Source organism: Methylobacterium pseudosasicola, from assembly GCF_900114535.1.
Taxonomy (GTDB): Bacteria; Pseudomonadota; Alphaproteobacteria; order Rhizobiales; family Beijerinckiaceae; genus Methylobacterium; species Methylobacterium pseudosasicola.
This window is the reverse complement of the sequence record NZ_FOTK01000012.1, coordinates 1-56,013: the sequence shown is the minus strand read 5'-3', so window position 1 is coordinate 56,013 and position 56,013 is coordinate 1. Positions and strand designations below refer to the sequence as shown.

At 68.3% G+C, this 56,013-nt stretch carries 52 protein-coding genes, 1 tRNA gene, 2 pseudogenes and 1 riboswitch; of the genes and pseudogenes, 21 read left to right on the top strand and 34 right to left on the bottom strand.

Features of this window, described 5'->3' with window-relative positions; all coding sequences use genetic code 11:
• The first annotated feature begins 56 nt into the window (after window positions 1-56).
• Complete coding sequence (locus BM228_RS13625) at window positions 57-1,538, top strand: peptidoglycan L,D-endopeptidase MepK (RefSeq protein WP_208612036.1); 1,482 nt, start codon at window positions 57-59, stop codon at window positions 1,536-1,538.
• A gap of 8 nt (window positions 1,539-1,546) precedes the next feature.
• Here BM228_RS13625 and BM228_RS13620 read toward each other — a convergent pair whose 3' ends face one another.
• The 15 genes from BM228_RS13620 to BM228_RS13550 all read right to left on the bottom strand — a co-directional run bounded on the left by BM228_RS13620 (window position 1,547) and on the right by BM228_RS13550 (window position 16,121).
• Window positions 1,547-1,798: a hypothetical protein gene (locus BM228_RS13620; RefSeq protein WP_208612035.1), complete on the bottom strand. Its 252-nt coding sequence runs from the start codon at window positions 1,796-1,798 to the stop codon at window positions 1,547-1,549.
• 201 nt (window positions 1,799-1,999) lie between these two features.
• On the bottom strand, window positions 2,000-4,690 hold the full coding sequence (gene ppdK / locus BM228_RS13615) for a pyruvate, phosphate dikinase (RefSeq protein ID WP_092041448.1): 2,691 nt from the start codon (window positions 4,688-4,690) through the stop codon (window positions 2,000-2,002).
• 157 nt (window positions 4,691-4,847) lie between these two features.
• Complete coding sequence (locus tag BM228_RS13610) at window positions 4,848-5,000, bottom strand: DUF3096 domain-containing protein (protein ID WP_092041181.1); 153 nt, start codon at window positions 4,998-5,000, stop codon at window positions 4,848-4,850.
• Between the two features lie 117 nt (window positions 5,001-5,117).
• A complete protein-coding gene (gene pufC / locus BM228_RS13605; protein ID WP_092041178.1) occupies window positions 5,118-6,230 on the bottom strand; it encodes a photosynthetic reaction center cytochrome PufC in 1,113 nt (370 codons plus the stop codon).
• A 10-nt stretch (window positions 6,231-6,240) separates the two neighbouring features.
• Entirely contained in the window at window positions 6,241-7,221 is a 981-nt protein-coding gene (pufM, locus tag BM228_RS13600) for a photosynthetic reaction center subunit M (RefSeq protein WP_092041175.1), read from the bottom strand.
• Between the two features lie 97 nt (window positions 7,222-7,318).
• Complete coding sequence (gene pufL, locus BM228_RS13595; protein WP_092041172.1) at window positions 7,319-8,143, bottom strand: photosynthetic reaction center subunit L; 825 nt, start codon at window positions 8,141-8,143, stop codon at window positions 7,319-7,321.
• Window positions 8,144-8,226: 83 nt separating this feature from the next.
• Entirely contained in the window at window positions 8,227-8,418 is a 192-nt protein-coding gene (pufA, locus tag BM228_RS13590) for a light-harvesting antenna LH1, alpha subunit (RefSeq protein ID WP_092041169.1), read from the bottom strand.
• 10 nt (window positions 8,419-8,428) lie between these two features.
• The gene (gene pufB, locus BM228_RS13585) at window positions 8,429-8,665 is read right to left on the bottom strand and encodes a light-harvesting antenna LH1, beta subunit (RefSeq protein WP_092041166.1); all 237 of its coding nucleotides are present in this window, start codon (window positions 8,663-8,665) and stop codon (window positions 8,429-8,431) included.
• Window positions 8,666-8,789: 124 nt separating this feature from the next.
• Window positions 8,790-9,011 (bottom strand): hypothetical protein, encoded by a 222-nt coding sequence (locus BM228_RS13580; protein WP_208612034.1) that lies wholly within the window; start codon window positions 9,009-9,011, stop codon window positions 8,790-8,792.
• Window positions 9,012-9,046: 35 nt separating this feature from the next.
• Entirely contained in the window at window positions 9,047-10,513 is a 1,467-nt protein-coding gene (bchZ, locus tag BM228_RS13575) for a chlorophyllide a reductase subunit Z (RefSeq protein WP_092041161.1), read from the bottom strand.
• A complete protein-coding gene (gene bchY / locus BM228_RS13570; RefSeq protein ID WP_092041159.1) occupies window positions 10,513-12,057 on the bottom strand; it encodes a chlorophyllide a reductase subunit Y in 1,545 nt (514 codons plus the stop codon). Before bchY ends, bchZ begins: the two co-directional genes overlap by 1 nt.
• A 3-nt stretch (window positions 12,058-12,060) precedes the next feature.
• Complete coding sequence (locus BM228_RS13565) at window positions 12,061-13,065, bottom strand: chlorophyllide a reductase iron protein subunit X (protein WP_092041156.1); 1,005 nt, start codon at window positions 13,063-13,065, stop codon at window positions 12,061-12,063.
• Window positions 13,062-14,000, bottom strand: coding sequence for a chlorophyll synthesis pathway protein BchC (gene bchC / locus BM228_RS13560; protein WP_092041153.1), 939 nt, complete (start codon window positions 13,998-14,000; stop codon window positions 13,062-13,064). Before bchC ends, BM228_RS13565 begins: the two co-directional genes overlap by 4 nt.
• A 100-nt stretch (window positions 14,001-14,100) precedes the next feature.
• Window positions 14,101-15,240 carry a methyltransferase gene (locus tag BM228_RS13555; protein WP_167367727.1) on the bottom strand — a complete coding sequence of 380 codons (1,140 nt, stop codon included), beginning with the start codon at window positions 15,238-15,240 and terminating at the stop codon, window positions 14,101-14,103.
• Window positions 15,241-15,251: 11 nt separating this feature from the next.
• Entirely contained in the window at window positions 15,252-16,121 is an 870-nt protein-coding gene (locus tag BM228_RS13550; RefSeq protein WP_092041147.1) for a polyprenyl synthetase family protein, read from the bottom strand.
• Window positions 16,122-16,231: 110 nt separating this feature from the next.
• Between BM228_RS13550 and crtD the strand changes: the two genes are divergently transcribed.
• Together crtD and BM228_RS13540 are read left to right on the top strand one after the other, a co-directional pair.
• Window positions 16,232-17,767, top strand: coding sequence for a 1-hydroxycarotenoid 3,4-desaturase CrtD (gene crtD, locus BM228_RS13545; protein WP_092041443.1), 1,536 nt, complete (start codon window positions 16,232-16,234; stop codon window positions 17,765-17,767).
• Between the two features lie 47 nt (window positions 17,768-17,814).
• Entirely contained in the window at window positions 17,815-18,624 is an 810-nt protein-coding gene (locus tag BM228_RS13540) for a carotenoid 1,2-hydratase (RefSeq protein WP_244537141.1), read from the top strand.
• 329 nt (window positions 18,625-18,953) lie between these two features.
• Here BM228_RS13540 and BM228_RS13535 read toward each other — a convergent pair whose 3' ends face one another.
• The 3 genes from BM228_RS13535 to BM228_RS13525 are packed head-to-tail and all read right to left on the bottom strand — an operon-like array spanning window position 18,954 to window position 20,713.
• Window positions 18,954-19,466 (bottom strand): GNAT family N-acetyltransferase, encoded by a 513-nt coding sequence (locus BM228_RS13535; protein ID WP_092041144.1) that lies wholly within the window; start codon window positions 19,464-19,466, stop codon window positions 18,954-18,956.
• Entirely contained in the window at window positions 19,463-20,140 is a 678-nt protein-coding gene (locus BM228_RS13530) for a DUF2268 domain-containing putative Zn-dependent protease (protein WP_092041141.1), read from the bottom strand. The genes BM228_RS13535 and BM228_RS13530 overlap by 4 nt, the downstream gene beginning before the upstream one ends.
• A gap of 42 nt (window positions 20,141-20,182) precedes the next feature.
• Window positions 20,183-20,713 carry a hypothetical protein gene (locus BM228_RS13525; RefSeq protein ID WP_139234090.1) on the bottom strand — a complete coding sequence of 177 codons (531 nt, stop codon included), beginning with the start codon at window positions 20,711-20,713 and terminating at the stop codon, window positions 20,183-20,185.
• 588 nt (window positions 20,714-21,301) lie between these two features.
• Here BM228_RS13525 and BM228_RS13520 point away from each other — a divergent pair.
• Window positions 21,302-21,679: pseudogene (locus tag BM228_RS13520) on the top strand (IS701 family transposase); the annotation flags it as partial.
• Here BM228_RS13520 and BM228_RS34670 read toward each other — a convergent pair.
• The gene (locus tag BM228_RS34670) at window positions 21,673-22,128 is read right to left on the bottom strand and encodes a hypothetical protein (RefSeq protein ID WP_167367723.1); all 456 of its coding nucleotides are present in this window, start codon (window positions 22,126-22,128) and stop codon (window positions 21,673-21,675) included. The pseudogene BM228_RS13520 and the gene BM228_RS34670 overlap by 7 nt on opposite strands.
• Between BM228_RS34670 and BM228_RS36105 the strand changes: the two genes are divergently transcribed.
• Window positions 22,009-22,488, top strand: coding sequence for a transposase (locus tag BM228_RS36105; protein WP_167367726.1), 480 nt, complete (start codon window positions 22,009-22,011; stop codon window positions 22,486-22,488). The two genes, BM228_RS34670 and BM228_RS36105, sit on opposite strands and share 120 nt — an antisense overlap.
• An 8-nt stretch (window positions 22,489-22,496) precedes the next feature.
• Here BM228_RS36105 and BM228_RS34665 read toward each other — a convergent pair whose 3' ends face one another.
• The 4 genes from BM228_RS34665 to BM228_RS13495 all read right to left on the bottom strand — a co-directional run bounded on the left by BM228_RS34665 (window position 22,497) and on the right by BM228_RS13495 (window position 24,565).
• Window positions 22,497-22,655 (bottom strand): hypothetical protein, encoded by a 159-nt coding sequence (locus BM228_RS34665; RefSeq protein ID WP_167367725.1) that lies wholly within the window; start codon window positions 22,653-22,655, stop codon window positions 22,497-22,499.
• A 323-nt stretch (window positions 22,656-22,978) separates the two neighbouring features.
• Window positions 22,979-23,065: transfer RNA gene (locus BM228_RS13505), tRNA-Leu, on the bottom strand.
• Window positions 23,066-23,099: 34 nt separating this feature from the next.
• Window positions 23,100-24,296, bottom strand: a complete 1,197-nt coding sequence (locus tag BM228_RS13500; protein ID WP_092041130.1) for an FAD-dependent monooxygenase — start codon at window positions 24,294-24,296, stop codon at window positions 23,100-23,102.
• Between the two features lie 11 nt (window positions 24,297-24,307).
• The gene (locus BM228_RS13495; protein ID WP_092041127.1) at window positions 24,308-24,565 is read right to left on the bottom strand and encodes a zinc-finger domain-containing protein; all 258 of its coding nucleotides are present in this window, start codon (window positions 24,563-24,565) and stop codon (window positions 24,308-24,310) included.
• A 215-nt stretch (window positions 24,566-24,780) separates the two neighbouring features.
• On the opposite strand from BM228_RS13495, the gene map reads away from it, so the two are divergent.
• The 6 genes from map (at window position 24,781) to BM228_RS13465 (ending at window position 30,557) form a co-directional block, all read left to right on the top strand.
• Window positions 24,781-25,608: a type I methionyl aminopeptidase gene (gene map, locus BM228_RS13490; RefSeq protein ID WP_092041125.1), complete on the top strand. Its 828-nt coding sequence runs from the start codon at window positions 24,781-24,783 to the stop codon at window positions 25,606-25,608.
• A 6-nt stretch (window positions 25,609-25,614) separates the two neighbouring features.
• Entirely contained in the window at window positions 25,615-26,346 is a 732-nt protein-coding gene (gene radC / locus BM228_RS13485; RefSeq protein WP_092041122.1) for a RadC family protein, read from the top strand.
• 96 nt (window positions 26,347-26,442) lie between these two features.
• Entirely contained in the window at window positions 26,443-27,882 is a 1,440-nt protein-coding gene (locus BM228_RS13480) for a circularly permuted type 2 ATP-grasp protein (protein ID WP_092041119.1), read from the top strand.
• Window positions 27,883-27,945: 63 nt separating this feature from the next.
• Window positions 27,946-28,893 (top strand): alpha-E domain-containing protein, encoded by a 948-nt coding sequence (locus BM228_RS13475; protein WP_092041116.1) that lies wholly within the window; start codon window positions 27,946-27,948, stop codon window positions 28,891-28,893.
• Between the two features lie 22 nt (window positions 28,894-28,915).
• Window positions 28,916-29,743 carry a transglutaminase family protein gene (locus BM228_RS13470; RefSeq protein ID WP_092041113.1) on the top strand — a complete coding sequence of 276 codons (828 nt, stop codon included), beginning with the start codon at window positions 28,916-28,918 and terminating at the stop codon, window positions 29,741-29,743.
• A 58-nt stretch (window positions 29,744-29,801) separates the two neighbouring features.
• A complete protein-coding gene (locus tag BM228_RS13465; RefSeq protein ID WP_092041110.1) occupies window positions 29,802-30,557 on the top strand; it encodes a proteasome-type protease in 756 nt (251 codons plus the stop codon).
• Window positions 30,558-30,655: 98 nt separating this feature from the next.
• Here BM228_RS13465 and BM228_RS13460 read toward each other — a convergent pair whose 3' ends face one another.
• Window positions 30,656-32,419 carry a peptidase domain-containing ABC transporter gene (locus tag BM228_RS13460; RefSeq protein WP_167367724.1) on the bottom strand — a complete coding sequence of 588 codons (1,764 nt, stop codon included), beginning with the start codon at window positions 32,417-32,419 and terminating at the stop codon, window positions 30,656-30,658.
• A gap of 399 nt (window positions 32,420-32,818) precedes the next feature.
• On the opposite strand from BM228_RS13460, the gene BM228_RS13455 reads away from it, so the two are divergent.
• The gene (locus BM228_RS13455) at window positions 32,819-34,174 is read left to right on the top strand and encodes an esterase-like activity of phytase family protein (RefSeq protein ID WP_092041104.1); all 1,356 of its coding nucleotides are present in this window, start codon (window positions 32,819-32,821) and stop codon (window positions 34,172-34,174) included.
• Window positions 34,175-34,181: 7 nt separating this feature from the next.
• Here the strand turns inward: BM228_RS13455 and BM228_RS13450 are convergent, their stop codons facing one another.
• The 4 genes from BM228_RS13450 to thiO are packed head-to-tail and all read right to left on the bottom strand — an operon-like array spanning window position 34,182 to window position 37,043.
• Window positions 34,182-34,808 carry a thiamine phosphate synthase gene (locus tag BM228_RS13450; RefSeq protein ID WP_092041101.1) on the bottom strand — a complete coding sequence of 209 codons (627 nt, stop codon included), beginning with the start codon at window positions 34,806-34,808 and terminating at the stop codon, window positions 34,182-34,184.
• Window positions 34,805-35,608 (bottom strand): thiazole synthase, encoded by an 804-nt coding sequence (thiG, locus tag BM228_RS13445; RefSeq protein WP_092041098.1) that lies wholly within the window; start codon window positions 35,606-35,608, stop codon window positions 34,805-34,807. Before thiG ends, BM228_RS13450 begins: the two co-directional genes overlap by 4 nt.
• A 2-nt stretch (window positions 35,609-35,610) precedes the next feature.
• The gene (gene thiS / locus BM228_RS13440; RefSeq protein ID WP_092041096.1) at window positions 35,611-35,823 is read right to left on the bottom strand and encodes a sulfur carrier protein ThiS; all 213 of its coding nucleotides are present in this window, start codon (window positions 35,821-35,823) and stop codon (window positions 35,611-35,613) included.
• The gene (gene thiO, locus BM228_RS13435) at window positions 35,820-37,043 is read right to left on the bottom strand and encodes a glycine oxidase ThiO (RefSeq protein ID WP_092041092.1); all 1,224 of its coding nucleotides are present in this window, start codon (window positions 37,041-37,043) and stop codon (window positions 35,820-35,822) included. The genes thiS and thiO overlap by 4 nt, the downstream gene beginning before the upstream one ends.
• Before the next feature lie 64 nt (window positions 37,044-37,107).
• Window positions 37,108-37,236: riboswitch (TPP riboswitch) on the bottom strand.
• Window positions 37,237-37,709: 473 nt separating this feature from the next.
• Between thiO and BM228_RS13430 the strand changes: the two genes are divergently transcribed.
• Entirely contained in the window at window positions 37,710-38,894 is a 1,185-nt protein-coding gene (locus BM228_RS13430; protein WP_244537139.1) for a glycosyltransferase, read from the top strand.
• A gap of 160 nt (window positions 38,895-39,054) precedes the next feature.
• On the opposite strand, the gene BM228_RS13425 is transcribed toward BM228_RS13430, so the two are convergent.
• The 4 genes from BM228_RS13425 to BM228_RS13410 form a co-directional block, all read right to left on the bottom strand.
• Window positions 39,055-40,314 carry an adenylate/guanylate cyclase domain-containing protein gene (locus BM228_RS13425; RefSeq protein WP_092041090.1) on the bottom strand — a complete coding sequence of 420 codons (1,260 nt, stop codon included), beginning with the start codon at window positions 40,312-40,314 and terminating at the stop codon, window positions 39,055-39,057.
• Window positions 40,315-40,391: 77 nt separating this feature from the next.
• Window positions 40,392-42,392: an RNA polymerase sigma factor RpoD gene (gene rpoD, locus BM228_RS13420; protein ID WP_092041087.1), complete on the bottom strand. Its 2,001-nt coding sequence runs from the start codon at window positions 42,390-42,392 to the stop codon at window positions 40,392-40,394.
• A 200-nt stretch (window positions 42,393-42,592) separates the two neighbouring features.
• A complete protein-coding gene (dnaG, locus tag BM228_RS13415) occupies window positions 42,593-44,491 on the bottom strand; it encodes a DNA primase (protein WP_092041084.1) in 1,899 nt (632 codons plus the stop codon).
• Between the two features lie 121 nt (window positions 44,492-44,612).
• Entirely contained in the window at window positions 44,613-45,074 is a 462-nt protein-coding gene (locus tag BM228_RS13410; RefSeq protein ID WP_092041080.1) for a GatB/YqeY domain-containing protein, read from the bottom strand.
• A 192-nt stretch (window positions 45,075-45,266) separates the two neighbouring features.
• On the opposite strand from BM228_RS13410, the gene carA reads away from it, so the two are divergent.
• Together carA and BM228_RS13400 are read left to right on the top strand one after the other, a co-directional pair.
• A complete protein-coding gene (gene carA, locus BM228_RS13405; RefSeq protein WP_092041077.1) occupies window positions 45,267-46,499 on the top strand; it encodes a glutamine-hydrolyzing carbamoyl-phosphate synthase small subunit in 1,233 nt (410 codons plus the stop codon).
• A 123-nt stretch (window positions 46,500-46,622) separates the two neighbouring features.
• Window positions 46,623-47,000 carry a hypothetical protein gene (locus BM228_RS13400; RefSeq protein ID WP_092041074.1) on the top strand — a complete coding sequence of 126 codons (378 nt, stop codon included), beginning with the start codon at window positions 46,623-46,625 and terminating at the stop codon, window positions 46,998-47,000.
• A gap of 32 nt (window positions 47,001-47,032) precedes the next feature.
• On the opposite strand, the gene BM228_RS13395 is transcribed toward BM228_RS13400, so the two are convergent.
• Window positions 47,033-47,467 carry a pseudoazurin gene (locus BM228_RS13395; RefSeq protein WP_092041071.1) on the bottom strand — a complete coding sequence of 145 codons (435 nt, stop codon included), beginning with the start codon at window positions 47,465-47,467 and terminating at the stop codon, window positions 47,033-47,035.
• Window positions 47,468-47,772: 305 nt separating this feature from the next.
• Here BM228_RS13395 and carB point away from each other — a divergent pair, with 305 nt between their 5' ends.
• The 6 genes from carB (at window position 47,773) to BM228_RS13365 (ending at window position 55,550) form a co-directional block, all read left to right on the top strand.
• A complete protein-coding gene (gene carB / locus BM228_RS13390; RefSeq protein WP_092041068.1) occupies window positions 47,773-51,246 on the top strand; it encodes a carbamoyl-phosphate synthase large subunit in 3,474 nt (1,157 codons plus the stop codon).
• Window positions 51,247-51,336: 90 nt separating this feature from the next.
• Window positions 51,337-51,813: a transcription elongation factor GreA gene (greA, locus tag BM228_RS13385; RefSeq protein WP_187277678.1), complete on the top strand. Its 477-nt coding sequence runs from the start codon at window positions 51,337-51,339 to the stop codon at window positions 51,811-51,813.
• 4 nt (window positions 51,814-51,817) lie between these two features.
• Window positions 51,818-52,318 (top strand): hypothetical protein, encoded by a 501-nt coding sequence (locus BM228_RS13380; protein ID WP_092041066.1) that lies wholly within the window; start codon window positions 51,818-51,820, stop codon window positions 52,316-52,318.
• A gap of 33 nt (window positions 52,319-52,351) precedes the next feature.
• Window positions 52,352-53,401, top strand: a complete 1,050-nt coding sequence (locus tag BM228_RS13375; RefSeq protein WP_092041434.1) for a mitochondrial fission ELM1 family protein — start codon at window positions 52,352-52,354, stop codon at window positions 53,399-53,401.
• Between the two features lie 14 nt (window positions 53,402-53,415).
• On the top strand, window positions 53,416-54,396 hold the full coding sequence (gene trxB, locus BM228_RS13370) for a thioredoxin-disulfide reductase (RefSeq protein WP_092041063.1): 981 nt from the start codon (window positions 53,416-53,418) through the stop codon (window positions 54,394-54,396).
• Between the two features lie 263 nt (window positions 54,397-54,659).
• Entirely contained in the window at window positions 54,660-55,550 is an 891-nt protein-coding gene (locus BM228_RS13365) for a LysR family transcriptional regulator (RefSeq protein ID WP_092041431.1), read from the top strand.
• 133 nt (window positions 55,551-55,683) lie between these two features.
• On the opposite strand, the pseudogene BM228_RS34660 reads toward BM228_RS13365, so the two are convergent.
• Window positions 55,684-56,013, bottom strand: a pseudogene (locus tag BM228_RS34660) (hypothetical protein); the annotation flags it as partial.

The following is a 56,013-nucleotide window of genomic DNA, read 5'->3' as shown; positions in this document are numbered from 1 at the left end:
GACCGGACATCCGCCGAGTGCCCGTGTGCGGGTTCCGGGAGAGGATCAGGACCATCGTGCCGAGCCTTCCACGATCCGCCCGACACCTTGTCCTGACCCTGTGCGGCATGGCGCTCGGCCTGATCGCCGGCACCGCCGAGACCGAGAACGCGGTCGCCAACGGCGATACCCGCTCGCTCACGATCTACCACACGCACACCAAGGAGAGCGCGACCATCACGTTCAAGCGCGATGGCCGCTACGACCGCGCCGCCCTCGAGCAGATGAACTGGCTCCTGCGCGACTGGCGCGTCAACGAGCCGATCAAGATGGATCCGCGCCTGTTCGATACGGTCTGGGAGGCCTACCGGCAGGTCGGCGCGACTCAGCCGATCCACGTGGTCTCGGCCTATCGCTCGCCCGGCACCAACGCGATGCTGCGCCGCCGCTCCCGGATGGTCGCCGAATTCAGCCAGCACATGCTCGGCAAGGCGATGGACTTCTACCTGCCCGAAGTCTCGATCGACCGGATTCGCGAGGTCGGGCTCCAGATGCAGCGCGGCGGCGTGGGCTGGTACCCGCATGCCGGCACGCCCTTCGTCCATCTCGATGTCGGCTCCGTGCGGATGTGGCCGCGCATGACCCACGACCAGCTCGCCCGGCTGTTCCCGGACGGTAAGACCGTCCACCTGGCGAGCGATAACCGCCCCTTCCCCCGCTACGAGGAAGCGAAGGCCGAGATCCTGGCCCGCGGCGGCACCGTGGCGGGCCTGACAACCCAGATGGCCAGCGGCGAGGAGGAGGACGGGCCCGGCCTGTTCGGCTTCCTGGCGAGCCTGTTCGGCGGCGGTTCCTCCGCGCCCGAGCCGGCCCCGGCGCCGGAGCCCGTGGCCAAGAAGGCCCGTCGCGCGCCCGTGGTCGCTGTCGCCAGCGCAGACCCGCAGGATCCGGTCGGCGCCCGCGTCGCCCTGGCCTACGCTGCGCCATCGACCGACGAGACGCTTCGCAACACCCTCGCCCGCCCCGATCCGGCGAAGGACGCCAGGCCGGTCGACGCCAGGGCGTTGCTCACCGTCGACAAGCCGGCCGCCGAGGAGACCGTTGCCGCCGTGGTCGCGCCGCTGCCCCCGCGCCGGCCGTCCGATTTCACCGCCGTCGCGGCCGCCGCGATCAGCATGCCCCTGCCGCCGCCGCGCCCGGTGCAGTTCGCCTCCCTCGACGGCGGCATGGCCAACCTGGCGGCGCCGTCCGCGACCCGCGCGCTCGCCAAGGAAGCCTCCGTCGAGCCGGCGCCGCGCCGCCCGCTGGTCGCCGCCGATGCCGACGCGAAGGCACAGCTGCGCGCGCTGTTCGAGGCGGCCTCCGCCGGCCCGGTCGCAGCCCCGGCGAGCCGCAGCGCACCGGTGCGAGTCGCCGCCACCCGGGTACGCGACGCGGCGCCCGATGCCGTCGTGGCGGCGATGCCGGGACCGGTCTCGACCCGGTTCAGCGCGAAGAGCCCGGGGGACGACCTCGCTGCCTCGCGCTTCACCGGCTCGGCAACGCGCGGAACGCGCTGAAGGCACGATCAGCGCAGGGGCTTGGACAGGTTGATCGCCAGGGCAGAGACCAGGGTGGCGCCGTAGCCGTCCTCCTGGGTGTCGGCGATGCGCTCGGCCTCGTCGCCGCTATTGGCCGCCACCGACATCATCAGCATCACGGCGGTCATGATCGCCCCGAAACCGGCGACCAGAGCGAGATAGGCCCGCACGGCGGCGCGCGGAACGGGCGTCGCGGCAGTCCCATCGAGGCACAGCGGAGAAGGGCTGCGGTGAATCATGGCGTGTGATTCTGGCGCCTGACGCTGGACCCGAGACGGATCGATTACCAGCACGCGCAACCCGCCGGATCAATCACTCAACGTGCCGTCTTTGTCCGAGTTCATCGGACCAGATCAATTTTCAACCGGCATTTTTATAGGTTGGTTGATGACCCGTATCGGGGGCGGCCGATGCGCCCCCGATACGGTTTTCAAGGATGCTCAGCCTTCCTTGCCTTGCACCTTTCCGAGCGCCGCTTGAGCAGCGGCGAGGCGGGCGATCGGCACCCGGTAGGGCGAGCAGGAGACGTAATCGAGACCGACCTCCTGGCAGAAGCCGATCGAGGCCGGATCGCCGCCGTGCTCGCCGCAGATGCCAAGCTTGATGTTCGGCCGCGTGGCACGGCCGCGCTCGACGCCGATCCTGACCAGCTCGCCCACGCCCTCCTGGTCGATGGTGATGAACGGGTCGGCCGGCAGGATGCCCTTCTGGGTGTAGGGACCCAGGAAGGTCGCGGCGTCGTCACGAGAGATGCCGAGCGCCGTCTGCGTCAGGTCGTTGGTGCCGAACGAGAAGAACTCGGCGGTCTGCGCGATCTCGCCGGCCTTCAGCGCCGCCCGCGGCAGCTCGATCATGGTGCCGACCTGATAATCCAGGGTGGCGCCCTTCTCCTCGGACACCGCCTTGGCCATGGCGTCGATCCGGGCCTTCACGATGTCGAACTCGGTGCGGGTGAACACCAGCGGCACCATCACCTCGGGGGTGACCGGGCTGCCGGTATCGGCGGCGGCTTGGACGGCGGCCTCGAAGATCGCCCGGGCCTGCATCTCGGCGATCTCCGGGAAGGCGATCGCCAGACGGCAGCCGCGGAAGCCGAGCATCGGGTTGTGCTCGGACAATTCCCGCATCCGGTGGCGGATCTTGTCCTCCGACACGCCGGTGGCTTTCACGACCTCGGCAACCTCCGCATCCGTGTGCGGCAGGAACTCGTGCAGCGGCGGATCGAGCAGGCGGATCGTCACCGGCAGGCCGGACATGATCGTGAACAGCTCCACGAAGTCCTGGCGCTGATACGGCAGGATCTTCGCGAGCGCGGCGCGGCGGCCCTCGGCGTCGTCGGCCAGGATCATCTCGCGGACCGCGATGATGCGGTCACCCTCGAAGAACATGTGCTCGGTCCGGCACAGGCCGATACCCTCGGCGCCGAAATTCCGCGCCGTGCGGGCGTCGGTCGGGGTGTCGGCGTTGGCCCGCACCTTCATGCCGCGAAACTGGTCGGCCCATTCCATGAGGGTGGCGAAGTCGCCCGACAGCTCGGGCTCCAGCATCTTGACCTCGCCCTGGATCACCTGGCCGGTCGAGCCGTCGATGGTGATCCGGTCGCCGGCCTTCAGGGTGGCGTCGCCAACCTTCATGGTCTGCGCCTTGTAGTCGATCCGGATCGTGCCGACGCCGGAGACGCAGGGCTTGCCCATGCCGCGGGCGACCACGGCCGCGTGGCTGGTCATGCCGCCGCGGGTGGTCAGGATGCCCTCGGCGGCGTGCATGCCGTGGATGTCCTCGGGCGAGGTCTCGATCCGCACCAGGATGCACTTGCGTTCTGCCTTGCGCAGGGCCTCGGCGTCCTCGGAGTTGAACACGATCTCGCCGGTAGCCGCCCCGGGGGACGCCGGCAGGCCGGAAGCGATGACCTTGCGGTCCGCCTTCGGGTCGATGGTCGGGTGCAGAAGCTGGTCGAGGGCCGAGGGCTCGACCCGGCCGATGGCTTCCTCGCGGGAGATCAGCCCCTCGCCCGCCAGATCCACGGCGATGCGCAGGGCCGCCTTGGCGGTGCGCTTGCCGTTGCGGGTCTGGAGCATCCAGAGCTTACCCTTCTCGATGGTAAACTCCATGTCCTGCATGTCGCGGTAATGCGCTTCCAGGATCCCGTAGATCCGGGTCAGCTCCGCGTAGCTCTCCGGCAGGGCCTTCTCCATGGAAGGCTTGTCGCTCTCGGCCTCGATCCGGGCCTTTTCCGTGATGTTCTGCGGCGTGCGGATACCCGCCACCACGTCCTCGCCCTGGGCGTTGATCAGGAACTCGCCGTAGAGCGCCTTCTCGCCGGTGGAGGGGTTGCGGGTGAAGGCGACGCCGGTGGCCGAGGTGTCGCCCATGTTGCCGAACACCATGGCCTGGACGTTGACCGCAGTGCCCCAGCTCTCCGGGATGCTGTTCAACTCGCGGTACTTCTTCGCCCGCGGGATCATCCAAGAATTGAACACCGCGCTGATCGCGCCCCAGAGCTGGTCCTCGGCGCCCTGCGGGAAGTCCGAGCCGTGCTCGTCGCGGACGATCTTCTTGTAGGTCTGGATTAGGGTCTTCCAGTCCTCGGCGCCGAGCTCGGTGTCGAGGTCGTAGCCCTTGCCCTCCTTGTAGTGCTCCAGGGCCTCCTCGAAGGCGTGGTGCTCAACATTCAGCACCACGTTCGAGTACATGGTGATGAAGCGGCGGTAGGAATCGTAGGCGAAGCGCTCGTCGTCGGCTTCCTTCGCCAGCGCCAGGACGGTCTGGTCGTTGAGGCCGAGGTTCAGCACCGTGTCCATCATGCCCGGCATCGACGCCCGGGCGCCGGAGCGGACCGAGACCAGGAGCGGGTTCGTCGCATCGCCGAACTTGCGGCCGGTCAGCGTGCCGATCTGGTTCAGCGCGGCAGCGACCTGATCCTTCAGCTCCGGCGGGTAGGCCTTCCCGTGATCGTAGTAGTAGGTGCAGACTTCCGTGGTGATGGTGAAGCCGGGCGGGACCGGAAGGCCGAGGTTGCACATCTCGGCGAGGTTGGCCCCCTTGCCGCCGAGCAGGTCGCGCATCTGCGACTTGCCCTCCGCTTTGCCGTCGCCGAAGGCATAGACCCACTTCGCGCTGCCGGTCGCCATGTCGATCCCGTCCATATCTGATGCCCGGCGCAGGCCGAGCTGATGGGCGCGGGTTGGACCATCCCGCAGCGCAACGCAAGATGAACGCATTGCGGGCTTGTGTGCACGCGGCTGACGCGCAGCGAAGTCTGTCAGGACTCGACCTTGAGATTCGGTCTTATGACAGGCCGCGCAGCAACCCGAGACCGATCACGCCGACGACGATCAGGTAGATCGCCACAATGTAGTTGAGGAGCCGCGGGACGATCAGGATCAGGATCCCGGCCAGGATCGCGATCAGCGGCTGCAGGTTCGAGATGGTGATGGTCACGGGCGCCTCCAGGGGCCGAGCTCGGCCGTTGACGGTCGACGTCCGTAGCGCATGGCGGTTCCCTGTGGCTGGCGCATGACGAAGCGCCGGACCCATCCGGCGCTTCGTGCCTCCGTGTCAGGGCTTGGACGGCTTCAGCGCCGGCGTATTCGTGCCCGGGATCGGATCCTTCGCCTCGCCGGTGGGCAGGCTCGCTTCGATGGTCGGGTGCGATAGCTCCGGATAGGGGCCGATCACGTTGGCGCCGTTGAGCGGCTTGTTGGCGCCGTTGTGGCAGGTGGCGCAGTTGATCTTCGGCACGTCGCCCATCGCCCCAAGCCGGTTCCTCGGGAAGGTCGAGGTGAGCGGCTCCATGAAGTCCTGGTTCAGGTCGCGCACCATGCGGATGCCGTACCAAGCGTGGACCCGGTTGGGCGTGCTGGTGTCCCACTGCGCCACCGACCGGGTGTTGTGGCAGAAGGTGCAGTTCACCCCGAGCGATTGCGACATGCTGATCATGATCGCGAAGGTCTTCTCCGCGTCCTGGATCGGCTTGCCCTTGGTCTCGGGCAGCACCGTGGTGCCGTTGACCCGCACCGCGTCCTCGGACGTGTCCTTGTGCTGGTAGAAGGCCTGATAGACGTCGTAGGGCAGCGAGGTGTTGCCGACCTCGGCGGAAGCCAGGTTCTGGCTGTTGTTGCGCGCGATGAACCGGCCCCCGCCCTGGATCGGGCGGTCGAACCAGATATTGGCCGGCACCGGATTGCCGCGGTGGCAGGTGTAGCAGGTGACGCCGGCCTCGTGGACGTGGTTCTCCTTCCAGGACGAATTGATCGTCTGAGTCATCTGCAGCATCCGGCGGGCGACGCGCTTCTGGTACAGCTCGTCGGAGGCCATGTTCTCGGTGCTGTGGCAGTAGGTGCAGCCCTGCTGGGGCGCCACCCACTCGGTGATCGACACCATCAGCCGGTTGAACTGCTCGGCCGAGAGGTCGCCTAAGACCTGAACGTTCTCGTAGACCGCAGAGGCCTTGTCGCCGCCGGCATCGGCCGGGTCGGCGGGAGCCGGCGCGACGTTGGCGGCGCTGAGCGCCTCGTTGCCGGCCCGGGTGCGGATCAGGTCCATGCCGGTCCCGCGGAAGCCGGTCTGCTTGACCGCCATGGGCGGATGGGTCCAGCCCGCGCCCCCGAACATCGCGATGGTGAGGAACAGGGCCAGAGCCCCGCCGGCCACCGCAAGAATCGTCTTCATGACGGCCTCCTCACGGCTTCATGCCGGGTGCGAGATGGGCGGGGTCGACGATCGGGCCGTAGACCTGTGGATAGGACGGGGCGACGCCGTGCTTGACCGCCCAGAGGTACCAATTGTCGACCACGGTGCCGGTGAGCAGGATGCCGATGCCGCCGGTCAGCGTGGTCAGCACCGCGAACCACCAGGCCCAGCGGTGGATCGACTCCATCGTGGCGTTGAAGCCCATGGTCCAGCGCCAGAACAGCGCGGCGCGCTCGGTGGCGGTGCCGCGATCGACGATCTGGTCGATCTCGCGGTCGGCGCCGTAGCGGGAGCAGGCCAGGATGGTGCCCCCGTGCATCGCGAACAGCAGCGTCGATCCGTAGAGGAACGTGATCGAGAGCATGTGGAACGGGTTGTAGAACAGGTTGCCGTAGCGGAGCGAAAACGCCGCGGTCCAGTCGAGGTGCGGGAAGATGCCGAACGGCACCGCCTCCGACCAAGAGCCCATCATCAGCGGCCGGATGAAGCCGAGGACGAGGTAGAGCCAGATCGCCGACGCGAAGGCCCACGGCACGTGGGTGCCGAGACCGAGCGCTCGCGCCCGTCGATACAGATGGACCCACCACAGCAGGATCGACGTGGTCAGGAAGAAGCCGGCGATCAGCCACCAGCCGCCCTCGTTGAGCGGCGGCAAGACCTTCAGCCCGTATTTCGGCAGGGGCGGCTCCAGGGCGAGCCAGGGCAATTGCCGGGCGAACTGGACCGGATCCCAGTTCACCGAGGCCCACATGTTGAGCCCGATGATCTCGAAGGCGATCAGCCCGCAGACCATCGATAGGGCGGCGATGTAACCGATGTAGATCGGTCCAACCTGGCTGTTGCCCAGCAGGCCGAACAGGTAGCTGTTGAACGGCTTGCCGACCCGGTCGTTCGAGCTCACCGGGATGCCGTTCTCGGGCTCCAGCGGGCGCACCTGAACCTGGGTGAAGATGTTCTGGTAATAGGCCATCGCCCGCCCTCCCCCGGTCGGCCGCACGCGTCGTGCGGCGCCGGCTTGGATCATTGATCTCGCGTCGCCCGGTTCTTCGCGGGCGCGGCTTCTTCCCTCAGCGCCACACCGGCAGGTTGAGCCACCAGCCCCACCATTGCGGCCAACCCTGCGTCCAGAACGGCCCGCTGATCACGATGCAGACGGCGCTCCAGAACCCCGCCGACAGGGCCAGGAACAGGCCGAGCCGGTGGATGCCGAGCGTGCCGATCGAGTAGCCGATCGTGTCGCGGAAGAAGGTGTCCTCGTGCTCGGGAGTCTTCACGGTCTCACCCTTCTTCGGGTTGGTCGCCGCGAGGATCAGGCCGCCGTGCATCGCCAGCGCCAAGGTGGTCGTGAAGAAGAACGTCACGGCCAGCATGTGTGCCGGATTGTAGTGGAAGTGCAGGTATTGGTATCCGGTGTTCGACACCCAATCGAGATGGCTCAGGATGCCGTACGGGAAGCCGTAGCCCCAAGCGCCCATCAGGAACGGGCGGATCACCACCAGGGTAAAATAGGCGAAGATCGCCATGCCGAAGGCCGCCGGCACGTGGTAGCCGATGCCGAGCTTCCGGCAGATCTCGACCTCGCGCATCATCCAGGACAGGAACGAGCCCAGCGCGCACATCGTGATGATCTGCCAGAGGCCGCCCTCCTTGAGCGGTGCCAGCTTCAGCCCGTAGCTGATGTCGGGCGGCGCGATGTTGATCTGCCAGACGTTCCAGGTCGGCCCGATCGCGGCGCCATAGATCACCAGCGCGGTGCCGAGCACGGTGAAAAACAGGCCGGTGACTCCGAAGAATCCGACGAAGAACGGCCCGACCCAGAAATCGAACAGGTCGCCGCCGAGCAGCGTGCCGCCGCGGATCCTGTACTTTCGCTCGAAGCTCAGCATCGCCATGGCGGACACTCCTCAGCCCGGCCGAGATTGTTTGGGATTTTGGGACCGCGGCCTTCGCGCGCCGCGGTCCCGGCCAACCTGGATCAGGCCGGCAGGCTGGGCAGGACGAGCGTGATGGTGTTGCTCGCCGCCTTGTTCTGCCGCGGACCTTCCAGCCAGTTGAACCGGTCGGTGGAGAGCAGAATGAAGTGGATCAGCAGCGCCAGGATGAAGAGGAAGGTGAACAGAGCCACCAGGGTGCGCCGCGGATCGAACAGTAACCAGACCTTGTGCATCCGATCCTCCTCAGCCGATCATCGTGACGAGGGTCCGGACCGCATCGGTGACGCCTTCGAGCGAGGCGTAGCCCTGCGGTCCGGGGAGCCACGGGCGCCACAACCAGACGAGGATGTGGGCTACCACGGCAATCGCCGTGAAGATGAGGAAGCTCGTCAGGAAGATCGCGTGGAACTCCTTGGCTTCCGGTTCCGTCAGCCCGGACAGGCTGCTCGGTCTTTCTGTTGCAACGGGTCCACCGGCCATCGTTCAGACCTCCGTGTGTTGGCCGCGCCCCTGACGAAGCGCGACGGGTTCCGCCGTGGCGCCTGCGGCGGTCACGGCTTGACTTCCCCCGCGTCACCGGACGGAAGCGTCTCGAACAGGGCGTTCAGCCCATGAAGGCGAAGGGGATCGCCTGAACCGCCATGGCGCGGGCCTCGCCGAACACCGAGCGGCGCGCCGGCGCAAAACCCGGGCGGGACACCGCGCGGGCCGGCCGGACGCGGTTGAACGCGGCGGCGGCGAGGAAGCACGGATAGGTCACGGCCAGGATCAGCCGGAACTGCAGCGCTTCCTGGTGCAGGCGCGGGGTCGGGACCATCGTACGCATCGTCAGGTCTCCTCTCAGGGGAACGGAAAGGCGGTTCATGCGGGGATCCCCCCGGCAAGGTCGGCCCGGGCGCGCGCCACATGGGCGGGGGCCACGGCGGCGGATTCGGCGGAGCGGGCGGCGCGCTCGGCGGCGTCGCGCAGGCGCTTGGCGGCGGAGATGCGGGCCAGAACCGGCTGCGCCTCGACCAGATCGTCGAGGGCCGCGCGCGCGGCCTCGTCCCAGGGCAGCTCGCGATGGTGGCGCGCCGGGGTGGCCTCGACCTTGTCCATGTCGCGGGCGAGCGGCAGGATGTGGAAGAGCGTGTCGAACAGGGCGTTGCAGACTTCCTGGACCAGGTAGGTCGCGCCCGCGAATCCCATGAACGGCGTGCCGGTGTGCCGCCGGATGATCGCCCCGGGGAAGGAGGCCGGGATGTAGGTCGCCCGGGCGCCGCACTCGGCGAGGTACATCCGCTCGTTGAACGAGCCGAACAGCACCAGCGGCGGCTTCTCGGCCACGGCCTTGCGCACGGCGTCGTTGTCGGGCTTCAGCCCGGCGGAACGGCTGAACGCGAAGTTGCAGGGCAGGCCCATCTCGTCTTCGAGGAAATGGCGAACGCCGCGGGCGTAGGTCTCCGTGGCGACGATCCCGAAGCTGGCGGTTCCGAAGAAATCCTGGGTGACCGAGCGCCAGAGGTCCCAGACCGGCTTGATCGTGGTGTGGCGCTCGCGCTCGAGGAACGGCTCCGGGTCGAGGCCGAGGATCGCGCCCAGCGAGCGCAGGAACTTGGTGGTCGAGAGTACGCCGATCGGGGCCTGCAGGTAGGGCCGCTCCAGGTCCTCGCAGAGCAGGCGGCCGAATTCCCGGTAGAGGCAGATATTGGCGTCGGCGTTGACGAGCTTGGGCACGTCCGCAAGGTGTGAGCCCAGCGGGAAGGTGAGGTTCACCTCGGCGCCGATCCCCTCCACCAGCCGCCGGATCTCGGCGAGGTCGGAGGGCATGTTGAAGGTGCCGTAAGCCGGCCCGATGATGTTCACCCGCGGCTTCTCGCCGGGCTTCTTCTCGGGCCGGGCCGGGATGCCTTTCTTGGCGAACTTTTTCGCCCCGTATTCCTGCCAGAGCCAGCGCATGGCGCGGTCGGCCGCCTGCCACTGATCCTCGTCGATGGTGCGCGGCAGGAAGCGCTGAAGGCCGGTGCCCTCCGGCGTCACGCCGCCGCCGATCATCTCGGCGATCGAGCCGGTGACGACCACGCTGGGCTGGCCCGGATCGAGGGTGGCGTGGGCGCGCTTCATCGCGCCCTCGGTGCCGTGGCGGCCGAGCTCCTCCTCGGCCAGCCCGGTGACCACGATCGGGAGTTCATGCGGCGGCAGCGCGTCGGTGTAGTGCAGCACCGAAGTGACCGGCAGATTCTCGCAGCCGACCGGGCCGTCGATGACGACCTGCAGGCCCTTGATCGCCGTGAAGACGTAGACGGCGCCCCAGTAGCCCCCGGCCCTGTCGTGATCGAGGATCAGCATCACGCCATCTCCCCGATCGGCTTCCTCGGACCTTCGATCTTCGGACCTTGGCGCCGCTGCGGCACGTCCTGCCAGACACCGGCGGCGTGACCGGTGCCGACGCCCTCGAAGAAATCGCGCATGGCGTCGAAGCGGGGCTTGTTGGCGAGCGCGCCGTTGATCACCCGCGCCAGGGAGCCGGCCCCGGCTGCACCCATCAGCGGTCGGGCCGAGATCAGGTTGGTGAAATACAGGGCGGGCGTGCCGCGCTCCTTGGCCCGCTGCACCACCGGCGTGGTGCCGATGGCGAGGTCGGGCTTCAGAGAATCCAGCGCGTAGAGATCGTCCTCCAGCGAGGCGCGGTACTGCACCTGCGTACCGCGGGCCTCGAGCCAGTCGCGGTCCGCCTCGGACCACGGCGTGCGCGGACAGGCGGTACCGACATACGGGACCTCGGCCCCGCTCTCGATGAGCAGGCGCGCCACCAGCAGCTCGGAGCCTTCGTAGCCCGACAGCGTGATCCGGCCCTTGATCGGCATGGCGGCGAGCGCTCCCCGAATGCCGGGGAGCAGCCGGTTCTTCGCTGCTTCGACGGTGGCCCGGGCCACGCCGCAGGCCTCGCCGATCCGGTCGAGCCAATCCGCGGTTCCATCGACGCCCACGGGGGCGGAGCCGATGACCGGACGGCCTGCCGCCTCGAATTCGCGGATGGACGCGGTATAGAACGGGTGGATCGCCGCGACCGCGGCACAGTCCAGGGCGGCATAGAGCTCGCGCCATTCGCGCGTCGGTACCACCGGCCCTGCCGCTAGGCCCAGCGGCTCCAGCAACGCGCCGATCACAACCGGGTCGGCCGGGAAGACCTCGCCGAGCAGAGCCACGCTCGGGCGCTCCGAACGGCCACCGCGCGGGGTCGCCACCGGCCCCTGCTCGGCCTCGGTGCGGGCCACTTTCAGCATCGCCCCGGCGAGTACGTCCTTAGCCTCGGCATGGGTCGGCACCCCGAAGCCCGGCACGTCGATGCCGATCACCCGGACGCCGTCGATCTCCTTTGGCAGCAGGCGGAGCGGCACACCGGAGGCGGTCGGCACGCAGAGATTGATGACGACGACGGCGTCGTAATCCTCCGGCTTCGCCGTGGCGTGGACCGCCTCGCGGATGTCCTCGAACAGCTTGCCGGTGACCAGCGTCTCCGAGTTGAACGGCACGTAGCCGACGCTGCGCCGGGCGCCGTAGAAATGCGACGTGAAGGTCAGGCCGTAGACGCAGCAGGCGCTCCCTGAGAGGATCGTGGCGGTCCGGCGCATGCGCAGGCCGACGCGCAGCGACCCGAAGGCCGGGCACATGCTCTGCGGCTGGTCGTGCGGACCCTGCGGGTAGTCTTTTCGCAGTTGCTCCAGCGTCTCAGACATCCCGGCCGCTTCGGCGGCTTCCCGCATCGCGTCCTTGCCGGAATGGCAGCCCTGCCCGTCGCCTTTGGTGGCGTCGAGGTTGATCGCCTCGGCCGTCGGGGCGGCTGGGCGGGTACGAGCCCGCAGATCGGCGATGTCGAGTGAGACAGCCATGCCCTAGTCCTCGTCGTAGACGACTTCGAGGGACGGCTTGGTCACGTGGGCGACGCCGCACATGTCCTCGTGGGTGGCCGGAACCAGCACCACGTCGCGGCCGGTCGTCTCGCTGGAGAACAGGCCGAGCAGACCGTCCTGCGTCAGCGGCGTCGGCCGGTGCGGCGCGGCCTCCGCGACATTGGCGGCCAGCTCCGAGAACAGGCTGCCCCAACGGCTCTCCGGCCGGCCGATGATCTCGTAATTCGCGCTCTTGCGGCGGATGTCGTCGTCGGCCGGGATCGAGGCCAGGACCGGGATGCCGGCGGCTTCCGCGAAGGCCTGCGCCTCGCCGGTGCCATCGTCCTTGTTGATCACCAGTCCGCCGACGCCGACATTGCCGCCGAGCTTGCGGAAATACTCCACCGCCGAGCAGACGTTGTTGGCGACGTAGAGCGATTGCAGGTCGTTCGAGCCGACGACGATGACCTTCTGGCACATGTCCCGGGCGATCGGCAGGCCGAAGCCGCCGCAGACCACGTCGCCCAGGAAGTCGAGCAGGACGAAATCGAAGCCCCACTCATGAAAGCCGAGCTTTTCCAGCAGCTCGAAGCCGTGGATGATGCCCCGACCGCCGCAGCCGCGCCCGACCTCGGGTCCGCCGAGCTCCATGGCGTAGACGCCGTCGCGCTTGAAGCAGACATCGCCGATCGCCACCGGCTCCCCGGCGAGCTTCTTCGTGGTCGAGGTCTCGATGATGGTCGGGCAGGCCTTGCCGCCGAACAGCAGCGAGGTGGTGTCGCTCTTCGGGTCGCAGCCGATCAGCAGGACCTTCTTGCCCTGCTGGGCCATCATGTAGCTTAGATTGGCCAGGGTGAACGACTTGCCGATGCCGCCCTTGCCGTAGATCGCGATGATCTGCGTCTCTTTCTTCACCGGGGCGGTCGGGACCGCATTCGGCGCGATCGCCGCCTCGGCGCGGAGCTGGGTGGCCTGGTCGAGAGTGGCCTTGTTGAGCTGAACGTTCACGCGGCGTCCCTCCAGTCGAGGATCATCTTCAGGCAGGCGGGATCGGCGAAGGCAGTCCGGTAGGCGTCCTGGGCCTGTGCCACCGGGACGCGATGGGTGATCAGCCCGTCGAGGGAGAGCCGGCCGCCGTCGATCAGCGCCGTGACGGCGGCGAGATCCTCGGGGCGGAACTCGGCCGAGATCCGGATCCGGGCTTCCCGCATGAAGGCCGGCGGGAAGGCGAAGGACAGGGGCGCCTCGTAGAAGCCGGCGAGCACGATCTCGCCGCCGGGCGCCAGGCGGGCGATCAGCCCGTCGAGGCCGGAGGCATCGCCACTGACATCGGTGATCACCGCGTAGTCGCGCCGGGGATCGTCGTCGGGCGCCAGGACCGTGTAGCCGGAAGTGCCCGCGCGGCGGGTGGGGTCCAATTCCCAGACGGTCGGCTCTGCGCCAGCCGCCAGGGTCAGGCGGGCCAGGAGCCGGCCGAGCACGCCATGTCCAACGATTAGCGGGGTCGCACCGGGGCGGAGGCCACCGAGCGCCCTGTAGGCGGTGGCTGCCAACGCGATCAGGCAAGCCTTGTCGCCGAGGGCAGCATCCACCGGCACGAGGCGGACGGCCGGCGCGACAAGATGCGAGGCGGCACCGCCGAACAGGCCGCGGACGGTACCGAAGCAGCGGGCGCCGGGGACGAATACCGTTTGGCCAACCCGGACCGGCGCGTCGGCGCCGGCTTCGACCACCGTGCCGACCGACTCGTAGCCGGGCACCAGCGGGTAGCCCATCCCGGGAAATGGCGGCATGCGGCCGGACCAGAGGAGGCGCTCGGTACCCGTGCTGATCCCGCTCCAGGAGATCGCCACGAGCGCATCTGCCTCGCCGGCCGGTGTCAGGGGCAGGCGACTAAGCGCCAAGTGCTCCGGACGTTTGAGGATGACGGCGAGCGCGTCCATGACTGGAATGTTCCGCCCGATGTTCTCGCGACTCTCTGCGATGCGGAGCCGCTATGTGTCATCCTAGATAGACACATTGCTTCGTCAAGTCATTCTTACACTAATGTGCCTCTTTCTGAGCCACGATCAGGCGGGTCAGAAGCGGTCGGCGCGTCGATCGCTCTCTGGATGCAGTGAATCCGGCTTCGCGAAGCAGGGCGTGCAGCTCCTCGGCGCGGCGTGGCCGGCCCGAGCCCATGGCGAGGAGGTAGAAGCCGAAATACGCGTCGCCGACCGGCTCGGCGTCCGGCGTACCGGCCATCGGCTCGGCCAGGATCAGGGTCCCGCCGGGGGGAAGCGCCGCGTGCGCGGCCCGGAGCAGGGCCAGCGCCGGGCCGTCGTCGTGGTCGTGGACGATGCGGATCAGCGTGATCGTGTCGGCGCCCACCGGCAGGCCGTCGTGGAAGCTGCCGCCCCGGCAGGCGATGCGGTCGGGCAGGCCTCTCTGCGCGAGCCGATCCCGGGCGCGATCGGCGACGGCGGGCAGGTCGAACAGCGTCAGGCGCAGGGCGGCGTGCCGGGCCGCGACCGCCTCTAGGAACGCGCCCTCGCCGCCGCCGACATCCATCAGGTGCCGGCTCCGGGACAGGTCGCAGGCATCGAGCACGTCGTCGGCGATCAGCGCCTGCGAGGCGCCCATCAAGCCGCCATAGGGGGCGACCGACGCGGCATCGGCGGTCTCGCCGGCCGCGTAGGGCCAGTAGCGCGCGAGCCGGGTCGGCCCCGCGGATCCCCGCAGGAGCGTCACCGGATCGGCGAGATCTGCGTAGAGCAGCGCGTGGTGCTCGACCATCGCGGCGATGCCGGGATTGCCGGTGAGCGCGGCGCCGAGATCGGCGAGGCCGAAGCGCTCGCCGGGCAACGCCCGGACGAGGTCCAGGGAAGCGGCGGCGCGCAGCAGGCAGCGCGTGTTCTCCACTGGCAGATCGAGACGGCGCGCCAGCGCGTCGAGCGTCAGCGGCCCGTCAGTCAGGATCCGGAATAGGTCGAGCCGGACGCAGGCCGTCAGCACCTGCGCGTAGACGAAGCCGGCGCAGAGATCGAACAGCGCTCGCGTGTTCTTCCGGGCGATGCGCCGCGTCAGCGGGAATCCCGCCGCCCAGCGCTGGAAGCGCGGGCTCGCCACCAAGCGGTTGCGCCAGCCGAGCCAGCGATCGCGCAGGGAACCCGGCGCGGCCAAGGCCGGTCCGGGGCCGGGCACCGAGCCGGCGGTCAGGCCGCCACCGCGCGCAGGCTCGCGGGCAGGAACAGCCGCGCCTGCACCTCGATCTCGGCTTTCAGCTCGGCGATGCCCGGGCAGGCCGGGATCGCCGCCACTGCCTCGCGGGTGAGCCGGCCCAGGCGCTCCAGGGCGCCGTCGGTACCGAGCAGGGCGGCGGCGTTGGGGCGCCCGAGGGTAGCGTCCCGGCCGGCAGGCTTGCCGATTTCCTCCTGGCGGCAGGCGACGTCGCGCAGGTCGTCGGCCACTTGGTACGCCTCGCCCAGGCACTCGCCGAGACGCCGCCAGGGTTCCGGATCGGAGCCCGCGGCTGCTGCCCCCATCACGGTGGCGGCGGCGAACAGGGCGCCGGTCTTGGCCTGCTGGTAGTCGCTCAGGCTGATATGCTCTTCGGATTCCCAGGCCTGACCGGCGGCGATGCCGCTGGGCGAGCCAGCGGCGCGCCCGAGCAGGCTGACCAGGCGGCCGAGCCGCACCGGATACGAGCCGGCGGCGCGGGCCAGGGTCTCGAAGGCGAGGACGATCAGAGCATCTCCGGTCAGCACCGCGATCGGCTCACCGAAGGCGATGTGCACGGTGGGTTTCTGCCGGCGCAGGGGGGCGTCGTCGAAGCAGGGCAGGTCGTCGTGGACTAGGGAGGCGCAGTGCAGCAGCTCGATGGCGGCGGCTGCAGCCTCGGACCCGCAGGGGTCGTCGTCGCCGCAGGCGCGGGCCACGGAGAGGCACAGGCGCGGGCGGATGCGGTGTCCGCCGGGGAAGACAGCGTAACGCAGGGCCTCGGCCAGGAGGGGCGGCGCGCCCGGCGCCTCGGCATAGGCCACGGCGCGATCCAGCGCCCGTTCGATCCGCCGGCCCGACTCCATGACGCGCCTCCCGTGTTATCATCGGTTGTCAGCGAAAAGTGTCATTTCTTATTGACACTTTGCGAGCTGATGATCAATCCCGTTCCGAGGCGATGGAGGGCGGATTGAGCGTGGCGCAGGATCGCGTCGTGGTGATCGGGGCCGGAATCGGCGGCCTGGCTGCCGCCTTACGGTTGGCGCATGCCGGGCTGGCGGTCACGGTGGTTGAGCGCGCGGCCCGGCCCGGCGGCAAGATGGCGCGCGTCCGGGTCGGCGAAACCTTCGTCGAGACCGGCCCGACCGTCTTCACGATGCGGTGGATCTTCGAAGAATTGTTCGCCGATTGCGCCGCTCGCTTCGCAGAGCATGCGAAGTTATCGCCCGCCAGCCTCATCGCCCGCCACGCCTGGACGCGAAACGAGCGGCTCGACCTGTTCGCCGATCCCGAGGCCTCCGCGGCGGCGATCGACGCCTTCGCCGGCCCCCGGGAGGCCGAGGGCTACCGCCGGTTCTGCGCCCGGTCGGCCGAGATCTACCGGACCCTGGAGGGGCCGTTCATCCGGGAGGGGCGGACCAGTCCGGCCGGGCTGGCCCAGCGAGTCGGGCTGTCGGGGCTCGGCGACCTGTGGCGGATCCAGCCCTTCGCCACCCTGTGGTCGTCTTTGGGCACATTCTTTCGCGATCCCCGGTTGCTGCAGCTGTTCGGGCGCTACGCCACCTATTGCGGCGCCTCGCCGTTCACCGCACCGGCCACCCTGATGCTGGTGGCCCATGTCGAGCAAGCGGGGGTCTGGACCGTGGAGGGCGGCCTGAGCGCGCTGGCCCGGGCGGTGGCGGATCTCGCCGCGGAGCGCGGGGCGACGTTCCGCTACGGGGCGCATGTGGACCGGATCCTCACCGAGGGCGGCCAAGTCTCCGGACTCATGCTGGCCGATGGCGAGACGATCCCGGCCCAAACGATCGTCTGCAACGCCGATGCGGCCGCCTTGGGCGCCAGTTTGTTCGGCCCCGAGGCGGCGCCGATGGGCGAGCGGCTGGCGCCGGCCGAGCGCTCGCTCTCCGCCGTCACCCTGTGCGCGAATGCGGTGGCGGACGGCTTCCCGCTGTCCCACCACAACGTGTTCTTCTCGGGCGACTACCGGGCCGAGTTCGACACGATCCTGCGCCGGCGCCGCCTGCCTGACGACCCCACCATCTACATCTGCGCCCAGGACCGGACCGAGGCGGGCCCGGAGCCCAACGGGCCGGAGCGCCTGCTGATGCTCGTCAACGCCCCGGCTGACGGCCGGGAGCGCCCGCTGACGCCCTCGGAGATCGAGACATGCGCGACGAATCTGAGCCGCCGCCTGGAGGCCTGCGGTCTGACCTTGGGGATGGCCTCGCCCCCGGTGGTGACCGATCCGGCGGGGTTCGAGAAAAGATTTCCGGGGAGCGCGGGGGCGCTTTACGGCCGGGCGCCGCAGGGCTGGGCCTCGACCTTCAAGCGGGCGGGCGCCCGGACCGCCCTGCCCGGCCTGTACCTGGCGGGGGGCTCGATCCATCCCGGCCCGGGCGTGCCGATGGCGGCGCAATCGGGCCGGCTGGCGGCGGCGGCGATCCTGCAGGACCGCGATTCGACGGCCCGGTCGCGCAGAACGGCTATGCGTGGTGGTATGTCGATGCGGTAAGCGACGACGGTCGCCAGGGGCTGACGATCATCGCCTTCATTGGCAGCGTGTTCTCGCCCTATTACGGCTGGAGCGCCGACAAGGACCCCTTCGCCCACTGCGCCATGAACGTGGTGCTGTACGGCGACCGCAGCCGCTTCGCCATGACCGAGCGCGGCGCAGGCAGCCTGTCCCGAAGCCGGCATTCCATCGCCATCGGCCCGAGCGCCATGGAGTGGGACGGCACGGCCCTGACCATCCGGATCGACGAGCGCGGTGCCCCCCTGCCCCGGCGGATCCGCGGCACGGTGCGGCTCCAGCCGCGGGGCTTCACCCCCGGGCCGTTCCAGCTCGATCCCGGCGGCCGGCACCGCTGGTGGCCGATGGCCCCGTCCTCGCGGGTCGAAGTCGATCTCGAGCAGCCCGGTCTCCGCTGGACCGGCAGCGGCTATTTCGACACCAACGACGGCGACGAGCCCCTGGCCTCGGCCTTCACCCGCTGGACCTGGTGCCGGGCCGATCTGCCGGACGGCGCCGCGATCCTGTACGACGTGCGCCACCGCAACGGCGGGGGCCAGAACCTGTCCCTGCGCTTCTCCCACGACGGCAGCCGCCGGGAGATCCGCCCGCCCCTGGCCGCGACCCTGCCGACCACGTCGTTCTGGCGCATGCCCCGGGAGACCCGCAGCGACGACGGCCGCTCCCGAGTGCTCACCACCTTCGAGGACACGCCGTTCTATTCGCGCTCCCTGCTCGCCTCCACGCTCTGCGGCGAGCCGGTGCGCGCGGTCCACGAAAGCCTGTCGCTCGACCGCTTCCGCAACCCGCTGGTGCAGCTGATGCTGCCGTTCCGCATGCCGCGACCCTATGCGGGGTGATTGTTTTTGGGGCGGGGAGGCGTTCAGTGCGGGCCGGTGCCCGATAACCCATCCCGTCGTGAATTCGATCGCCCTCGATGGGCGGTTCACAGCAATCTTCAAGTCGTGCCGGATCCCTCAACACATTACGACCAAGTCATCAGCTGCGAATCTCCCACCCGCCCCCTCATCCTGAGGTGCCGCAGCGAAGCGGAGACCTCGAAGAAGCCCTCCAGATAGCTCAGCGATCCCTGGAAGCCTCCTTCGAGGCTGCTGCGCAGCACTTCAGGAGGAAGGCGTGGGTCGGAGTATCCGTGAAGTTTTCGATGCAGGGGGCGAAATTCGGCGGGCTAGCCTGCCAACACCAAGCGCATCCAAACTTCATCGTAGTATCGACCCTCGATCTTCAGCGCACGCTCTTCCAGCCCGTAACGCTCGAATCCGGCCCGGGTGTAGAGACCCATCGCCTGCTCGTTGGACGCCCCAACCGACAAGGTCAGTTCCTCGACCACCGCGGCGGCGTGCGCGATCACCCGGGCTAGCAGCACGGACCCGAAACCCATGCCTCGGGCTTCCGACCGGACATACATCCCCCAGAGCATCCCCTTATGTCGGGTCTTGATCGCCTGCGGAATATGGAGCCCGGCAACACCGTCGAGACCCGATCGACCTGCTCGGCGAACGCCGAAGACGATTCCGCTATCGAGGCGTCGCGCGGACTCTTCGAGACTGAGGCTCGTCTCGTCCTCGTAGGAGGCGCCGAAGGCCTCGGGATGCCTGCGCAGGCCGTGGAGCCGGATCTCGCGAAAGTCGGCCGCGTCCGCCGCGCCGAGGCGCAGGACGGCGAAAGGCGCTTCGGTCATGCCGACATCGAGGCTTCGGCCAGCGTACGCCCCCGGGCCGCCGCCAGCACCTTGTTGGCGGGGACATGGACCCACGCGTCCCCATCCGGCGCCGGCCCTGCTTCGAGCCAATCCCCGACGATCCGGTAGCCGAGCGTATAGCCGAGCCAGCGCGGGTAGCGCCCGCCGCGCCCGTAGAACCAGGCGGCGTGATTGTGACCCGTGTCCGCGAGTGCGGCGGGATCGGGCCGGTTCGCTTCCAGCACGGCGTCGGACACGGCCGATTCCCACGGCTCGGGCGGCGTGCCGAACAGGTGGCTGACGAACCGGCCGGCCAAGCCTTCGCTGACCAGGGCTTCGCCGAGCGTCGCGCCGTAGCCCGGGCCAGCCATGCGCAGGCAATGATGGACCTCGTGCACCACCGTCCTGCGGATGTCGCCGTTGCCGAGCGAAGTCGCGAAGTTCGGGTTGTCGGGATCGAGAGTCAGCGAGAACAGGCTCGGCCGATAGGCGCGCCCAGCCGTGCCGGTCTCGGGAATCGTCTCGCCTGGGCGGCGTTCCACGAGGATATCGAGGGACGGCAACGGCAACACGCGCGCAATGGCGTCGCGGGCGACCGCGATCTCCGCTGCGACGGTGTCCCGCCAGGGCAGCAGATCGCCTGAGGCCTCAAGCCAATGCACATGCCAGGACATCGCAGAGCCTTGTCCAATCGTGAAGGATCGTTCGAAACGCGTTTACAGCCGGCCGAGCGTCTTGGTCTGCGATTCCTGAAGGCTCTTCCAGAGCGAGACGCCCTTCGACCAGGACGGCGTGTCTTCGATGCGAGCGGATGCGGGATCCTGGGCATAGGCTTTTGATTTCTCCAGCTCGCTCCAGGCTTTGACGAAGTGGTTGACGACCGGGTTGTCGGTTTCGACGCTCAGGGCGGCACGGCCCTGGTGCCGCTCCTTCGCGAGGCCTTGATACTGAACCTGCGCCGCGGCGCGCCTCTGCGCCCAGTCGAGGGAGGCTTTTTCCTCCGGGCCGGCGCCGTCCAGCACGGTGATCGCCGCCTTGGCGGCCGCCGCCGCGTCGGTGCCGCGCGGGTTGGCGGCCTTGGACGCACGGGCCTCGATGGACGCGACCTCGGATTTGGCCGCCTTTACCTCGGTCGCGGAGAACAGACTGCCGTGATTCGTGGCGATGGCGTAGAGCGCGCGGCGGTCCAGATTCTGGATGCGGATGGTGCCGTGCCAATCCTGATCGGTGGTGGCGGCATCGGCCACCTTGCCGAGCTTCTGATAGCCGGCATTGAGAAACTTCCGGGCGTCGACGGCGACCTGCGAGAAGGATTTCTTGTCCGTGTCCGTCGTCGTGGTCGATTGCGTGGCGGTCGTCCGGCTGCGCCGATCCAAAGTTGAAGGCGTGGACGTTTTCGTCGTCTCCGCGGGCGGATGATAGGAGCTGCCGACGTATTTCAGGTACGCTGAAAACACGATGATTCTCCCGCGAACAGGTTTTGTCTATCAATAAGCTGAGGCCAAGATAAGCCTGAGGAAAATGCCCAGCGCCGCTTGGCGAATAATCAGACGGCGGAATGATTTTTCAAAGAAATTGTTGAGGTTGTTATCTGAGAACTTGAGAGCATCGGGGCACGACGTGGCGCCGGTGTCAAGACAAACGCCCCACCGTCATTGCGAGCGCAGCGAAGCAACTTAGGGAAACGCAACACTTGGAGATCGCGCGCCGCCCTAGGTTGCTTCGCAGCGCTCGCAAGGACGGTGTGGGGCGCCCTTAGCCGGCTCTGGGGCTGAGAGCCTGTTTGAGGTCCTCTGCTGACCGTCCCCATCTGTCTCGTGTCGCAACACAAATACTATTGCGAGCTGGCCGACCTCGCTGGCGTCGACGACGACCAGACCGGCGTGTGGACGCGCGGCCTGCTGATCCGCCGGAGCTTGGCTGACGGCGAGCGGGCCTACTTCACGACCTGCTGCCCGGCCGGCACGCCGATCGCGACCCTGGTGGCGGTCGAGGGCCGGCGCTGGACGATCGAGGACGCGTTCGAGACGGCCAAGTCCGAACTTGGGCTCGCTCACAACGAGACCCGCTCCTGGCATGGCTGGCACCGGCACGTCAGCCTGGTGATGATGGCCTTCGCCCTGCTGGCGGTGATCCACCATCACGCCAACGCGCCGCCCCCAAAAAGACGAGCCAGGACGAGATCACGCCCCCCAAGGCGGCGCGCTCACTGATCCGCTGGTCGGTCCAGGAGATCCGCCGCCTCGCCGTGCGGCTGGCGCAGCGGCGCATCCAGCCCGCCCACGTCATCGCGTGGTCGCTCTGGCGACGTACGCATCAAGCGGCTGCCCAAGACGCCCATCTCAAACGTCGAGCGTCGGACGACAAAGGGGGTCACCGCCGTGAGCCCAGCAAAATAGGCCGACGACGGAAAAGCCAAAAAACGCAACTGTAATGCTACGGCTGGTTCCGGCGCTGGATCGATAAGGGCCTGTTCGAGAGCCGGAGGCGGGCTCTGGTCCGTCGGCAGCGACGGCGCTGCGGCCGGTGTCCCACGCCGCGGGTGGCGATCATCGACGCACAAAGCGTCCTGTGCATCGGCGTACGCGGGCCGCGCGGCTACGACGGAGCCAAAAGGCTGGTCGGGCGCAAACGCATGGCCCTGGTCGATGCCGAGGGTCACATCCTGGCGATGGCCGTGGTGCCGGCCAACGTGCAGGATCGCGACACGCTGTCGGCCCTCGATGATGGCAAAGAGCAGTGGCCCAGCCTGTCTCTGGCCATTCTGGATGGCGCCTTCCGGCCGAGCGCTGCCGGGAGTGGTGCCATATCCCCGGCATGCGCCACCGCGTCGTCGAGAAGGAACCCGATCAGACGGGCTTCGTCGTGCTGGAGCGGCGCTGGGTGGTCGAGCGCACCTTTGGCTGGCTCGGCCACTGGGGCGGCTGGCATCCGTGCCAGCCGTCGCCAGTACACTGACCGCCGAACGCGCGGCGGCCTCGCTCGAACTGGTCCAGCTGATCGCCAGGCACGTCCGAGTTGAGGTGTCGCTTATGCGACGAATATTCGGATGAAGTCCGCACAAGCGACGGCCAACAAAAACAGCATGCCCCAGCCTAAGGTTCGGATCTGGCGTTCCGCCTCGGAGGCCTTCGCTTCCAACGCGACGATACGCAGCCGCAGCCATTGCACCTCCTCTTCGGGGTTCATTGTGAGCTCCATCTCTGGGGTTGCAACGTCCGATGGTCGGCAGCGTGAGTCGGCTGTCCATCCATCCCGGCGGTACCAGTCTGACCAGTCCATCATCCGACGATGCGAGCCGACCGCTCATAACGGTTTGGTTGCAGGTTCGAAGCCCGCTCCCTCCGCCAAGTCATACGGACGCCAAGTCTTGCGGATGCCAAGCTGGCGCCCGTCAGCACGCTACCTTGACAAGGTAGGAGTCACAGGTTCGAGGCCGCTTGCGCGTCCCGTGCGAGGGGCTACCGTTACCCCGGTCGGTGAGGCCGGATATTCACAAGCCTGCCAGGTGTTGGTGCGGACGGCGGGACTCGAACCCGCACGGCCTTGCGGCCGCAAGATTTTAAGTCTCGTGCGTCTACCGGTTCCGCCACGTCCGCATGGGCCCCTCGGTAGCGGCGCCAGCGCGCGTGATCAAGCGGGGGGCGTCCAGCCGTAGAGCCAAGCGTAGCGGTCGCGCATGCCGTCGGGGCCGAGGCGGGCCATCACGGTGTTGCGGGCGAAGCTCAGGAGGCGGCCGGCATGGTAGGTCCGGCCGTTGGAGCGCGCCGCCCACTGCACCCGCCGCACCCGGGCCGTCCGGGCGGCGGAATAGGCGGCGAGCGCCGCGGAAACGTCGGCGTGGTCCGCCAGGGCGCGGCTCAGCACGGCGGCATCCTCGATCGCCAGACCGGCCCCCTGTGCGAGGTAGGGCAGGACCGGGTGCGCCGCGTCGCCGAGCAGCGCCACCCGGCCGGCGGCCAGAGGACGGGCCACGGCCCGGTCGGCCAGCGACCAGACCAGCCAAGAATCGGGCAGGCTCAGCAGATCGCGCAAGGGGCCGGCGCAGCCGCGCAGATGCGCGCGCAGGACCGCCGGCTCGCCCAGCCGCCCCCAATCCTCGTCGCCCACCGCCTCGGGCACCACCGCCACGACGTTGAGGAAGCGGCCGCCCCGCACCGGGTAATGCACAACGTGCCGGCCCCGGCCGAGCCAAAGGCCCGTGGCCGGGCCCTGCAACGCCTCGGGCACCGCCTCGCTCGGGATCAGGGCGCGCCAGGCCGCCGCCCGGCCCGGTCGCAGCGGCGCCGCGTCGAGATGGGCGCGCAGGCGCGAGCGCAACCCGTCGGCGCCGATCACCAGGTCGAACGGCAGGGCCTGGGCGCCGCCGCTGCTCTCGGCGGTGAGGACGGCGCCGGAATCGGTCTCGGCCAGGCCGGTGATGTCGCGGCCCATCATCAGGCGGATCGCCGGGCGGCTGCGCAGGGCGTCGAGCAGCAGGGTCTGCAGGTCGGCCCGGTGGATCACGTAGTAGGGCGCGCCGAAGCGTTGCTGCGCCGCCGCGCCGAGGGCGACGCCGCCGATCCGCCGGCCGCTGTCGAGGGCGCGCACCTCCACCGAAGGCGGCTCGCTCGCCGCCCGGCGCAGGGCCGCCGAGAGGCCGAGCTCGGCCAGCACCCGGCTGGCGTTCGGGGAGATCTGGATTCCGGCCCCGACCTCGCTGAAGCCGGTGCGGCGCTCGATCACCGTGACGGCGTGCCCGGCATCCGACAGGGCCAGGGCCGCGGTCAGACCGCCGATCCCGGCCCCGACGATTCCGATCTCTAGGGGCGTTCGACTGTCCGAGGGCAAGGGAGGGTGTGCTACTCCGCGGCGATGGCGGCGGCGTCGTGCCAGACGCAGGCCTGCGGATCGGCCTCGTCGGCCTTCAGGCCGGCGCGGTAGCGATAGAGCGTCGAGCAGTACTGGCAGATGATCTCGGTGTCGGCGCCCATGTCGAGGAACACGTGCGGGTGGTCGAACGGCGGCAGCGCGCCGATGCACATGAATTCCTTCACCCCGACCGCGATCACCGGCACGCCCGGCTCGTTGTGGAAGTGCGGTACCGCCTTGCCTGCCATACGGCCCTCGCCTGCCCCGCACCCGTCCGCGCGGGCGAATCTGCCCGGGCGCTCCGGGGCACCTCGCGGCCGCTTATGCCGCCAGCCCCGCGGCCGGCGCAAGCCTCCCCGGCTGCGTGACGGTGTACCGCCGGGCGCTGGCGGCTTGGCCTGCCGCGCCCCGCACCGTACATAGGTCGAACAACCGATTTACGACGCCGCAAAAAGTCTCGACGATGCAACAGGAACAGGCCACTGCGCAGGGCACGCGCCGCGCGCCGGAGCCGCCGATCCACGGCCCGGAGGGATTCGAGGGCATGCGCCGGGCCGGGCGCCTGACCGCCGAGGCCCTGGACGTCCTGATGGAGGCGACGCAGCCCGGCGTCACCACCGAGGAGCTCGACAAGCTCGCCTACGAATTCGCCATGGATCACGGGGCCTATCCGGCCTCGCTGCTCTATCGCGGCTATCCGAAGTCGATCTGCACCTCGATCAATCACGTGGTCTGCCACGGCATCCCGAACGACAAGCCCCTGCGCGAGGGCGATATCGTCAACTTGGATTGCTGCCTAATCCTCGACGGCTGGCACGGCGATTCGAGCCGGATGGCCTATGTCGGCGAGGTGCCCCGCAAGGCGCAGCGCCTGTGCGAGATCACCTACGAGGCCCTGATGCGCGGCGTCGCGGCGGTGAAGCCCGGCGGCTCGACCAACGATATCGGCCGGGCGATCCAGACCTATGCCGAGAGCGAGCGCTGCTCGGTGGTGCGCGACTTCTGCGGCCACGGCCTCGGGCGGATCTACCATGACGCGCCGACCATCCTGCACTACGTCGAGGCGAGCTACGACGTGCCGCTCAAGCCCGGCCAGTTCTTCACCATCGAGCCGATGATCAATCTCGGCCGGCCGGCCGTGAAGGTCCTGGGCGACGGCTGGACCGCGGTGACCCGCGACCGGTCGCTCTCCGCCCAGTTCGAGCACACCGTGGCGGTGACCGAGACTGGCGTCGAGATCTTCACGATCTCGCCCAAGGGGCTGCATCAGCCCATCAACCCCGCGGCCTGACCAGCCGTGGCGCCGGAGGACGGCACGGCGGGGTTGTTCGCCGAGAGCGCCGTTCCGGCCGCCAAGGAGCCGCCGCATTATCACGGCCACCGCGACCGCCTGCGGGAGAAGTTCGCGGCGGTCGGCGACGCCCTGCCGGATTACGAGTTGCTGGAACTGGTCCTGTTCCGGGCGATTCCCCGGCGGGACGTGAAGCCGCTCGCCAAGGCGCTGGTTGCCCGATTCGGCAGCTTCGCCGAGGTGCTGAGCGCCGAGCCGGCCCGGCTGATGGAGGTCGAGGGCGTGAGCGCCGGGGTCGCCGCCGACCTCAAGGTGATCGAGGCCGCGGGGCGGCGGCTCGCCCGGGGGGCGCTCCGCGAGCGCGACCTGCTCAATTCATGGAGCGCGCTCCACGACTATCTGCGCACCACCATGGCGTTCGCGCCGCGCGAGGAATTCCGCATCCTGTTCCTCGACAAGCGCAACCACCTCATCGCCGACGAGGTGCAGGGGCGCGGCACGGTCGACCACACGCCGGTCTATCCCCGGGAGGTCGCCCGCCGGGCGCTGGAGCTCTCGGCGACCGCGATCATCCTGGCCCATAACCATCCGTCCGGCGACCCGGCCCCGTCCGCGGCCGACGTGGCGATGACCCGCGAGATCGTCTCGGTCTTGGCACCCCTGAAAATTGTGGTTCACGACCATGTCATCCTTGGTCGAAACGGACATGCCAGTCTGAAAGGGCTCAAGCTGTTCTGATCTTCCAGCCCACTTGAGCGTTGTCGACCGCGCGTATAGCGCTCGAACGATGGCGCGCCTCTTGCCTGAAGAGCGGGAGCGTGAGGGAGAATCGGAATGGCGTTGACGGCCTTCGACGAGATGAACGGGATCGGCACCGGCGCCGCCGATCCGGCCGCCGTCCGCGACGCCTACGGCAAGCTGAAGGCCTGGCTCGAGACCACCCCCCCCGAGCATTTCAACACCCGCCGGAGCCAGGCCGAGCTGCTGTTCCGCCGGATCGGCATCACCTTCGCGGTCTACGGCGACAATGAATCCACCGAGCGGCTGATCCCTTTCGACATCATCCCGCGGGTGATCACCAAGCCGGAATGGGATTTCCTGGAGCGCGGGCTCAAGCAGCGGGTGACCGCGATCAACCTGTTCCTGAAGGACGTCTACGGCGCCCAGGAATGCATCAAGGCGGGCATCATCCCGGCCGATCTCGTCTACCGGAACGCCCATTACCGCATGGAGATGCGCTCGTTCCGGGTGCCGCACGACCTCTACGTCCACGTGGCCGGGATCGACATCGTCCGCACCGGCGAGAAGGATTTCTTCGTCCTCGAGGACAATGCCCGGATCCCGTCCGGGGTCTCCTACATGCTGGAGAACCGGGAGGTGATGCTGCGCCTGTTCCCGGACCTGTTCTCCAAGCACCGGGTCGCGCCCGTGGAGAACTATCCGGACGCCCTGCTCGCGACCCTGCGCAGCTTGGCTCCGGGCTCGGCCACCCGCGACCCGACCGTGGTGCTGCTGACCCCCGGTCGTTACAACTCGGCCTTCTACGAGCACTCATTTTTGGCGGACAAGCTCGGCGTCGAGCTGGTGGAGGCGTCCGACCTCTTCACCAAGGACGACGTGGTCTACATGCGGACCACCGAGGGGCCGCGCCGGGTCGACGTGATCTATCGCCGCCTCGACGACGACTTTTTGGATCCGCTGGTGTTCCGCCCCGATTCGGTGCTTGGCGTGCCGGGCCTGATGAACGCTTACGAGCGGGGCTCGGTGACGCTCGCGAATGCCGTCGGCACCGGCATCTCGGACGACAAGGCCGTCTACAGCTACATGCCGGAAATCGTAAAATTCTTCACCGGCGAGGAGCCGATCCTGCACAACGTGCCGACCTATCGCTGCCGCGAGAAGGAGTCCTTCGCCTACGTGATGGACAACCTGTCCGAGCTGGTGGTGAAGGAGGTCAACGGCTCGGGCGGCTACGGCATGCTGGTCGGGCCGCATGCGAGCAAGCGCGAGATCGAGGATTTCGCCAAGAAGCTCCGGCACGCCCCGGACGGCTTCATCGCCCAGCCGACCCTGTCGCTCTCGACCTGCCCGACCTTCGTGGCCTCCGGAGTGGCCCCGCGCCACGTGGACCTGCGGCCGTTCGTGCTCAACGGCGCCGACCAGATCCGGATCGTGCCCGGCGGGCTGACCCGGGTCGCGCTGAAGGAAGGATCCCTGGTCGTCAATTCCAGCCAGGGTGGTGGTACGAAGGACACCTGGGTGCTCGACGCGTAAAGGTACAGACGCTCCCCTCATCCAGACGCGCCGCCTGCCGCCGAGCCGATCCGAGTCGCAAACATGCTGTCCAGGACTGCCGACAACCTCTTCTGGCTCTCGCGCTACGTCGAGCGCGCCGACTTCGTCGCGCGCATCCTCGACGCGGCGCACCGGCTGGCCTCGTTGCCCACGAGCTACGGCGGCGGCGAGACCAACGAGTGGGACTCCGCCCTCGCCTCGGCCGGCGACCCGGACCTGTTCAAGCCGCATTACAGCGTGGTCAACGCCGACACGGTCTGCGACTTCCTCGCCTTCAGCCCGCACAACCCGTCCTCGATCCGCTCCTGCATCGAGGCGGCCCGCGAGAATGCCCGCTCGGTCCGTACGGCGCTCACCACCGAGATGTGGGACGCGATCAACGGCGCCTGGCTGGAGCTGCGCAACTACGCCGGCAAGGACCTCAGCCGCGACGAGTTCGGCCGGTTCCTCGATTGGGTGAAGACGGTGTCGCTGACCTTCGACGGTTCGGCCTTCCGGACGATGCTGCGCAACGACGCGTTCTGGTTCACCCGGCTCGGCACCGCGATCGAGCGGGCCGACAACACCGCCCGCATCCTCGACGTGAAATACCAGATCCTGCTCCCGCAGAACGAGACGGTGGGCGGCAGCCTCGACTACTTCCAGTGGACCACGATCCTGCGGGAAGTCTCGGCCTTCAACGCCTATCACTGGGTTTATCGCGAGAGCGTCAAGCCGCTGCTGGTGGCCGACTTGCTGATGCTGAACAAGCAGATGCCGCGCTCGTTCGCCAATTGCTACGGCGTCATCGTCGAGTATCTCGACCTCATCGCCGACGCCTACGGCCGCCGCGGACCGAGCCAGCGCTTGGCCGGCAACATGCTGGCCAAGCTCGAGAGCGAGGATATCGACCGGGTGTTCGCCTCCGGGCTTCACGAGTTCGTCGAGGCGTTCATCGCCGAGAACAACAAGGTGGGCGAAGCCATCGCCAAGCAGTATCTGGTCGGCTGAACAGGACGGACAGGCCCGGCGCATGCGCATCCGCGTGGTCCACGAGACCATCTACACCTATGAGCAGCCGGCCCGCGGGCTGGTGCAGGTCATGCGGCTGACCCCGCGGGATCATGACGGGCAATATGTCCGCACCTGGCGGATCGACACCTCCATCGACGGGCGGCTCACCGCCCGCGAGGACGGGTTCGGCAACATCGTCCACTGGTTCACCCCGGACGAGCCGGCGGACGCCCTGACCATCCGGGTCACCGGCGCGGTCGATACCGAGGACACCCATGGAGTGATCCGCGGAACGGTTGAGCGGCTGCCGGACGCGTTCTACCTGCGGGACACGGATCTCTGCGCCACGAGCGCGGAGCTGCAGGTCTTCGCCGAGCGGGTCGCCACCGACGGCGACGGCACGGCGCTCGCGGTGCTGCACCGCCTGCGCAACGCCGTGCCCGAGGTCGTGGCCTACGAGGCCGGGCCGGCCGCCAACGCCGTGCCCGCCGCAAAAGCCTTCGCCGCCGGCAAGGGCGTCTGCCAGGACCTGGCCCACGTCTTCATCGCCGCCGCCCGCCATCTCGGCATCCCGGCCCGCTACGTCGCCGGCTATCGCGCCCGCGACGATGGCGAGGCCGATGTCGAGGCGCCGCATGGCTGGGCCGAGGCCCTGGTGCCGGATCTCGGCTGGGTGGCGTTCGACCCGTGCTACGAGAACGCGTACTCGGACGGCACCATCCGGGTCGCCACGGGGCTCGACTACCTGGGCGCGGCGCCGATCCGCGGCAGCCGTACCGGCGGCGGCACCGAGACACTGGACGTCAAGCTCCGCGTCGAGCAAGGCAGGGGCGCCGCTCAATCCTGATTCCCAAGAGACCGGCCTTCGGCACCAGCCGGGGGCCTTCCGCGAGAGCCCGAAAGCCATGACCTACTGCGTCGGTGTCCTCGTCGAGGAGGGGCTCGTGATGGTCGCCGACACCCGCACCAATGCGGGGCTCGACGACATCTCGACCTACCGCAAGCTCCACCACTTCAACGTGCCGGGCGAGCGGGTGATGATGCTGGCTTCGGCCGGCAACCTGTCGATCACGCAATCGGTGCTGAGCCTGCTGCAGGAAGGCGTGCCCGGCGACGAGGGCGAGCCGGCCCAAAAGCTGATCGAGGCGCCGACCATGTTCCAGGCGGCGCAGCTCATCGGCCGCGCCATCCGGCGGGTGCGGGCGATCGAGAAGGACGGGTTCGAGGCGGCCAGCATCCGGTTCTCGATCTCGCTGCTGTTCGGCGGCCAGATCGCCGGCGAGGACATGCGGCTGTTCCTGATCTACTCGGCCGGCAACTTCATCGAGTGCAGCACCGACGCGCCGTTCCTTCAGATCGGCGAGCACAAATACGGCAAGCCGATCCTCGACCGCGCCGTGAAGTTCGAGAGCGACCTCTACGACGCCCTGAAGGTCAGCCTGGTCTCGATGGATTCGACCATGCGCTCGAATCTCGGCGTCGGCCTGCCGATCGACATCGCCGTGGCCCGCCGCGGCGCCCTCGACCTCGAGGTGAACCACCGGATCGAGGCCGGCGAAGGCTACTTTCACGATCTGCGCGAACGCTGGTCTGCGGCACTCCGGGCCGCCCACCGGGCGATCCCGCGCCCGCCCTACGGGCCGGCGGCGAAGCAGGGTTAGAGCATCGTCTCGAAAGGTGGTTTCCGGCTTTCGGAAAAAGACGATGCAGAACCGAAGCCCTAGCGCATCATCCTGGGCCCGGTGCCTGGGACTATGTGCTAGATCGCGGGCTCCGGCTCCTTCCCGGTCTCGACCATCGAGCGGGTGTAATCCTCCCAGAGCGCCGCGTAGAGCGGCACCGTTCTGAGCAGATCCTCGTGTCGGCCGTCGCCGAGCAGGCGGCCGCCGTCGAGGACCAGGATCCGGTCGGCCTGACGGGCCGCCGCGAGGTGGTGGGTCACGAGGATCAGCAGCCGCTCGCGGCCCCAGACGGTGAGGTTCCGCTCCAGCGCCAGGGCGGCTTCCGGATCGAGGAAGGCCGTCGGCTCGTCGAGGAGCGCCACCGGCGGGTTGCGGATCACCGCCCGGGCGATGGACAGGCGCTGGCGCTGACCGCCGGACAGGGTCCGGCCGCCCTCCCCGAGGTGGGTTTCGAGCCCTTCGGACAGGCTCTCAACCAGCGCCCGCAGCCCCGCGAAGTCCAGTGCCGCGTCGAGGGCCGCAGCGTCCGGGCGCTGGCCACCCAGGTTCTCGCGCACGCTTCCCGAGAACAGCACCGTATCCTGGTCTACGGTCCCGATCCGTCCCCGCAGCCACCGGGGATCGTAGTCCCGCAGATCGGCGCCGCCGATCTCGACCCGGCCGGTATAGTCCCGCTGCAGGCCGAGCAGGATCCGCAGCAGGGTCGACTTGCCCGAGCCGTTGCGGCCGACGATGGCGACGATTCCGCGCTCCGGCAGTGTGACTCTAATGTCGTGCAGGGCCGGCCGCGCGGCGCCCGGATAGGTCAGCGAGACCCGATCGAGCCGGATGCCGCCGGGGCCGATTTGCCGGACAGGCGGGTGGCGGTTCGCCCGCTCGCGCGGCAGAGCGAGGAAGCCGCCGATCTCCCGGAGCGCGACGTTCACCTCCTGGGTCATGCGCAGGATGTCGGCGCTGCCGAGCAGCGGGCCGGTGATCCGGGCCGAGACCACCTGGATCGCAAGGAACTCGCCCACCGTCAGGTGCCCGCCATAGATGCGCCAGCAGCCGACGCCGATCACCAGCAGGGTCATGGCCCGGGAGACCGCCTGCGACCGGAGCCCGTAACGGCGCTGCAGATCCATGACGGCGCTCAACTCGGCGAGCGTCGTGTCGGTGACCGTAGCCCAGCGCCGCATGCGCCCTGCTTCGAGGGCGAGCGCCTTCACCGTGGGCAGGCCGTTCACGCTCTCCGCCAGGGTGCCATCGCGAACGCCCAGTGCCGTGTAGAAGGCTTTCGCAGATTTCCAGACGCCGCTGATCTGGTTGCTCGCAATCACGATGATGACGGGCGCTGCGAGGACGAGCACGGTTCCGACGAACAGGTCGTAATGGAAGACGAGGGCGAACGCGACGAGCGCGCCGCCGGCATCGATCACTGTGTTCGGCACCTGATGCAGGACGAAGTCTCGGATCTTCGTGATCTGCTGGAAGTGATTCAGGACGTCACCGGACTTGAAGCCAGCGCCGTCGATCCGCACCCGCAGCAGATGCGCAAAGACCCGGCGCGACATCCGGCGGTCGAGGAAGACCGCGAGCGCGATGATCAGGCGACCTCGGAACGCGGTGAGCAAAACCTCTGCGCCGATCGACAGGATGGCGAGGACCGCCAATCCGAGCAGCGGCAGGTCGGCCCGCCCCGCCACGATCGCGTCGACGATCCGCTGAGTCGCCACCGGGAAGACCAGCCCGACGCCGTAGCCGGCCGCGATGGCGAGCAGCAGCCGGACGACCTGTCCCCGGCGCAACGCGAGGGCGCGGGCGAGCCAGCGCCAGCCAAAAGACGATCGGTCTGCCCGCAACGCCACCCTCGGAATCGGGGCGCGGATTGAGGCATACATTCTTGGCGCTGACGACCCATCCTCTGGCAGATGGAAAGGCCCTCCTCTCGGATGCTCGGGAGCTGCCGGGGCGCCGGAGCGCCGATCGTGTCATCCCGGGGTCGCGCAGCGGAGCCCGGGATCCAGAATCGCAGGTGGAGCAGGCTCTCTTGCACCGTCGCCGGCTCTAGATTGCCGCCTCCGGCGCCCCTTTCGGTGCCCGAGGCGCGCGGGACGATGGCGCGCACGCGGAAGCGGGCGCTTCACGGCCTGCACGTGGCGTTGTGCGGACATCATGGGTGTGGGGGTCATTCAGCAGTGTCACCGACGTGACGCATGGCTCTGCCATGTGGCGGACCTTCCTCGCTGGATCCTGCCACGATGCGTTTGCCCTGCTTTCCGGCCCTGTTCGTCGCGACCTGTCTCGGCCTCATCTCGGGCGCATCCGCCGAAACACTCTTCCCAGCCACCTTGGCGGGCCATGTCGTCCTGCCGGCCCTGAGCTTCGTTGCGCCGCCCGCCGATGTGCCGGCGGACCTGAAGGTGACCGGCAAATTCACCACCGGCCGGCGGGTCGATCAGCCCGGCACCGTCGAGATCCTGGATGACGGCCGGCCCACCGGCGTGAAGCTGCCCCTGGCGGGCGTCCCGCTCCAGGGCCATTCCGGCATCAAGCGGATGCCGGACGGGACGTTCTGGGTGATCACCGATAACGGCTTCGGCGCGAAGGCGAATTCGCCGGACGCCATGCTGTACCTCAACCATTACCGCATGAACTGGAAGGCCGGCACGGTGGAGCGGCTGGGCACCGTGTTCCTGCGCGATCCCGACGAGCGCGTGCCGTTCCGGATCGCCAACGAGGCGACCGCGACCCGCTACCTGACCGGGTCCGACTTCGACACCGAGAGCTTTCAGTTCGTCGGCGACAAGATCTGGATCGGCGACGAGTTCGGCCCCTACCTGATCCGCGCCGACAAGACCGGCCGGGTCGAGGCGGTGTTCGAGACCCAGCTCGACGGCAAGGTGCTGCGCTCGCCCGACCATCCCGCGGTAACGACGCCCGGCGCCCCGGGCGGCACGGTGGCCTTCGACATCCGCCGCTCGAAGGGTTTCGAGGGCATGGCCGCCTCGCCCGACGGCAAATACCTCTATCCGCTCCTCGAAGGGCCGGTTTGGGACGCCGACAAGAAGGCGTTCGAGCAGGATGCCGAGGGCCACGCCTTCCTGCGCATCCTCGAATTCGACGTCGCCGCCGCGCGCTGGACCGGGCGCTCTTGGAAATATGTGCTTGAGGCCAACGGCAACGCCATCGGCGACTTCAACCTGATCGACGCGACCCACGGCCTCATCATCGAGCGCGACGACAACGAGGGCACCACCGAGCGCGCCTGCCCGGCCGGCGAGAAGCGCCCGGACTGCTTCGCGACGCCGGCCAAGTTCAAGCGGGTGTTCAAGATCGAGATGAGCGAGGCGAATGTCGGTGGCCCGGTGCGCAAGATCGGCGCGATCGACCTGCTGCACATTGCCGACCCGCAGCATCTCGCCCGCAAGCCGCTGACCGACGGCGCCCTCGCCTTCCCGTTCTTCACCATCGAGAACGTCGACCGGGTCGATGCCACGCACATCATCGTCGGCAACGACAACAACCTGCCCTACTCGGCCAGCCGCGACCCGGCGAAGGCGGACGACAACGAGTTCGTGCTGCTCGAAGTCGGGGACTTTTTGGCGGCCCAGTAGCGGCCGATCACGCGGCCCAAGCGGCCAGGAAAGCACGGGCCGCAGCAGCGGGGTCGGCCGCGCGCATCAGCCCGCCCATCACGGCGATGCCGGCTGCGCCCGCGTCCCGGCACGCGGGAACCCGATCCGGCGTGACGCCGCCGAGCGCCACGACCGGCAGGCCGGCGCCCCGGGCCGTGGCGATGCCCTCCGGGCCGAGGGCCGGGCCGTAGCCGGGCTTGCTGGCGGTGGGGTAGATCGGGCTCAGGGTGATGTAGTCAGCGCCGGCCGTGGCAGCGATCTCCGCCTCGGCGTGCGTGTGAACCGAGACGCCGATCAGCGCGCCAAGTCGCAGAACCTCGCGCGCCGCGGCAATCGCCTCTGGCCCGCTTCCACCACCGAGATGCACGCCGTCTGCACCGAGCGCCTGGGCCAGCGCCACATCGCCGCCGACCGTGAGGAAGGCGCCGGCCGCGCGCGTCCGGGCGGCGACATCCGCGCCGAGCCACGACCGCGCTTCCGGATCCAGATCGCGGTCGCGGAACCAGACCCAGCGGACGCCGCCGTCGAGAACCGCCTGCACGGTGTCGGCCAGGGGACGAGACTGCCCGTGCCGGTCCGTCACCGCGAGCAACCGCGACGGCAGCGGCCTCACGAGCCGACGAGGCCGAGTTGCGGGCTCGACGGGTCGGCCCGGCCGCGGCGCGGGATCCGGCCGGCGCAATAGGCGTCGCGGCCCGCCTCGACGGCGCGGCCCATGGCGCGGGCCATCCGCACCGGGTCGTCGGCCTTGGCGATGGCGGTGTTGATCAGGCAGGCGGCCGCGCCGAGCTCCATGGCGATGACCGCGTCGGAGGCGGTGCCGATACCGGCATCGACGATCACCGGCACGCCGGCCCGGCGGCAGATCAGCTCGATATTGGCCGGGTTGGCCACCCCCATGCCGGAGCCGATCAGCGAGCCCATGGGCATGATTGCGGCGCAGCCGAGATCCTCCAGGCGCTGGCAGACCACCGGATCGTCGTTGCAATAGGGCAGGACCACGAAGCCCTCGTCCACGAGGTGGCGGCAGGCTTCGATCAGCTCGGCCACGTCCGGGTAGAGGGTCTCCCGGTCGCCGATGACCTCGACCTTGATCCAGTTGGTGTCGAGCGCTTCGCGCGCGAGCTCGGCGGTCATGATCGCGTCCCGGGCGGTCTCGCAGCCGGCGGTGTTGGGCAGGAAGCGCTTGCCCTTGAGGATGCGCACCGTGTCGGAGCCGTGGCCCTGAAGCGAGACTCGGCGGATCGAGGCGGTCACCACCTCGGCCCCGGAAACCGCGACGGCGTCGCGCATGATCGCCTGGGTCGGGTAGCCGGCGGTGCCGATGAAGAGCCGCGAGGACAGCTCCACCCCGGCGACGGTGAAGCGATCCGCCTCGGCGCCGGGACGCAGCGGCGTGACGATCTGGTCCATGGTCAACCTCCCTGCATGGCGCGGACGATCTCGACGCGGTCACCCTCGGCGACCGGGGTCGTGTCCCAGTCCCGACGGCGCAGCACGCGGCCGTTCAGCGCGATGGCGACGCCCTGCGGGCTCTCGATGCCGGTCTCCTCGGCCTCGATTCGGAACAGGGCCGCGATGGTCTCGGCCGCGTGCTCGCGCGGCTCGCCGTTCACCAGAAGCTTCATGCGGAGGCCCTCCGGGGTTCGGGTTGGTCGAAGCGCGCCCGGGTGAACGGCTTGGCGATCTCCGGCAGCGCGCCGCGTGTAACGAGTTCGGCCACCGCGTCGGCGGTGACCGGGGCGAGCAGGTAGCCGTTGCGGTGATGGCCGGTGGCGGCGACGAGGCCCGGCGCCAGGGTGTCGATGATCGGCGCGTCGTCGTCCGAGGTCGGGCGGTAGCCGCTCCACACGGCCTCGACCTCCATCTCCTCGATGCCGGGCAGCACCCGGCGGGCGCCCTCCAGCAGGGCAAAGAGGCCGCCAGCGGTGACGCCGGGCCGGAAGCCGCAATCCTCCACGGTGGCGCCGACGATTAGCTGGCCGTCGCTCTTCGGCGCCATGTGAACCTGCTCGGTCCAGATCATCCGACTGAGCGTGCCGGTGCGGGCGGTTGTGCGCAGGGCCAGGGACTGGCCCTTGAGCGGGCGCACCGGCAGGGCCAGGGCTTCGGGCAGCAGCCCGCCCTCCCCGCTCCAGGCGCCCGACGCCAGCACGACGGTGCCGGCCGTCACGCCCTGCTCGCCGACGCGGATGCCGGTGACGGCCCCACCGGACCAGTCGAGCCCGGTCACGGCTGTGTGCTCCACTAGGGTGACGCCGGCGCGCCGGCAGGCCTCGGCCAGCGCCGCTATCACGAGGCGGGGATCGACCTGGTGATCCAGAGGGCAATGGACGCCTGCGGTGACCGAAGGGCGCAGGCCCGGCTCCAGGCGCCGCACCTCGGTGCCCGGCAGCCACGCAGCGTCGAGGCCCGAACGGCGCTGCAAATCGTAGCGGAAGCGCAGGCGCTCGACCTCGTCGCGGCCGATGGCGACCACGATTGTGCCATCCGGACGGTAATCGATCGGCAGGCCGGTCTCGGCTTCGAGCGCATCGCGAAAGCCCGGCCAGAGCCGGAGGGATTCGAGGGCCAGCGGCAGGAGCGGGTCCGAGCCGGGCTCGTGCTCGGCGGCCGGGGCGAGCATGCCGGTGGCGGCCAGGCTCGCCCCGGCGCCGATCGTGTCGCGCTCGACGACGACCACCGCGCGGCCCGCCCGGGCCAGGCGCCACGCGATCGACAGGCCGATCAGCCCGCCGCCGACGACGGCGACATCCGCCCGCGCGGGCAGCGAAGCCGGCGTGGAGAGACCGGCCGGAATACGGCGGCGTCCGATCGGTGAAACGGGGCGGTCAAAGGCCAAGATCATCTCCGCGGGATTCCGTCGCGAAGATCGGGCCGTCTGCTTCGGTGAGAAGCTGTGGCCTGCCTTTCGGGCGGCCGCGGTCCAATCCCTACGCCGGTATGAGCCGGATCAGGTTCGAAGGATTTCCGCGCCGCAGGTCCGTTAGGACGTGCCAGCGGTTTCTCAGCCCCTTGCCGGGGATCTCCCTGGAACAGTGTGAGATTTGGTGCCTCGCGCGGCATCGGTCAACCCCGACACCGCTGGTGGGATGTGTTGAAGCGACAGCGGCGGGGCCGCAGTCAGTGCTCGAATGTCAGGGCACTTCGACTACGCGTATTTCGATTTTGCGCTTGTCGAGGGGCGCCGCACGCACGCCTCGCCGAAGGGTCGAACTGACATTTGCCCCACTCGGTGACCGGTTGGACCGCGGTGGACAAACGCCACGCGACTTGTCCGTGTCGTCAAACTCCCCACCGCTTACGTATTCAACACTCCTGCCTGAGATTTCTGGATCAGATCGATTTGATGGAATTAATATTTGTTTAATTTATCGATCTTACCTCAATTAAACCAAGTATCATGTTCGATAATTGTGCGCACGCGCGGTAATAGATCGGAGTGTGGCTCGCATACCCACTTTGTGGTCGGGCAATTTTAGGCTATCGACGAACACCGGATGACCCATTGTGTATGATCGTGCCTTCAGGCGGGTTTATTGCCATGAATAGCTTCGGCCAAAAAATCTGTCTCTCTATGATCGTCAAAGACGAAGTGCATGTTATTCATCGATGCCTCGATTCTGTCAGGTCGATGATTGATCATTGGGTCATTGTCGATACCGGCTCAACAGATGGGACCCAACAGGCCATCCGTACGGCGTTGGCCGACATTCCGGGCACGCTTGTCGAGCGACCTTGGGTCGACTTTGCCTTCAACCGGAACGAGGCCTTGGCGCTCGCGCGCCCGCATGCACCCTATTCGCTGATTATCGATGCCGATGATCAATTGGTCATCCCGGATGGCTTCGTGATGCCAAAGCTGACTGAAGCCGGTTACATGTTGACGATCTTAGACGGACATACGAAATACTGGCGCGTTCAGCTGATTAATAACAAATTTAAGTGGCGCTATCGCGGTGTTGTGCACGAGTTCCTGGAATGTTCAGGAAATCCGGATACTCCAACTCTGCTCCTTGCGATGCGTCGCGGCGTCGATGGGGGGCGGCATCGCGACGACATGTCGGAGCACCGGGATCTGGCAGCGATGGAAAAAGCACTGGCTGTCGAAACAGATCCAGTCATGATCGCGCGGTACACGTTCTATCTGGCACGGTCTTACCGAGATATCGGTGAAGATCGCAAGGCTCTGGATTTGTATCTAAAGCGGGCTGATCTCGGGTATTGGGAGGAAGAAATATATGTGAGCTTGCTCAATGCCGGTCGGCTTATGGAGCAGTTGGATGAGCCCGAGCACAACGTGTTACAGCTCTATGACCGCGCGATACCGATTTGTCCGGCGCGGGCAGAAGCACGCCACGGAGCTATTCAATATTGCAATCGGAGGAGAAACTTCGCGGCCGGGTATCGCTATGGTGAGGGTGGAACCTCTCCGAAAATGCCGAGCGAGGGTATTGCTATAATTCCATGGATTTATACGTACGGATTGCGAGAAGAATTTTCTATTAATGCGTATCATATGGGTGAATATCGCGCGTGCCTGTCTACTTGTTTTGAAATACTAGGCGAGTCTGACATTCCAGAAGATGTATTGACCAGAACAGCAGACCTGGCACGCAAAGCTCTCCTTAAGATGGTCGATCCGGTCTGGGGCTCTCGGCAACCCTCCTACAGCGCCGAGTTCTTGCCGGCATGGTGAACCTGAACGCATAAGGGACCGTGGGTTAGGCTCGGGCCCCGGTTCCGTTGAAGGAACTGAAACCCCGTCGCGATCGAGCACAGTGCCGAGCGCTATACCCACTACCTGCTGCGCCGGCGCAGGATGAGCGCCCGGCACCCGGGCGTGCCGTGGGTGGCGCTCAATTGGTCGCCCGCGGCCGCAAGAATTTCGGCCGGAACACCGGCATGGGTTCGCGGAAGCCATCGAGCACGTGCTCGCCCAGCGGGATCGGATCGCCCCAGAGGAAATCCACGAACGGCTTTGACATCAGCAGCGGCTCGCCGAGCTGCCGGTTCAGCCGGGCCAGGCGGCTGGCGAGGTTCACGTCGCGGCCGATCACCGTGAAGTCGAGGCGGGAGCCCGAGCCGACATTGCCGTAGGCGGCCTCGCCGTGGTGGAGCGCGATTCCGGCGGCCACCGGCACCGAGAACTGGTGCAGGGCGTTGGCCTCGTCGAGGGCCGCCAACGCGTTCTGGGCCGCGGTGAGCGCGCCCTTGGCGGCGCCCCCGAGATCGTCTCCCGATTCGCGAAAGATCGCCAGCAGACCGTCGCCCAGATATTTCAGGACTTCACCGCCTTCGCGCTCGATCGGCGGCACCAGGCAGTCGAAGAACACGTTGAGCAGCCCGACCGCCTCCTCGGGAGTCATGTCGGCGGAGGTGCGGGTGTAGTCGCGCATGTCGGCGAACAGGATCGCCGAGCGGATCCGCGTCACCTGTCCGCGGCGGATGTCGCCCGCCAGGATCGCCCGGTGCGGCTCGTCGCCGACATAGAGCCGCAGGACGTGGTCGAGCTGTTTGTTGAGGACGCGCATCTCCACCACGGCGGCCAAGGCCGGCATGACGAAGCGCAGGATCGCGATGTCGTTATCGCGAAAACCCTCCGGCGCCCGGGTGGCGAAGGTGATGCCGTTCTTGGTGCCGTTGGTGAAGAACAGCGGCGCCACGACGTAGTGGGTGTAGCCGCCGGCCTTCAGGTCCGGAATGATCGCGTAGGCGTCGTCCGGCGTCTTGGCGACGTCGAGGATCAGCCATTCGCCGGTCTCGTGGACCGTGTGGAAAGGGCTGTTGAGATAGGCCTCCTGCGAGCGGCTTCCGTGCGGGAACAGGCGCACGCTGGTGCCGCCGTCCCGGGTCCAGACCCGGCCGACCCCAGCATATTCCGAGTGCAGGGTGTCGATCGCCGTGGAGGCCCGGTCCACCGGCACGCCCACCGCGATCAGCCGCTCGGCGAGGCCGGAGAGCATGTCCTCGGCCTTCTGCAGCCGGGCGCCCTCGCCCAGCAGCCAGTCGCGGATGCCCACCGAGGGCTGGAGCGCGCCGAAGGGCACGTCGTCGGCTTCCGATCCGTCCGCGAAGGCCGTCGGCAAACCGGGCGTTGGCGGGCGGCGTTCGAGCATGGCGCCACAATGGGGGCCGCGCAGCCCGGTGGCAACGCGGTCGTAAGGAGAGGCGCCGCGGAATCCGCGACGGGGGCTCAGTTGTCCAGGAAGCTCCGGAGCTTCCGGCTGCGCGACGGGTGCTTCAGCTTGCGCAGGGCCTTGGCCTCGATCTGCCGGATGCGCTCGCGGGTCACCGAGAATTGCTGGCCGACCTCTTCGAGGGTGTGGTCGGTGTTCATGCCGATGCCGAAGCGCATGCGCAGGACGCGCTCCTCGCGCGGGGTCAACGACGCCAGGACGCGGGTCGTGGTCTCGCGCAGGTTCGACTGGATCGCCGCGTCGATCGGCAGGACGACGTTCTTGTCCTCGATGAAGTCGCCGAGGTGGCTGTCCTCCTCGTCGCCGATGGGCGTTTCGAGGGAGATCGGCTCCTTGGCGATCTTCAGGACTTTTCGCACTTTCTCCAGCGGCATGGCCAATTTCTCGGCCAGCTCCTCCGGGGTCGGCTCGCGGCCGATCTCGTGGAGCATCTGGCGCGAGGTACGGACGATCTTGTTGATCGTCTCGATCATGTGCACCGGGATGCGGATCGTGCGGGCCTGGTCGGCGATCGAGCGGGTGATCGCCTGCCGGATCCACCACGTCGCGTAGGTCGAGAACTTGTAGCCGCGCCGGTACTCGAACTTGTCCACCGCCTTCATCAGGCCGATGTTGCCCTCCTGGATCAGGTCCAGGAACTGCAGGCCGCGGTTCGTGTACTTCTTGGCGATGGAGATAACGAGGCGCAGGTTGGCCTCGATCATCTCCTTCTTGGCCTGCCGGGCCTCGCGCTCGCCCTTCTGAACCATGTTGACGATGCGGCGGTACTCGCCGATCTCCAGGCCGGTCTCGGAGGCGAGATCGAGGATCTGGGCGCGCAGTTCCGTCACCTGCTTCGAGCCGCGCTCGACCAGGTTCTTCCAGCCCTTGCCGCCCAGCGTGCCGACGCGCTCCATCCAGTTCGGATCGAGCTCGTAGCCCTGGTAGTGGCGCAGGAACTCGTCGCGGGCCACGCCGTGGCTCTCGGCGTAGCGCATCAGCCGGCCCTCGTGGCCGATCAGCTGCTTGTTGATCGAGTAGAGCTGGCCGACCAGCGCCTCGATGCGGTTGTTGTTGAGCGAGAGCGACTTCACGTCGGCGACGACGCTGTCCTTCAGCTCGATCTGCTTCTGGTTCTGGGCCGGGCTGTTCTTCTCGCCCGCGGCCTTGCGCTCGGCGCCCTCGGTCTGGAACTTGCGCAGCTTGCGGTAGTTCGCAGCGATCGCGTCGAAGGTCTCCAGGACCCGCGGCTTGATCTCGGCTTCCATCGCGGCGAGCGAGACGTTGTTCTCGAGGTCGTCCTCGTCATCGCCACCCTCCGGCGGTGCCGGCGGCTCGCCGTCCTCGGCGCCGTCCTCGCCCTCGCCCTCGGCGATCTGCGGGGCGTTCTTGCCGTCCGGGCCGGCATAGGTCGCTTCGAGATCGATGATGTCGCGCAGGAGGACCTTGCCCTCCACGAGCTCGTCCCGCCAGATGATGATCGCCTGGAAGGTCAGCGGGCTCTCGCACAGGCCCGCGATCATCGCTTCGCGGCCGGCCTCGATGCGCTTGGCGATGGCGATCTCGCCCTCGCGGGACAGGAGCTCCACCGAGCCCATCTCGCGCAGGTACATCCGCACCGGATCGTCGGTGCGGTCGGTCGGCTCCTTGGTGGTCGTGGTGACCGCGACGGCGCGCGTCGGCGCGACCTCGGCCACCTCGCCGCCCTCGGCCTCTTCCTCTTCGCCGTCGGCGCCGTTCGCCGTCTTCTCGGTGGCGGCCGCCTCGTCGGTTTCCTCGGCCTCAACCACGTTGATGCCCATCTCGGACAGCTGCGACAGCACGTCCTCGAGCTGGTCGGGGTCGGACTGGCCCTCGGGCAGCACCTCGTTGACCTCTTCGTAGGTCACGTAGCCGCGCTTCTTGGCGAGCTTGACCATCCGCTTGACCGAAGCATCCGTCAGGTCGAGGAGCGGCCCGTCGGTCTGCTGCTCGGGGGCAGCGTCCGTCTCGTCCCGTTCCGTTGCCTTCGTCGCCATGATCAGCCTATTGTTTCGGATGCGGCGCGCTGCGGAGGCCCGAAGAGGGCCGCTCCACGCCGTCGGCGCCGCGATACTTGCGAGTGGCCCCGGATTGCTCCGGACGCCTTGAGTCGTCGGGTTCCGTATGCAAGCCCGAGGCTTGACCGATTGTTAACTATGGCGGGGTTCTGCCCGCCGCCACCGCCATCGCACAGCCCTCATGCGGCGGTCGAGTCGCTCGACACCGGCTTATCGGCTTCTGCCTCGGCGGCGATGACGGTCTCCAGCCTCGCCTTGACTTCGCAGAGCCATGCCCACCCGGCATCGGTCGGATCGTCCTCAAACGCCTGCCGTGCTTCGCGAAGTTCGCTATGTAGCGCTCCAGCCTGCCGGTGCAAGATCATTGCCTGTCTGAGAGCGTCCGCGCGCTGCTGCGGATCGGCGTGCGGAGACAGCGTAATCCGGTCTCGGGAGCGCGCCAGCGCAAGAATCCGCTCCGCCGCGTCAGCGAGACCGGCCCGTGTGATGCGGCTTTGCAACAGGTCGGCATTCGTTTGTCCGTCCTCTGCGGCAGATGCGACCAGGACCGACAGGAGCGCCCGGGCGTCGGGATCCTCGAAGTCGAGTTCCGAGACCTCGTCGCCGAACTCGCCCAGCATTTCGGGGTGGACCAGCAGCGTTCCGGCGATCACCGCCTCGCGCACCGGCGCCGCCCCCGAGAAGCCCGCCGAGGCGGTCATCGAGGCGCTGGGGCTGCCGGTGATGCGCGGCGACACCGGCTCGCCCGGACGGGCGAAGCGGCGGTTCTGCCCCTTCGGCCCGGGGCCGGGCCCGGCGGCGCGCGCGCTCCGGGGCGACAGGCTGCGCAGCCGCTCCTCGATGTCGTCGCGGTAGTAGCGCTTGACCGTCTCGTTGCGGATCGTGGCGACGGTGGCGCGCAGGGTCTGGGTCAGGCCGGCGCGGCGCTCGGGGGTGTCCGCCGGCCCGGATTCGAGCGCCCGGCGCCAGAGCAGTTCCGACAGGGGCAAAGCGGCCTGCAGCACCTGGTCGATCGCGCCCGGTCCGCCTGAGCGCAGCAGATCGTCCGGATCCTGCCCGCCCGGCAGCAGGGCGATCCGCAGGGACCGGCCGGGTTCGAGGGCCGGCAGTGCGATGTCGAGGGCCCGGAAGGCCGCCCGCTGCCCGGCCTTGTCGCCGTCGAAGCACAGGATCGGCTCGTCGGCATGGCGCCAGAGCAGGGCCAGCTGCTCCTCGGTCAGCGCGGTGCCCAGCGGCGCCACCGTTTCGGGATGGCCGGCGAGCGTCATGGCAATGACGTCGACATAGCCCTCGACCGCGATGATCGAGCCGCGCTCGTGCGCCGCCTTGCGGGCGCCGTGGAGGTTGTAGAGCGTCCGGCCCTTGTGGAAGAGCGGCGTCTCGGGGGAGTTCAGGTACTTGGCGCGCACCTCCTTGGAGAGCGCCCGCCCCCCGAAGGCGACGACCCGGCCGCGTGTGTCGGTGATCGGGAACATCACCCGGTCGCGGAAATAATCGTACGGGACCGAGACATCCTCGCCGCCGGCGAGCAGGCCCAATTCCACCATCAGCGCTTTGTCGACCCCCTGCCCTGCGAGGTGATCGCGCAGCGCATAGCGCTCGTTCGGCGCGTAGCCGAGCCGGAAGGCCCGCTGCGTCTCGTCCTTCAGCGCCCGGCGCTCGAGATAAACGCGTGCCTCGCTGCCCTGCCCCGACCGCAGCCGCTCCTCGAACCACCGGGCGGCCATCTCCATGACCTCGATGGCCCCGGCGCGCTTCTGCTCGCTGGCGCGGTTGTCCTCGGTGGGCGCCGGCAGGGTGACACCGGCCTCACTCGCCAGCCGCTCCACCGCCTCGGGGAAGCTCAGGCCCTCGGTCTCCATCAGGAAGGTGAAGATGTCGCCGTGCTTGGAAGAGGAGAAGCAGTGATAGAACTGCTTCTGGTCGTTCACGTAGAAGGACGGAGTCTTCTCGGCATTGAACGGCGACAGGCCGCGCCATTCGCGGCCGGCCTTCTTGAGCTGGACCCGCCGCCCGACCACAGAGGAGGCCGGCAGCCGGGCGCGGATCTCTTCCAGGATGTGGGGGGGATAGCGCACGGGGCCTGCGGGTCGATTGCCTGACCGCTGGATATAGCGCGATGGGGGTACTTGAGTCCCGCCCGGTCGATCGAAGGCTCGATCAGGCGGGGGATTGCGGGGAGAGCCGGACGTCCGAGCCTCAGCCCTTGGCCGCCAGCGCGGCCTTCACCAGCCCGCTCGCTTTCCCAAAATCCATCCGGCCCGCGAAGGTGCCCTTCAGGGCGGCGATGACCCGGCCCATATCCTTCTGGCCGGCGGCGCCGGTTTCCAGGATCGCCGCCTCGACCGCGGCCTTCATCTCGGTCTCGTCCATCTGCTTGGGCAGGAACGCCTCGATGATCGCGATCTCGGCGCGCTCGTTGGCGGCGAGTTCCGGGCGGCCGCCCTGCTCGTAGACCGAGGCCGATTCGGTCCGCTGCTTGATCATCTTCTGGAGCAGCGACAGGATCTCCTCATCGGAGGCCGGCTCCTTGCCGAGGCCCCGGGCCTCGATATCCTTGTCCTTGAGTGCGGCCTGGATCATCCGCACGGTGGCGAGCTTGTCCTTGTCGCCGGCCTTCATGGCCTCCTTCATCTCGGTGGTGAGGCGGGCGCGCAGCATCTCGATAAACCTTCCGACGGGTGAAACGGGGGGCTGGCCTGCAGTTTGCGGGTGTTGAGCGGCTTCGGCCACAGGGCCACATTGACCCCATCGCGGGCCGCTCGCTAAGAGCGCCGCACACGATCATGCCGCCAGCCGAGCGCGCCGCAACGCGGTGCCTGCCTTCGGCCGGACATAAGCGAGACCGACCCGATGCTGCAAGACGCCGCCGCGCAGGCCTCCAAACCCGCCGCCCCCGAACCCTGGGCCGAGCCCGTGGCGACGGCCCTGCTGGTTCTGGCGGATGGGACCATCCTCGAAGGCTTCGGCATCGGTCGGACCGGAATCGCCGACGGCGAGGTCTGCTTCAACACGGCGATGACCGGGTACCAGGAGATCCTGACCGACCCGTCCTATGCCGGGCAGATCGTCACCTTCACGTTCCCGCATATCGGCAATGTCGGCACGAACGACGAGGATCTGGAGAGCCTTGAGGCGGCTCCGGCCTCCGGCGTGCGCGGCACCGTGATCGCCTCGGCGGTGACCAAGCCGTCGAACTGGCGGTCCTCGTCCCATCTCGACGGCTGGCTCGATGCCCGGGGCATCGTCGGCATCACCGGTGTCGACACCCGCGCGCTCACCGCCCGGATCCGCGATGCCGGCATGCCGAACGCCGTCATCGCCAACGATCCCGAGGGCCGGTTCGACCGCGAGGCGCTGAAGGCCCGTGCTGCCGCCCTCGCCCCCATGGAAGGCCTCGACCTCGTACCGCCGGTCACCAGCCGAGCGACCACCGAATGGTCGGAGACCGTTTGGGCGCTCGGCGACGGCTACGGCACGCGCGCGCCCGGCGACGGCCTGAAGGTCGTGGCGATCGATTACGGCGTGAAGCGCAACATCCTGCGGTTGCTGGCCCAGGCTGGTTGCGACGTCACCGTGGTGCCGGCCACCACCAGCGCGGAAGAGATTCTGGCGCTCAAGCCGGACGGCGTGTTCCTGTCGAACGGCCCCGGCGACCCGGCGGCCACCGGCACCTACGCGGTGCCGGTGATCCGCAAGCTCCTGGACGAGAAGGTGCCGACCTTCGGCATCTGCCTCGGGCACCAGCTCATGGGCCTCGCGCTGGGCGGCCGGACCGTGAAGATGGGTCAGGGCCATCATGGCGCGAATCACCCGGTGAAGGACAAGACCACCGGCAAGGTCGAGATCGTCTCGATGAACCACGGCTTCGCGGTGGATCCCGGGAGCCTGCCGGCGAGCGCGGTGGAGACCCATGTCTCCCTGTTCGACGGCTCGAATTGCGGCCTTACCCTCACCGACCGGCCGGCCTTCTCCGTGCAACACCACCCGGAGGCCTCGCCGGGTCCGCGCGACAGCCACTACCTGTTCGAGCGCTTCGTCACGCTGATGCGGTCCGGCGAGCCGGAGAAGGCGACCGACGCCTGACCGGCTGCGATCGGCGCGGTCCCATTCAGGCCGCGCCGAGGTCATAAAATCCGCGAATTCCGGAGGCTTCATCACCCCATCGACGGGCCGCGCATGGCGGCTCCGTCCGAAGGGGATTGCCGGATGACCATCGACGAGGCACGCGACGACTTCTCCCGCCTGCACCGCACGTTCATGGTCCATCTCGGCATCGCCGCCGGCCTCGCCTGGGCGACTGCCCTCTACGCCGCCCTCTACGCCCCGTGGGTGCGCAACATCCGGGCGCTGATCGATCCGGCCGCCGGTCTCGACCGGGTCGAGAGCACGGTCTCTTACCTGTTCGCCATGCCGGCCGTCCTCGCCCTCGCCTGGGTCTCCCTATATTTCGGCCGCGAGATGCTGCGCCGGGCGCAGACACTGTCGAACGTTGCACTGGAATTCGCCGCTGCCGCGGTCGTCGCCTTCGGGATTTTTTATCTGTCCATCGACCGGGCGCTCGCCGCGCTCTACGCCGGGTTCTGAACGGGGGCGGCGGGCCGCCCCCGCCGTTCCCCTTACTGAACCTTCTCGAACAGCGGCTCGAAACGCTTGGCGGCCAGCTTGCCGTGCTGGACTGCCTTGGCGGCCTCCAGGTTCTCCGGCTTGTCGCCGACCTCGATCAGGCCGACCATGCCCATGATGTAGTGCGGCGCGCACTTGAAGCCGTAGAGGCCGGGCTTGTCGAAGGTGACGGCCTCCTCCTTGCCGACCACGGTCTTGAAGGTTGGCGCGCCCTCGGGCGCCATGCCCTTGATGAGCTCGGCGTTGTGGCCCTTGTCGGTTGGCACGAACCGCACCGTGTCCCCGGGCTGAATCTTCACGAAGGCCGGATCGAAGACCATCATGCCCCCTGGGCCGCTGTTGAGCGTCTTGATGGAGACTTCCGTAGCCTGCGCCCCCGCTGCCGCGCCAAGCACAAGCATCGCCGCACTGAACGTTTCCCTGATCATCGTCGATCTCGAATTGGTATCATTTCAATCGACGGGACCGTCGATCGCCGGAGCTTTATGGCCCGCGAAAAGACTCCGCAACGCTGCGGATGATCTCTCGGATACTTGAGATTTATTCGAATTTGACCCAGGGCCGGTGAGCGCCGGCGCCGAGGGCCGCGAAACCGCCGCCGGGCCCCGGCCTTCCAATGCGCGGAGCGCCCGTGTAAACGCGGCGCTCAACGACAATCCCGCCACGCGCGTCCGGGAGCAGGGCCGATCCGAGCCGTGCCCGACCGGGCGCGCTTGGCCTGAAAAGGCCGCCAATGCCCAAGCGCACCGACATCTCCTCGATCCTCATCGTCGGTGCGGGGCCGATCATTATCGGGCAGGCTTGCGAGTTCGATTATTCCGGGACCCAGGCCTGCAAGGCCCTCCGCGAGGAGGGCTACCGGATCGTCCTGGTGAATTCGAACCCGGCGACGATCATGACCGACCCGGACATGGCGGACGCGACCTATGTCGAGCCGATCACCCCGGAGATCGTCGCCAAGATCATCGAGAAGGAGCGCCCGGACGCGATCCTGCCGACCATGGGCGGCCAGACGGCGCTGAACTGCGCCCTGTCGCTGCAGAAGATGGGCGTGCTGGCCAAGTACGGCGTGCAGATGATCGGCGCCACCGCCGAGGCCATCGACAAGGCCGAGGACCGGAGCCTGTTCCGGGACGCCATGACCAAGATCGGGCTCGACACCCCGAAATCGGCGCTCGCCAACGCCTCCGCGGCCAAGAAGGCCGACCGGGAGAAGTTTTTGGCCGAGATCGCCAGGATCGAGGCCGCCAACCCAGAGCCGCAGGCGCGCGCCGCGGCGGTCGCCGCCTTCGAGCGCAAGTGGCAGTCCGGCGAATCCGAGCGGCGCAAGCGCTACGGCGAGCATGCCCTCGGACAGGCCCTGATCGCGCTCGCCGAGGTCGGCCTGCCGGCGATCATCCGCCCGTCCTTCACCATGGGCGGCACCGGCGGCGGCATCGCCTACAACCGCGAAGAATTCCTCGACATCGTCGAGCGCGGCATCGACGCCTCCCCGACCAACGAGGTGCTGATCGAGGAGAGCGTGCTCGGCTGGAAGGAATACGAGATGGAGGTCGTCCGCGATAAGGCGGACAATTGCATCATCGTCTGCTCCATCGAGAACATCGACCCGATGGGCGTGCATACCGGCGACTCGATCACCGTCGCCCCGGCCCTGACGCTCACCGACAAGGAATATCAGGTGATGCGCGACGCATCCCTGGCGGTGCTGCGCGAGATCGGCGTCGAGACCGGCGGCTCGAACGTGCAGTTCGCGATCAACCCCGAGAACGGGCGGATGATCGTGATCGAGATGAACCCGCGCGTTTCGCGCTCCTCGGCTTTGGCCTCGAAGGCCACCGGCTTCCCGATCGCCAAGGTCGCGGCCAAGCTGGCGGTGGGCTACACCCTGGACGAGATCGCCAACGACATCACCGGCGGCGCGACCCCGGCCTCGTTCGAGCCGACGATCGATTACGTCGTCACCAAGATCCCGCGCTTCGCCTTCGAGAAATTCCCCGGCGCCGAGCCGACCCTGACCACCGCCATGAAGTCGGTGGGCGAGGCGATGGCGATCGGCCGCTGCTTCGCGGAATCGCTTCAGAAGGCCCTGCGCTCGCTGGAGACCGGGCTCACCGGCCTCGATGAGATCGAGATCGAGGGTCTGGGCCGCGGCGACGACCATAACGCCATCAAGGCGGCGCTCGGCGTGCCGACGCCGGACCGGCTCCTCAAGATCGCCCAGGCCCTGCGGTTGGGCGTCAGCCACGAGGAGGTTCACGCCTCCTGCAAGGTCGATCCGTGGTTCCTGGAGCAGATCCAGGCGATCGTGGACTTGGAGAACCGGGTGAAGGCGCACGGCCTGCCCCGCACCCCCGGAGCGTTCCGCCAGCTCAAGGCCGCGGGTTTTTCCGATGCGCGCCTGGCCGTGTTGGCGAAGACCGAGGAGGCGGATGTGCGCGCCCTGCGCCGCTCGCTCGGCGTGCGCCCCGTGTTCAAGCGCATCGACACCTGCGCGGCCGAGTTCAAGGCGCCCACCGCCTACATGTACTCGACTTACGTGGCCCCGTTCGCCGGCACTGTCGTCGATGAGGCGCAGCCGACGGATGCCAAAAAAATCATCATCCTGGGCGGCGGCCCGAACCGGATCGGCCAGGGCATCGAGTTCGATTATTGCTGCTGCCACGCCTGCTTCGCACTGTCGGATGCCGGCTACGAGACCATCATGGTCAACTGCAATCCGGAGACTGTCTCGACCGACTACGACACCTCGGACCGGCTCTATTTCGAACCGCTGACCGCCGAGGACGTGCTGGAGATCATCGAGACCGAGCGGCAGGCTGGCACCCTGCACGGCGTCATCGTGCAGTTCGGCGGCCAGACGCCGCTGAAGCTCGCCCGCGCCCTTGAGGCGGCCGGCGTGCCGATCCTCGGTACCTCCCCGGACGCGATCGACCTTGCCGAGGACCGCGACCAGTTCAAGCGGCTCCTCGACAAGCTCGGCATGAAGCAGCCGAAGAACGGCATCGCCTATTCGGTGGAGCAGAGCCGGCTCATCGCCTCCGAGCTCGGCCTGCCCTTCGTGGTGCGCCCGAGCTACGTGCTGGGCGGCCGCGCCATGGCGATCATCCGCGACGAGAGCCAGTTCGCCGACTACCTGCTCGGCACCTTGCCGAGCCTGATCCCGTCCGACGTCGTCGCCCGCTACCCGAACGACAAGACCGGGCAGATCAACACGGTGCTGGGCAAGAACCCGCTGCTGTTCGACCGCTACCTCTCGGACGCGGTCGAGATCGACGTGGACGCGGTCTGCGACGGCCAGGACGTGTTCATCGCCGGCATCATGGAGCACATCGAGGAGGCCGGAATCCATTCCGGCGATTCCGCCTGCTCCCTGCCGTCGCGCTCGCTCTCCCCGGAGACCATCGCGGAGCTGGAGCGCCAGACCACCGCGATGGCCCTGGCCCTGAAGGTCGGCGGCCTGATGAACGTCCAGTACGCGATCAAGGACGGCGACATCTACGTGCTGGAGGTGAACCCCCGCGCTTCCCGGACGGTGCCGTTCGTCGCCAAGGTGATCGGCGAGCCGATCGCCAAGATCGCCGCCCGGGTCATGGCCGGCGAGAAGCTCGCGAGCTTCGGCCTGAAGCGCAAGGAACTCGCCCATATCGCCGTCAAGGAGGCGGTGTTCCCGTTCGCGCGCTTCCCCGGCGTCGACGTCCTGCTCGGACCGGAGATGCGCTCCACCGGCGAGGTGATCGGGCTCGATGCCAGCTTCGGCGTAGCCTTCGCCAAGAGCCAGCTCGGCTCAGGGACGCAGGTGCCGCGCTCCGGCACGGTGTTCGTCTCGGTGCGCGACGCCGACAAGGCCCGGATCCTGCCGAGCGTGAAGCTCCTCTCCGATCTCGGCTTCTCGATCCTGGCCACCGGCGGGACCCAAAAGTTTTTGGTCGAGAACGGCGTGCCGGCCGAGCGCGTGAACAAGGTTCTGGAGGGCCGGCCGCACGTGGTCGACTCGATCAAGAACGGCGACATCCAGCTCGTGCTGAACACAACGGAGGGCGCCGGCGCGCTGTCGGACTCGCGCTCGCTCCGGCGCGCGGCCCTCTTGCATAAGGTGCCGTATTACACCACTCTAGCCGGCGCGATGGCTGCGGCCGAAGGGATCAAGGCCTATCTAGAAGGCGATCTCCAGGTCCGCGCCTTGCAAGAATACTTCGCGGCCTGAACCTCAGGGTTCCGCTGACTTAACTTCGTGGCCCGGGGAGAGTGCTCCACTCTCGGCCGGGCCTCTTCATTGTGGCGCGAGACGATGGCGATAGACAAGGTTCCGATCACGGTGCGTGGATTCGCAGCCCTCGAAGAGGAGCTGAAGCACCGCCAGCAGGTCGAGCGCCAGCGCATCGTCGCGGCGATCGCCGAGGCCCGCGCGCATGGAGACCTGTCCGAGAACGCCGAGTATCACGCGGCCAAGGAGGCCCAGTCCCACAACGAGGGACGCGTGATGGAGCTCGAGAGCATGATCGCGCGCGCCGAGATCATCGACGTCTCGAAGCTATCCGGCGACAAGATCAAGTTCGGCGCCACCGTGAAACTCGTGGACGAGGACACGGAAGAGGAGAAGACCTACCAGATCGTGGGCGAGCCCGAGGCCGACGTGCATGCGGGGCGCGTCTCGATCACGTCGCCGATCGCTCGCGCCCTCATCGGCAAGGGTGTCGGCGACACGGTCGAGGTCACGACGCCGGGCGGCGGCAAGTCCTACGAGGTCGTCGGCGTCCAGTTCGGCGGCTGAGCGCATGATCTCGCGTCTCTGGGGCCGGCTCGCCGGCCTCGTCCTCTGCGGCTTCGCGGGGGCGGCGGTGGCCGGCGACTTTCCGCCGACCGCCCTCTTCTCGGATATCCGGGTCGACGTGCGGCCCCTGCGGGCTGCCGGCGCCGGCCTCCAGGCCGAGGCGCTGGCCGCCGATCTGACCGGGGCTCTGCGCAAGACTTTGGCCGACCGGATCGGCGGCGGCGGGCCGCGCCTCGTCGTGGTGGTGAAGGCCCTGTCGCTGCGGCCCTATGTCGGCAGCGGCGCGTTCCGCGGCCGGGGCGGTAATTTCGAGACCGACTATCTCGAAGGCGAGGCGCTGCTCGTCAGCCGCAACGGCCAAGTGCTCGGCCGGCACCCGCAGATGACCGCGACGCCGTCGAGCTATGGCGGTGCCTGGTACGCTCCGGACTTCGAAGAACGCCGTTTGGCGGCCATCGCCGACATCTACGCCCAGTGGCTCGCCCGCGATCTGCCGCGCGATTAGCCCAAGCCCGGCCTGCGGTGTAAGGCGTTGCCGATGAAAAGCATCGACGTGTCGGAGGCGAATATCGCCCCGCCGGCCCAGACATCCACGCGGCGCGAGCCCCTTCCCGAACTGTCTGAGGCTCGGGCCTGGATCATTACCGACGGCAAGGCCGGCGACGAGAACCAGTGCGTCGGCATCGCCGAGACCCTTGGGGTCGAGTTCGAGATCCGCCAGGTCCCGGCCGCCGGCCCGTTCGGCTGGATCGCGCCTTGGGGGCCGATCGATCCGCGCGAGAGCCCGCGCCGGCGCAACGGCGCCTTGTCGGGCCCCTATCCGGACCTGCTGATCGCCTCGGGCCGCCGGGCGGTGCCGTATCTGCGGGCGGTGCGGCGTGCGACGGAGGGGCGGACCTTCACGGCCTTCCTCAAGGATCCGCGCACCGGCGAGGACAGCGCCGACTTCATCTGGGTGCCGGATTACGACGACCTGCGTGGCCCCAACGTCTTCACCACGCTCACCGCGCCGCACCTCGTCACCGCCGCGCGGCTCGCCGAGGCCCGGGCCCATCCGGACCCACGCCTCGCCAGCCTCGACGGCCCGCGCGTGGCGGTTCTGGTCGGCGGCGACAGTCGGCACCTGAGCTACCGCAAGACCGATATGGAGCGTCTGGTCGGCGACCTGCGCGGGCTGATCGACCAGGGCTGCCGGCTGATGGTCACGATCTCCCGCCGCACCCCCAACCCCCTGCGCGACGCGGTCAAGGCGCTGACCGCCGAGACCGGCGGCTTCCTCTGGGACGGCACCGGCGGCAATCCCTACGTCGCCATGCTGGCGCTCGCCGAGGCGATCGTGGTGACCTCCGATTCGGCCAACATGGTGAGCGAGGCCGTGGCGACCGGTGCGCCGGTCCTGCTGTTCGATCTGCCGCGCACCTATATTCGGCATCGGCGGATGTTCGCCGGTCTGGCGATCGCCGGTGCGCTGCGGCCGTTCACGGGTCGTTTGATCGACCTGCCGTACAAGCCGATCGACGCGACCCCGGTGATAGCCGAAGCGCTCGCCAAGGCTTACGCTGCGCACCGCATTGCGGGATCGATCTGAAGGAAGCGAGAGACATGGCCCATACCCACGCCAAGCTCGTGATCGTCGGCTCCGGTCCCGCTGGCTATACGGCGGCGATCTACGCCGCCCGCGCCATGGTGGAGCCGCTGCTGATCTCCGGCTTCCAGCCCGGCGGCCAGCTGATGATCACCACCGATGTCGAGAATTATCCGGGCTTTGCCGAGGCGATCCAGGGGCCGTGGCTCATGGAGCAGATGCGGCTGCAGGCCGAGCATGTCGGCACGAAGATCGTCCCGGAATACATCACCTCGGTCGATCTCAAGCAGCGGCCGTTCCGGCTGGAGGCCGATTCGGGCGAGACCTATTCCTGCGACACGCTGATCATTGCCACCGGCGCCCAGGCGAAGTGGCTCGGCCTGCCCTCCGAGGCGGCGTTCCAGGGCGGCGGCGTCTCGGCCTGCGCGACCTGCGACGGCTTCTTCTTCCGCGGCAAGGAGGTCGTGGTGGTCGGCGGCGGCAACACCGCCGTCGAGGAGGCCCTGTACCTCGCCAACATCGCCAAGAAGGTCACGGTCGTGCATCGCCGCGACAGCTTCCGGGCCGAGCGGATCCTGCAGGAGCGGCTGTTCAAGCACCCGAACGTCGAGGTGCTGTGGCACCGGGAGGTCGCCGAGATCTGCGGCGTCCAGAAGCCGGCCGCGACGGTCACCCATGTCCGGCTCAAGGACCCGCGCACCGGCGAGACCAGCGAGGTGCCGGCCGACGGCGTGTTCGTGGCGATCGGCCATCAGCCGGCCACCGCGATCTTCGAGGGGCAGCTTCCGATGCGCCATGGCGGCTACCTGTCGGTGAAGCCCGGCACCACCGAGACCGAGATCCCCGGCGTCTTCGCTGCGGGCGACGTCACCGACGACGTCTACCGTCAGGCGATCACGGCTGCCGGCATGGGCTGCATGGCTGCCCTCGAAGCCGAGAAATTCCTTGCCAATCTCGAGATCGGCGAGACGCCGCTCCAGGCCGCCGCGGCCGAGTGAGACCACGCAGCGCGGGTTGCCCCGCGCTCGTGGACCAAAATCCTGTCAACAAGATCGCGATCTCAGCGCTTGCATCGGACCATGCGCCGGGCGCATAGGGGTTCTGACCGGGCAGGGCTGCAATCCGTGCATGCCCCTGCAGCGCCGGCCGTGCCCCCTTGGCGTCGGTCGCACGCGCATTGCCCGGTCCATCGCCCGACGCAGGTGCGGCTCGGTCCGAGCCGGGCATCGGGTGCGGATTCGCGTTGGTGGGGGTTCTCGCCTTGGATTGGGACAAGATCCGGATCTTCCTGAACGTCGCGGAGGCGGGCAGCTTCACCAAGGCGGGCGACGATATTGGCCTCAGCCAGTCGGCGGTGAGCCGCCAGATCAGCGCCCTGGAGCGCGAGCTGAAGGCGCCGCTGTTCCACCGCCACGCCCGCGGCCTGATCCTCACCGAGCAGGGCGACCTGCTGTTCCGCGCTGCCCGAGACATGAAGCTGCGCCTGGAGAACACCCGGGCACGCCTAGTCGAGACTTCCGAGCGGCCGACCGGCGACCTCAAGGTCACCACGACGGTGGGCCTGGGCACCTCGTGGCTGTCGCAGCGGGTCGGCGAGTTCCTCGACCTCTACCCGGATGTCCGGATCGAGCTGATCCTCACCAACGAAGAGCTGGATCTCGCCATGCGCGAGGCCGACGTGGCGATCCGCATGCGCCGCCCGGCCCAGCCGGATCTGATCCAGCGCCGGTTGTTCACGGTGCACTACCACGCCTTCGCGAGCGTCGATTACGTCAAGCGCTTCGGCGAGCCCAAGACCATCGAGGAGCTCGACGATCACCGCCTCGTCTCCTTCGGCGGCAACGAGCCGTCCTACCTGCTGGCGGCCCATTGGTTGGCCGATGCCGGGCGCGAGGGCCGCGACCGGCGCAGCGTCCACCTGACGGTGAACAACATCGGCGCGCTTCAACGGGCCATGGAGGCCGGCGCCGGCATCGGCATCCTGCCCGACTATGCGGTGGACGGCGACCAACAGCTCACCCAGGTCCTGCGCGATACCGAGATGCCAAGCCTTGAGAGCTATCTCGTCTATGCCGAGGAGATGCGCTCGGTCGCCCGGGTGCAGGCTTTCCGCGACTTCCTGGTCTCGAAGGCGCAGCGCTGGACCTACTGATCGGCCCCTGCGCAGTTGATCAAAGGCCCGGTTTCAAAAGGTCTGCGACCTTTTGCGGGTGCAGGGCGGAGCCCTGCAAGCCTCAGGGGCTCCGCCCCTGAGAACCCCGCCAAAGGGCCTGGGCCCAGCCCTTTTAAGGTGTTTGGTTGTTGAGGATCCTTGCGGTTGCGACGTGACCTCTGCTGGCGCGCTTAGGTTCTGCCGCGGGGTCTTTGGGTTTTCGCCTGCCGACCGTCACGCGCCCGGGGTCGATCCTGCGGGCCAAGCTCAGCAGGCGCGCGGCCAGGGCCGGTGGGTCGGTCGCACCGCAGGCCGTCCAGTGCTCAGGGGGCAGAGCGATCAGCAGCCCCTCGTAGCCGCCGCGGATCTGTAGGACGAGGTGATACAAGGACACCTTGGGGGCCGCCCCCGCGGCGGAGGTGTGCGCCCGCTCCACGCAGCGCTCGATCAGCGCCAGCACGTT

What these genes read in the sequence shown, in the direction of transcription:
- pufM (WP_092041175.1), bottom strand. Translation starts at nt 7,221, where the DNA reads ATGGCCTATTACCAGAACATCTTCACCCAGGTTCAGGTGCGCCCGCTG.
- thiS (WP_092041096.1), bottom strand. Translation starts at nt 35,823, where the DNA reads ATGAAGCTTCTGGTGAACGGCGAGCCGCGCGAGCACGCGGCCGAGACC.
- trxB (WP_092041063.1), top strand. Translation starts at nt 53,416, where the DNA reads ATGGCCCATACCCACGCCAAGCTCGTGATCGTCGGCTCCGGTCCCGCT.
- thiG (WP_092041098.1), bottom strand. Translation starts at nt 35,608, where the DNA reads ATGGACCAGATCGTCACGCCGCTGCGTCCCGGCGCCGAGGCGGATCGC.
- BM228_RS13375 (WP_092041434.1), top strand. Translation starts at nt 52,352, where the DNA reads ATGAAAAGCATCGACGTGTCGGAGGCGAATATCGCCCCGCCGGCCCAG.
- BM228_RS13425 (WP_092041090.1), bottom strand. Translation starts at nt 40,314, where the DNA reads ATGCTCGAACGCCGCCCGCCAACGCCCGGTTTGCCGACGGCCTTCGCG.
- BM228_RS13475 (WP_092041116.1), top strand. Translation starts at nt 27,946, where the DNA reads ATGCTGTCCAGGACTGCCGACAACCTCTTCTGGCTCTCGCGCTACGTC.
- BM228_RS13620 (WP_208612035.1), bottom strand. Translation starts at nt 1,798, where the DNA reads ATGATTCACCGCAGCCCTTCTCCGCTGTGCCTCGATGGGACTGCCGCG.
- BM228_RS13395 (WP_092041071.1), bottom strand. Translation starts at nt 47,467, where the DNA reads ATGATCAGGGAAACGTTCAGTGCGGCGATGCTTGTGCTTGGCGCGGCA.
- BM228_RS13410 (WP_092041080.1), bottom strand. Translation starts at nt 45,074, where the DNA reads ATGCTGCGCGCCCGCCTCACCACCGAGATGAAGGAGGCCATGAAGGCC.
- pufB (WP_092041166.1), bottom strand. Translation starts at nt 8,665, where the DNA reads ATGGCCGGTGGACCCGTTGCAACAGAAAGACCGAGCAGCCTGTCCGGG.
- bchY (WP_092041159.1), bottom strand. Translation starts at nt 12,057, where the DNA reads ATGGCTGTCTCACTCGACATCGCCGATCTGCGGGCTCGTACCCGCCCA.
- BM228_RS13530 (WP_092041141.1), bottom strand. Translation starts at nt 20,140, where the DNA reads ATGTCCTGGCATGTGCATTGGCTTGAGGCCTCAGGCGATCTGCTGCCC.
- BM228_RS13400 (WP_092041074.1), top strand. Translation starts at nt 46,623, where the DNA reads ATGACCATCGACGAGGCACGCGACGACTTCTCCCGCCTGCACCGCACG.
- rpoD (WP_092041087.1), bottom strand. Translation starts at nt 42,392, where the DNA reads ATGGCGACGAAGGCAACGGAACGGGACGAGACGGACGCTGCCCCCGAG.
- BM228_RS13465 (WP_092041110.1), top strand. Translation starts at nt 29,802, where the DNA reads ATGACCTACTGCGTCGGTGTCCTCGTCGAGGAGGGGCTCGTGATGGTC.
- BM228_RS13380 (WP_092041066.1), top strand. Translation starts at nt 51,818, where the DNA reads ATGATCTCGCGTCTCTGGGGCCGGCTCGCCGGCCTCGTCCTCTGCGGC.
- pufC (WP_092041178.1), bottom strand. Translation starts at nt 6,230, where the DNA reads ATGAAGACGATTCTTGCGGTGGCCGGCGGGGCTCTGGCCCTGTTCCTC.
- BM228_RS13480 (WP_092041119.1), top strand. Translation starts at nt 26,443, where the DNA reads ATGGCGTTGACGGCCTTCGACGAGATGAACGGGATCGGCACCGGCGCC.
- BM228_RS13430 (WP_244537139.1), top strand. Translation starts at nt 37,710, where the DNA reads ATGATCGTGCCTTCAGGCGGGTTTATTGCCATGAATAGCTTCGGCCAA.
- BM228_RS13455 (WP_092041104.1), top strand. Translation starts at nt 32,819, where the DNA reads ATGCGTTTGCCCTGCTTTCCGGCCCTGTTCGTCGCGACCTGTCTCGGC.
- ppdK (WP_092041448.1), bottom strand. Translation starts at nt 4,690, where the DNA reads ATGGCGACCGGCAGCGCGAAGTGGGTCTATGCCTTCGGCGACGGCAAA.
- carA (WP_092041077.1), top strand. Translation starts at nt 45,267, where the DNA reads ATGCTGCAAGACGCCGCCGCGCAGGCCTCCAAACCCGCCGCCCCCGAA.
- thiO (WP_092041092.1), bottom strand. Translation starts at nt 37,043, where the DNA reads ATGATCTTGGCCTTTGACCGCCCCGTTTCACCGATCGGACGCCGCCGT.
- BM228_RS13495 (WP_092041127.1), bottom strand. Translation starts at nt 24,565, where the DNA reads ATGGCAGGCAAGGCGGTACCGCACTTCCACAACGAGCCGGGCGTGCCG.
- pufA (WP_092041169.1), bottom strand. Translation starts at nt 8,418, where the DNA reads ATGCACAAGGTCTGGTTACTGTTCGATCCGCGGCGCACCCTGGTGGCT.
- BM228_RS13550 (WP_092041147.1), bottom strand. Translation starts at nt 16,121, where the DNA reads ATGGAGTCGGGCCGGCGGATCGAACGGGCGCTGGATCGCGCCGTGGCC.
- pufL (WP_092041172.1), bottom strand. Translation starts at nt 8,143, where the DNA reads ATGGCGATGCTGAGCTTCGAGCGAAAGTACAGGATCCGCGGCGGCACG.
- bchZ (WP_092041161.1), bottom strand. Translation starts at nt 10,513, where the DNA reads ATGCTGATCCTCGATCACGACAGGGCCGGGGGCTACTGGGGCGCCGTC.
- BM228_RS13470 (WP_092041113.1), top strand. Translation starts at nt 28,916, where the DNA reads ATGCGCATCCGCGTGGTCCACGAGACCATCTACACCTATGAGCAGCCG.
- BM228_RS13535 (WP_092041144.1), bottom strand. Translation starts at nt 19,466, where the DNA reads ATGACCGAAGCGCCTTTCGCCGTCCTGCGCCTCGGCGCGGCGGACGCG.
- map (WP_092041125.1), top strand. Translation starts at nt 24,781, where the DNA reads ATGCAACAGGAACAGGCCACTGCGCAGGGCACGCGCCGCGCGCCGGAG.
- carB (WP_092041068.1), top strand. Translation starts at nt 47,773, where the DNA reads ATGCCCAAGCGCACCGACATCTCCTCGATCCTCATCGTCGGTGCGGGG.
- bchC (WP_092041153.1), bottom strand. Translation starts at nt 14,000, where the DNA reads ATGGACGCGCTCGCCGTCATCCTCAAACGTCCGGAGCACTTGGCGCTT.
- BM228_RS13580 (WP_208612034.1), bottom strand. Translation starts at nt 9,011, where the DNA reads ATGCGTACGATGGTCCCGACCCCGCGCCTGCACCAGGAAGCGCTGCAG.
- BM228_RS34665 (WP_167367725.1), bottom strand. Translation starts at nt 22,655, where the DNA reads ATGAACCCCGAAGAGGAGGTGCAATGGCTGCGGCTGCGTATCGTCGCG.